This window comes from Limnoraphis robusta BA-68 BA1, from assembly GCF_034932365.1.
GTDB classification, from domain to species: Bacteria; Cyanobacteriota; Cyanobacteriia; order Cyanobacteriales; family Microcoleaceae; genus Capilliphycus; species Capilliphycus robustus.
On sequence record NZ_JAYGHR010000005.1, the window covers coordinates 57,672 to 115,342 of the forward strand.

Here is a 57,671-nt window from a genome sequence, read left to right on the forward strand (position 1 = left end):
TTGAAAGCCTTCTAATTGATTCGTTTCAGGATCAAACAAGATATAATAGGGAATGCGAAGAAAGCGTTCATAAACATCCCATTTTGTGGGAATCGCATCCACCCCAACGGGAGTTTGACCTAAATCTTCTGTGGCGGTGTCTGAAGAGAGAAATTCAACCACAATAAAGGGATTAAAACTTTCTTGCCAAGCGACATAGGATGTGCGAATATTTTGACGTTGATAGAGTTTATCGACTCCTAAAACGCCAAACCAATCCGGACGTTTGAATTGTTGGGGATGACGCGGATCGAAATACAGATTGATATTGCTTCCTGAAAATACTCGATCTGCGGGATAATCAGGAGGAGTAAAGGTTAATTCTAATAAACGAGATTGACAAAGCTGAAATTGCTCAGAGATTAAAGAATTGGGAAGGGAATTAAAGTCTTTAGAAGGGGTAGGATAAAAGGATTGTGTTAAAGGCATTTAGCTTAATATCGTCAGGGTTAGTATGATCTCCGTTTACTCAAACCATGCTACAGGAAAATAGAAAAAAAACGCATCTTTATTCTACATGAATCCGTTAGCCATAATTAGCGAAATCGAAGTTGGCTTGATAATAAACAACATTTCAAGGCAACACCAGAGTTATCATCCGCCCTCAGTATCCTGCCCCTAATACTCTCTTAGACGAAAAGATTTCCAAAAAAGTTCGATCCACCCAAAAAGATGCTAAATAAAGCAAATAGAGTTGAGCAATTGAATAGCTTTAGCTGTTTCATCTTAATAGATTAGCCCTTTGAGCGATGCCTACACTATACCTCAAAAAAAATTAAAATCAGGATTTTTGATCGCTTCTAATCAAAAAAATTAGGGGTTTTGAGTGTTTGAGTTTTCAATTTGAACGTTGGGTACAAACAAAACGCGATCAATGGGAACAATTAAACCATTTTGAGTCAGGATGAATTCACCTGATTTTGCGGTTGCTTCATTAAGCTGAACTTCTGCCAGAGTTGAATTGACTTGAATACGCACTACATTTCCACTCAGCGTTTGAATTTCCCCTTCCGTGATATCAGTAGTTTGAATTTGCCCAATGACAAAATGATTTTTGATAAATTCGATCAAAAGATTGCGATTTTCAGGTAAAATTAAGCGATCATATAATCCGGCTGTTAGACGATCAAATGCTTCTTCTGTGGGTGCAAATATTACAAAAAATCCTGATTGTTCCAGATCTGAACTGAGATCAGAAAGTTCTAAAATGGATATAAGGGTCTGAAATTTGTTATCGTTTTCAAGTGTTTTAACGATATCACTCGGACTCGAACGACGAGCCGTTCCCCTGACAACGCTGGGTGCAAAGGGGTTCTGATTAGAACTTTCAGTTACATTGTTCTCGCTCGTAGGAATTGTGTTAGGATTGGGCAAGTTTTCAGGGAAATCAGTGTCGAGTAAACCGCGATTCGTTTCTGAAGGTGTATCAGAATCTGATGGAGTTTTTTCGGAGTATGACTGTGCTAAAATCTCAGCCGTTATTCCTACATTCACACTTAAAATTACTATCCATGCCGCTAATAGTTTTATGGTTTTTTGAAGCATAAAATTCATCATTATCTTTTTAACAACTGTTTAAAAATATACCCAGAATAGAGACTTGAGCTATGAGCTTTTTGAAACCTTATTATTGGATTTTGGCAGTGCTAACCTTGGTATTGGTTTGTGCAACGAATGCCAGAGCAGTATTTCCTGGCTCTCCTATTGTATCGAAAGTTGAACCTATTGCCCAGATTGAAACCCAAGAAGATCCAAAAACACGAGCGATGGAACTTTACCAAGAAGGCACGAAACTGTTAAACTCTGGTCAATTTAAAGCGGCTTTGGACACCTTTGAACAAGTTTTAATCACAGTCAGAAGCATCAATGCTCGTTTGGGAGAAGCGGGAACGCTCAACCAAATTGCTTTAGTTTATTACCATTTAGGGGAGTATGAAAAAGCTCTGACTTCCTATGAAGAAGCGTTAAACATTTACACTCAAGAAAAAAACCTGCAAGAACAAGGGACTATTTTCACCAATATGGGTGTGCTTTATGGTGAGCTTGGACAGTATCAAAAAGCATTAGAGTCTCATCAACAAGCGCTCGCCCTCGCTCAAAAAGTTGACGATACAAAAAAGCAGGGTGAAATTCTCAATAATATGGGTACAATTTATCAAAAATTGAATCAAAATAAAGAAGCTTTACAATTCTACCTGCAAGCATTAGAAATTCTGCGTAAAGATGGAGATCCGGGTTGGCAAGCAACTATTCTAAATAATACGGGCTTAATCTATGCCGAATTAGAGCAGTATCAAGAAGCGATTGATTCTTATACAAAAGCCCTAACTTTAGCCGAAAAAGATGGCGATCACATTACCAAAGGTCGAATTTTAAATAATCTCGGTTTAGTGCGGAGTAAACTCGGAGATTGGCAAGGGGCGTTACAGTCTTTAGAAAAGGCGTTAATCATTCGTAAAAAATTGATTGATTTACCGGGAGAACGAACCACTCATAATGATATTGGTAGCGTTTATCGGGATTTAGGTGAGTATGAAATCGCCCTCAAACATTATGAACAAGCCTTAGAAATTTCCAGGAAAATTCATGCTCGTCCCCAAGAAGGTGAAACCCTTAGTAATATTGGTTTAACTTTGCTAAAATCCGGTCAAGAAGCCCCAGCAAGCCAAAAGTTATTTGAAGCTGTAACCATTTGGGAATCTCTTCATCCCGGACTTAATGATGAAAATAAAGTCTCTTTAATGGATAGTCAAGCCGATACCTATCGTTGGTTACAGCGAGCCTTAATTGCTCAAAATCAAATTGAAGCCGCTTTAGAAGTCTCAGAACGAGGTCGAGCGAGAGCATTTGCTCAGTTATTAGCCTCGCGATTTAATGAGTCTGATTTATCACCGCCTCCCTTGACATTTAAACAAATTCAAGAAATTGCTCGACAACAAAAATCTACCCTGGTTGAATATTCAATTGTGATTGAGGATGAACTACTTTATATCTGGGTCATTCAACCAGATGGTCACGTTGAATTTCGGACGGTTTATATTAGTTCGTTGCGAAGTTTTTTACCTCTAGTTGGAAGTGATCGAGACGTGGCGATGAATCGGGGGAATAAGGGTGCAGAAAAAGAGGAAATGAGCATTAATAATATTCGTCAAACTTATCCAATCATTGAAAATCAAGCTCTAGAAAATCCCGAAAAAGTTCCTAATCCCGTCCGTCGTCGAGATCCGTTTCTCTCACGCAGATATCGATTTCTGATTGAACCGATAGCGGATTTACTGCCAACTAATCCCGAAACTCATGTGATTTTTATTCCTCATCAAAAGTTCTTTTTGGTTCCGTTTGCAGCCTTGCAGGATGAAGAAGGAAAGTATTTAATTGAAAAGCACACCATTTTAATTTCACCTTCAATTCAAGTGTTAGATATCACGGCTAAACATCAAAATACTTTGTCTCAAAAAGAGCCGTTAAACACCTTAATTGTTGGCAATCCCACCATGCCGAGTATTGCCTATCGACTCGGTGAAGAATCCAAGCCTTTAAGTTCTCTCCCCGGAACCGAACGGGAAGCTTTAACGATTGCTAAACTGTTAAAAACAGAAGCATTAATCGGAGATTTAGCCACAGAAAAAACAGTTGTAGAAAATATGATACAAGCTCATAATATTCACTTAGCCACTCATGGTTTAGTGAATGAATTAAAACATTTAGGGTTAGAAATTCCGGGAGCTTTAGCCCTAACACCGACTTTAGAAGAGGATGGTTTACTCACGGCCAATGAAATTTTAGACTTAAAATTAAAAGCAGAATTAGTGGTTTTAAGTGCTTGTAATACAGGTTTGGGTAAAATCACTGAAGATGGAGTTATTGGACTCTCACGTTCCTTTATTTCGGCAGGTGTTCCCAGTGTAATTGTGTCTTTGTGGTATATTCCTGATCATCCCTCGGCGGATTTAATGATAGAATTTTATCAGCAGATGCAAACGATTTCTGATAAAGCTTTAGCATTGCGTAAAGCGATGATTAAAACCATAGAAAAACATCCCAGACCTCTGGAATGGGCGGGATTTATTCTCATCGGACAATCCTGATTTTAAATTGAGGGTTTTCTACTCAAAAACAACGGTTCTTTTATTATAAACTAACACCCGATTTTGTAAGTGCAATCTAACGCCTCTTGCTAATACAAGTCGTTCTAAATCTTTGCCTTTCCGAATCAAATCAGCAACCGCATCTCGATGACTGACTCGCACAACATCCTGTTCAATAATCGGCCCTTCATCTAAATCTTCGGTAACATAATGGGCGGTTGCCCCAATAATTTTAACGCCTCTGGTGTAAGCCCGTTGATAGGGATTTGCACCGGGAAATGCAGGTAAAAACGAGTGATGAATGTTAATAATATTCGGAAATTCAGCCACAAAATATGAACTCAAAATCTGCATATATTTAGCCAAAACTACTAAATCAATTTGATATTGCTTTAAAATCTCTAACTGTTGGGTTTCTTGTTCTTTTTTATTGTCTTTGGTGATGGGAATATGATAAAATTCTATACCAAATTGTTCGGCAATGGGTTTTAAATCTGTATGATTGCTAATCATCACCGGAATTTCTACCGCCATTTCTTTGGCTTGCCATCGCCATAATAAATCTAATAAACAATGATCTTGCTTTGTTACCCAAATCGCAATTCGAGGAATTTTATCAGAAAAATGTAGTTGCCAATTTGCATTTAAGGGTTTAGCGATCGCCCCAAATGCTGGGTTAATTACTTCTCGCGGTAAGTTAAATCCTTCTAATTGCCATTCTATACGAGTCAAAAAGACTCCTGAAGCAAAATCGGTATGCTGATCCGCATGAATAATATTTCCGCCATTAGAGTAAATAAAATTCGCAATTTTTGCAACCAGTCCCCGTTGATCTGGGCAAGATAATAATATTGTTGCTGTAGGTGAACTCATGTCAATCTGCCATAATAGAGATGATTCTAAATTATCTATGATTTTTCCGAATGAATCAATAGGGAAAAGGAACATAATAGAATATCACCGAATTCAACCGCAATAAATTCACACCAAACGACTGCTATTTCGTCTATTGTAGAGGCGGAAAGCTTGCGGAAAAAATCTAACTTTAGCAAGACTTTAATTCACTTAACAAAATCACAATTTCATCAATCGCTTGTCTTAATTCTGAAGCTGATTGATTTGAATGATTCACCAAAATACTAAACACCAAGGGTTGATAATTGGGCGGATAAAGATATCCTGCTAACCCAGAAACTCCGGTTAACGTTCCCGTTTTTGCATAAACAATTCCGGCTGCGCTTGTTCCTCGAAAACGCCCTTTTAACGTTCCCGTTTCTGCTGCGATTGGAAGCGACTTTTTGTAAATCTCAAATAGCGGTGAATTTGCCATCCCAATTAACGTTTGAGTTAACGCTTCTGGACTGATTAAATTCTGTCGAGATAAACCGGAACCATCAACTAGACGATAACTTTCGGGTTCAACCCCTAATTTTTTTAAGATGTCTTGAATCGCAGTTAACCCCGTTTCCACTGCATCTAAACTCGGCTTCTGTACACCCAAAGTTCGCAGTAAAGCTTCCGCAAAGATATTATTACTTTCTAGATTTACGGTTTGAATTAATTCAGCAATCGGCGGAGATTCAACAATTGCTAATTCCTCGGGGGAATGTTGACTGTTAGAAACAATCGCTGTTTTTAACACCCGAATTCCTTTACTTTCGAGAATCTGTCTAAATTCTTGGAGAAAATTCTCCGTCGGTTCAACGACTGCTGCATAAACAGGTTCCGGTTCAGAACCCGCTCTTAATTGTCCAGAAATATAAAGAATCGGTTGCGTTAAATCTCGCCCAATTTCTACAAATTCGCGTTCAGTTTCTCCAACGGTAATGGTATTATTTTTGATTTGCCATCCTTGGGCTTGTTGAGGACGAACCCAAGTCACTTTTAACGGTTGATTAACGGCTTGTGGTGATAAAATTAAATCAATCGAATTTTGATGTAAAATCAAACTATTAACAGGCGCACCATGTCCGGCTTGAATGTCTTCCCATTCCCAACTCGGATGGACTGCAAACCCTGGAAAATACCCCGGATCGGCAATCAATTGATTAACCGGATTAATCCCTTTATTTTGAAGCTGTTGGGCTAAATCTTCTAATTGAGTTGCTGTTAAACTCGGATCACCCCGTCCAACAATATAAAGATTTCCTTGTTGATCTCCATAAATTGAAGTTAGAATGCGATAATTAGGCGTAAGTTGAGATAAAGCAGCAGCCGTTGTCATCAGCTTAACGGTAGAAGCAGGGATAAAATAATGTTCAGCATCTCGACTATAAATTGCTTCACCCTTCGACAAAGTTTTGAGCAAAATTCCCCACCGAAAACGTTTAAACTGGGAACGATTGACAATTCCATTAAGTTGAGAATTGAGTTGATGTTCACAGATTAATACTGAGGACTGCGGTTCAGGGTTTGAGGACTGGCTGATGGCGCTAGAAGAAAACCCCAAGAGAAAAAATAGGCTAATTAAAATTGATTGCACCCGAAAGTTGAACAATCTCCCTCGAATGACTGATTTTAACGAAGAATGAAAGCTTGAGGTTGGCACTTTTAAAAATATAGGTAAAATATACAATGAATTCTCAATCAAGACCGTCTCGCTGATTTCAATTGCTGTTAACGGATAACTGTAAAATATGACACGTAAAACAACACGACGCAAGTTTATCATCAGCAGTGTTGCTGTTGCAGGCGGCATTGTCGGGAGTACAGCATTGCACGGGCGGCAGTCACCCAGCGCCGCTCGCTCTCCAATCGCAGTCCCTAACGCAGCAACCATGCCGGAACGGGTACTCGGCAAAACAGGCGTGACATTGCCCATTTTTGGCTTAGGAGGCGCCGGACAAACGCCCATCTCAAAAGCCGGACAGGAAGCCGAAGCGATCGCTCAAATTGAAGCCGCATTAAAGTTAGGAATTCGCTATTTTGATACGGCAGCCAGCTACGGGCCTAGCGAAGATAATATGGGGAAAGTTTTACCCCCAAATCGTTCCAAAATATTTCTCGCCACGAAAACCGCTAAACGCGATCGCGATGGCGCATGGCAAGAATTAGAGCGATCGCTAAAACGTCTCAATACAGATTACCTCGATTCGTGGCAATTGCATCATGTTTCTTTCCCGGAAACCTTAGATGAAATTTTCAGTAAAAATGGGGCGATTAAAGCCATCGAAGAAGCAAAAGAACAGGGAATTATCAAATATTCAGGGATTACCGGACATCACGAACCCGATGTCATTGCCGAAGGTTTGCGTCGTTATCCATTTGATACCACGTTAATCTCAATTAATGCAGCCGATATTCATCATCCTCGGCCTTTTTCTAAAACCGTTTTACCTGTGGCTCAAGAAAAAAATGTCGGCGTTATTGCTATGAAAATTCCTGCCTATGGCAAATTAATTCGCAGTGGCGTATTAGAAGGAATGCACCAAGCGATGGGATATGTATTATCTCTGTCTGGTGTTCATGGCTGTATTATTGCAGCAGAAACCGTCGAACAATTAGAATCTAATTTTAAAGTTGCTCAAGCTTTTAAACAACTCAGTTCTGACGAAATGGCAGCCATTGAAAAACGTACCGCAGTTGCTTGGCAGGAAAATACATTTTTCCGGGCTTGGACGTAATAATAAATTCCCTCTCGTCTAACCCTCCACCCCCCTTTTTAAGGGGGGATTAAGGGGGGATTAAGGGGGGCAGGGGGGATTGGAGAGGGGGTTAGGGGGAGAAGTAAAATTGATGTTAATTCACAGCCGTTTTGCTGAGAACTTCAATCAAACTCCATTGAAATAAAGGAGCATCCGCCGGGGGATTATCAACGATTTTCTCGGCTACCAGAATTTTATAGTTGTAACCGGGTTCATAATTAAAGCCTTTGATGGCATCATAAAACAACGTCCATTCATCTTCAGGACTTTCTCGAACTTGTAAACATTCTTGGGAGACGAGTCCAGTACAGTGAATCGCTTTAGAGTCAACATAAATCACCCGTTCTTCAGTGGTCGAACTCATTGTTGCTTGTTCGCTTTGGAAGGTCATAAAACTAGAACCTCGCTTTATATTGTAGACAATTTACAGTTGATCTTGAGCGTTAATCTTGTAACCTGTTTCTCCCTCTCAAACCTTCAAATCCTATGATTCTTGCGTGATGATTTGCTGAGGCTGACGTTATTTTTCCTGGGGAACAAACGTCATCACACCTGTTCCTCCCTTTGCTTTGTATGAAATTTTGAGTTGACCTTGAGGGCTAATTTCATACCATTGTGCTTCCTCGAGTGAGATTAGATATTCAAATTCTTGTTTCATAATCTCAGATGCACAAGCTTTGCGTGTTGTAGCAAAAGGATTAATACTCAGTTTATTTCCCTCCTTTGTGTAATTGGTCATGTACTGGTTACAACTGCTAAAACCATTGAGCTGATCTTCTGTAAAGTTAGCAGTAATTTCCGTTCCTTTCAAGGGAATTCTCGAAACCGTTCCCTCCTCCAAAGAAACTAAAACCCAACTGGTATTCTCAAGCTGACCACTCGCTTGAGGTGCAAATGTCATCACACCTGCTTCCCCATCAGTTACATAGGAGATTTGTAGTTGACCCTGATCATTAATTTCATATTGCTGCGTTCCCTCTAAAGCAGCGAGATAGGCAAATTCCCGATCCATAATATCTCCCATACAGGCTTTACGAGTGGTCGCAGCAGGGGTAATCTTCAGTTGATTGCCTTCCATCTTATAGGAAGCAACATATCGATTGCAACTTGCTGTTCCCTTCACCTGACCTTCGACAAAATTAGCCGTAATTGGATTCGTTGTTTCTAAAGGATCGGGTAATGTTTTATCCATCCATTCAACTAAAATCCAAGATGTTCCTTCTAAGTCCATTTGTAAAGCCGGAGTCGTCAGAGTTTCAGATACCATCGGAGCGGAAACTGCCTTTTGGCTGTCAATTGCCCCCCCAACAAACAGTCCTATCGTTAGCAATAAACCCGTTAGACTTTGACCAAGCTTTAACGTGTAATTGTTCATCTTAGACTCTTTTGATCCTCCCTGACTCCAGCTTCTGATCGTTTCCTTCAAACCGCTTGTACAAAAATCCGCCCATCTTGCAAACTTTAGATAAAAAGTTCCTAAATTTTGCTTCTGATCCCCAAAAAATTATCTTCTACACCCTGATTTTATCGGGTTTGACCGTCGGCTTCACCCCAAATTTAACAGTCACTCAATTCAGTCAATCATGCGAACAGATGTCACAGCGCGAGTTCTGGGGTTAAACTCAATATCCATTCCCAATCGCTCCCGATCTAACTTCACGAGACCCGAACCCGTTTCGACCACTTTCCAGCCCTGCGATCGCAACTGACGCACCACATTCTCAATATTTTGACCTAAAAATTCTCGACTGGGATCATTAGAATTTCCCCTCCTCGAATCGCCATCAAAACTAATCGAAAACGGCTGACCATCCAAACGACCATCCCCAAAAATGCTACTAATCGAATTATTCGCCCCGTACTCAATATCAACGGTTCCCGAAGCATCCGCATTTCCCGAACTTTCGAGATCAATCACCAATGTATAAGCATCCCGTCGATCCACATCTCCACTCAAACGGATCAAACGGTTATCATCCAAGCGAAACCCTAACTCGGCTTGATCTCCATTATCCACATTCACTGTTACCTGTACAATTTCCCAGTCGCGACGTCCTGAGAGGCTAAACGATCCTTCTCCCCGTTGCGATAACCGCATCGACTCACCCCAACCGGAGGAACCTGTACTCGAACCACCCGTACCAACCCGAATATTCTCACCCGGTATCCAGCCGATTTCCCCGGAGTTGAGGAATTTCACCTCGTACCACATCTGTCCCTCACTGGATCGGGTTTCTTTGAGGACTTCCACCCGCTCCCCCACTACACCATACCCTCGCACTCGCGATCGCCAACTCGGTTCTGTGCGTAAATTGATCCTAGCGTCGGGATCACGATCTGTTAACACCGCTTCCCCTCTAGACACGGTTCTCGGTGTGCGATTTCGATTGGTTTGAGCGATCGCCGCCGGGGGATCAATAATAGCGTTACTCACTCCCCCTAAGCCTAGAATACAACACATTCCTATGGCAACAGATTGGATTTTCATACTTGATTCTCCCCCCAGACTTTCTGAAAATCTGGTTTGATTTACTTTTAGAATATCTTCAAAAACAAAGATTGACTTCCCTCACTGGGATGATCCGAATGAGGGAATTTGTTTCCCCCAAAGGAATGATTTTACTCAAAGTTTCCGGAAGTTCTCCTGTGAGCATTCATTCACTTTGACCGATTCCTTCTCAATTTGTTCCTGTGTTTCCAAAGACCCCTTGAAATCAAACCCGATGCTCCGATAATCCGTTAAGATTTGCTCATCGTCCAAAAGGGCAATTGTTGAGTCACCTGCGGTTGAATTCCACTAATATTATTGTGGGCAAAAATAAAGTTGTTATCCTGCCAAATTGGAATATAAGGAACATCTTTCGCCAGAATCGTTTGCAACTCATCAAACAATAATTGTCGGGCTTGGGGATTTTGTTCTTGACGCTGTTGATCGATTAATTCATTGACGCGATCGCTATAATAAAACGACCCCTGAGATTGCGTCGCCCCTTGTTCACAACCTTTTTCCGGTGAACCTGTCGCACAATCTAAAAACGGTTGTAAATAGTTATCCGCATCTAAAAAATCGGCATACCAATCTAAGAGAAACGTTGGATAAACTCCCTTATCCAATTTCTCAAAAGCCGTCGTTGCTTCTACGCTTTTGAGTTCGAGTTGCAACGCTCCCTCTAACTGTTCAGTCGCCAAGGCTTTCAACGTACTCGCTAACGTCGCTCGTTTATTATTACTCGAGGCATACCAAACTTCTACAACGGCTGGATTTTCAGGAGTATATCCCGCTTGTTTTAACAACGCCTTCGCCTTTTCCGTATTGGCATCTCCATAACTGTCTTTGAAAACCGGTTTATAACTCTCAAATGTCGTGGGAATCATACTATAAAGCGGTTCTCCCTGTCCGCGCAGCACCCGTTCATTAATCAAATTTCGATCCACAATTGCCGCCAATGCCTGTCGAACTTCCGGTTTATTCAACGGTTCAGAATTGAGATTCAGCACCATATAATTCACCGTATTTCCCTGGGCGACAATCATCTGCCATTTGCCCTTTTCCGCGTCAGCTTGTAGACTATTGACTTGATCGGGATCAAGAGAAAGATAAGCCACATCAACCCCATTACTCCGAAACGAATTAAACAAATTCGCTGAACTTGAAAAGCGTTGAATATCAATCCCTTGATTTTGCGGTTTCTCACCCCAATATTGATCAAACCCATTCAAACGAACCACATCAACCCCATATTCAGCCAGTTTATATGGCCCAGTTCCCACTAAAATTTGTGGCTGAAATTTCCCCGCGCCCAACTCATAGGCTTTAGGAGACACCGCACAAGTTCCCGCTACTGCTAACAAGTTGGGAAACGCCGCAAAAGGCTGTTTTAACTTAATCGTCAGTTCATAGTCTCCCGTCGCTTGGATAGAGTCAATGGTATCCGAGAGTAAAAATGCAGGTTGTCCGCCATTTTCAATAAAGCGTCGCAGGGAAAACACCATCGCCTCAGCATTAAACGGCGTATCATCATGGAAAACCACATCCTGACGCACCGGAATTTTGTAGGTTAACCCATCTTCACTCACCGTCGGTAAAGCAGTGGCTAACTGAGGAATCAGTTTTGTCGTTCCCAGTTCGTAGGTGTAGAGGCGATCGCCGACATTATAAAAGATATCATTAGAAAGAGCATCGTAGGCATCAGCCGGATCGAGCGTCCGAATTTTCAGCGTTGTACCGATGGTAATTCGTCCAGGGTTCGACTCAGCAGGGGGAGAAGTATTGGTTTGAGTTTGGCGAGGCGTACAGCTTACCGCCAAAAACCAGCACAGACAGAATAAACTGATAAAGTGTAGGATAGACTGACCTCGACGGTGTTGAAACCATCGGAGGTTAACCGTTTTACTCAAGAATCTTGCAAACATTGGCTTTTCTATCGTCTCAATCTGAACTTTCGATAATAGCGGATAAATGTCTCACTGTTCCCCTTTGATGGCTTTCACCTCAACTTTGCTTTCTAGACAAGAGTTACAACCGTTATAGGCGGTTAAGACTGCATAACCAATAAGTAGGTTTTGCATTCTCTTGCCTTACTTGAGACTTGCTTATAGAAGCTCTTCCAGCAGTTCCAACCAAGGGTATCACCAACGGGTTCACCAATGGGTTCACTAATCCAGGGTCAAACCGTTTCCCTGAGATTTCCTCAACAGTCCCTTTCTGCTCTAAAATTTTAACCCTTGATTTCACCATCAACACAGGGAACAGAACTAAGTAGATATACTCTCTAATAACTCTCTTCAATTATTTGTTTTTTATTTTCCCATTTGAATAAGGTAAAGCCCGCACACCCCGCACAAGCTATATACAGAAGGAGTTTTAAACCCGCACACTATCCGCACAGACCTTGTTTATCCTCCCGCACACTGCACAAAAACACCCCTCAAGAGAAGGGTGCTTAACCTCTATGCTTAACTTTTAATTTTTCTACTGTCTCAGCTCTACTGTCTCTCTAACTAACTGGTCTGTTGCCTCATCATTCAGAAAGGAGATAGGCAAGGGCTGAATCAGTCGGTAACTTGGAACTGAGAAATAACCTGTTGCTGATTGTCTGAGTTGACCGGATGAGAGAAAACCTGTATCTACCAGTTCTCTCAATAATCTCTTAGTTGAACTGGCTGACTCACCCCGATTGAGAACGTCTTTTAGAAGGAATGGGCGATCGCTAAACTTTTTCTGAACCATCACCAACAATCCAAAGGCGCCGTAACTTAAATCTTTCAACATGGCCAATGATGTTTTTATCTAGTCTACCTGTTAGTAGAGTGTAGACACCTGTTAACAGATAGTGTTGACACTGTAGACACCTACCGTATACACTGTAGACAGGTAGTGTAGACAGGTGTATACATGGCAAGTGAACTGATTAGCTTTAGACTCTCAAATAGTGAACTGGACTGGCTTAGAGAGCAATGTGAACCGGGTGAAAGTCTCAACCTTGCAGCTAAGAGACTGCTACTGTCCATCCATCAAGGTGTAGACAGTGTAGACACCCCTGTTAACAGTCCTATAGACACTGTATACACCCCTGTTAACAGTGTAGACACCCCTGATATAAGAGAGGAATTAGAACAGCTACAAACTAAACTGGATGAACGTTTTGAGGGGTTAGAGGAACGCTTGGGAAAGCTGAACGCCTGAGTGAAGAACTGGAAACACTCAGGCAATCTGTTAACAGTGGTGTAGACAGGTGTAGACAGTGGTGTAGACAGGTGTAGACAGGTAGGTGTAGACAGTGTAGACAGTGGTGTAGACAGGTGTATACAGTTAGAAAATTGGTTGGCCAACACAGTCCCAAAACTAAAAAGGGAGAGGGGGTACACGTCCAACTCGGCAGGGAAGTTGATCAGGTCTATTGAACGGTTGGCTGATAGTTAAAGTGATTAATTGCTAATACAATTTCCTCAAACAAAGGAATTTGTGAACCTGTGAAACCATTGATTCGCATAGTTTTGAGATGCTTAAACCCTATTTTGGCAACCTGTGAAAACAAAAACCCCTAACCATGACGGCTAGGGGTGAGCATCACACCTTATTGGGGAAAGCAACTGGAAAAAACTGCTCTCAGATTAACAGGCGATCGCATTACTCATCTGGCTCATCCTCTGAAGATCGGAGGGGAGTTTGATAGGTAGGTGGCAGGAATCCTGCTTTTTTATAAGACTCCAGTTCCTCTAAAACTCCTCTCAGTATCCAGTCAACGCAGGCTGAGTTACGGGAACGTCCCGACAGACTGCAAGCAAAATCCACCATCTTCTCTAGCTCATCAGAAAGATTTAAAGAAAATTTACTCATATGTAACCCACTTTGAACCCATTGGAGTTGACAAAAGAACTTATAGGGGTTTAAGATGTTCATCAGTTCACGAGAGCGTGAACATTGTTCATTGAAAACTTAAAACCCTAGAGGAATCCCATGTACACTCTATCTGAATTATGCGAGATGACGGGATATTCTAAATCCCACCTTGGACGCCGGGATGGAAATTCGCCATTGTCCCGCGTCAAGGAAACGGTCACATGGACAGAAGTGTTCACGACCAATGAGGACACTGGAGAGGAAATGTTGACAGAGGAAGGCTACGGTTATCTGTTGGACTATTTGAGCTGTTGTGGCAAGGAAGGCACCATGAGCTATGAGGAATGGCAACGTTCAATCTCATTAGAAAATGATCAACCCGTTGCTCTAGTCCCAGTTGAACCCTACCAACCCGAACTTTTGCCCGTCCCAGATGCTCATCAAGCCATCAACAATCTGAAATCCCAACTGTTAATCATGGCCGATGAAGTCGGAGTTCAAAACAAACAGTTTGGAGCTGAACTGGCTCACCGAATGTTCACCCCTCTGGCTGAAAGTTTCACCGTAACCTCTGAGGAAATTCTCAAGCGCTCGTTCGGAGGAAACCAAAGTGCTTAATTGGCTTTTTGGAGGGGAAACAACCCCTAGTAATGAACCCTACACCGTTGAGAGAAACGATTCACGAATGAGAATTGTTGACAATGAAACCGGGAAAACAGTCCGGTATTTTGGGCCAGAAATTGGAGATGCTAACCCGTTTCCCAGTGACGCCAACGACTGGGATATAACCGAGAATGAGTATTTTGCTGACCCAACAACAGGTGAATTGAAAAAGCACATCACTTTTCAGCGTCGGAGATAGTTAAATGATTAACTTTCTACTCGGAAATAGCTTTATGTTCATCCTCTGGTTGTGGGTAAAAGCCGCCTCAATCCCGGTTGGTCAGTTGGCATCCCAACACATTGATAAAGTGGCTCGAATGTACTCCAAGACAGAAATCTGGGATGAGACTCTAGCCATCAGTTTTGCAAAAGTTTCGGCAATCGTTAAGGAGATTGATTAGATGTTTGGACTAGGTAAGAAACAGAACAAGTCAATCGGTTCACAGTCCATGAGTGAAGCTGAAAGCATTCTCCAGAGTGCCAACACAGCGCCCCCAATCAGCAACAATCAGTACAACTTTGCTGAACACTACCGAGGAAATTTCACCGGGATTGAACGCCTCACACCAGAAGAGGTTGAAGCTGCAAAACTGCAAGCCAAAGACCTGAAAGAACAAGTCACCTTACAACGGGGAAAGTTCAGCGCTGATACCGACAGTTTGGAGTCAGTTAAACGCATCTACAAATCAGAAGAAAGTCACAAACGTCAACGACTGGGAAAGATTTTAGACGCACGGGATGGAGAGATTAAAACTGGAGAATATCTCAACGGCAAACTCAAACCCGGACTGCACGAACAGAACCAACGGTTATCACTTTCTGAAGTCAAAGGAGAGGCATTAATCGGACGCATTGATCAACGGTTCCAACTGCGACGGGAAGCAGTCAATCAGTTAAAGGAAACGCTCTATGCTTAGTACCCGGTACGCTGACTTAATAGCCCTCAGTTTGGCATCATTTAACATTGCCTTACTGGTAGCCCGATTGATTCAGCCCAACCTGATCTGGTGGCGGTGGGTGTTAGTAGTTTTACTACTCGCAAAAACCATCATCATTGGGGGAGTGCTTATCTACTATGCCGAGTCAAACAAGAGCAGATTTCATCAGGTTAAAACTGCTTTTGTGGTGATTGCAGCAATCACAGGAGTGAACCTAGCATGGCTCTAATCTCCATCCCTGAAAGGATTGATAGACGTGTTAGCTTCTGGCTTGGTTGTGCCGGACTGTTATCCGTTCTCTCATTGTCACCAAAGCTTGACATTCTGTGGAAAACAGTTGCATCCTCAACCGCTCTTGGTTGTAGCATCCTAGCCTACGACACCAACCACAAAAACAAACCCATCGCCATCAGTGAACGGCAACGGGTAGACAGTGAATTAAACGTGTTGACCGATTTTATCACGGCTCAGGAAACAAGTCAGACTGAAGAAATCCAGTATGATTTGTTAACCCAGATTGAGCAATTCTTCAACAGAGGCAATCGACAGTCAGAACCGACAGTTGAACAGTCATCTGTAGTAGAGGCGTCGCCTGTTCTCTCAGAGGTTATTGAACCTAAGTTAGTAGACGAACACGACAACAACTAAGCAGTTCATAGGGGGTTATTTACACCCCCTAACTTGTTTCAAAATTTAAGGAGAGTAATGAAAGTCAAAGAGATTGAATTTGGACTGACAACCAACTTAGGGAATTATGAATCAGCCCGAATGGCTTTCAGAGTTGAACTAGAGGACTGGGAAGATTACAAACAGTCCCTTGCCAAACTCAAGCAAGAAGTTGTCCAGCTTATGGGTGGTGATACTTCAATTATGCGGAAGCTAGCTACTGATGAACACACCCAAGAATTAGTTAAACAAATTCGGGACGTTCAACGGGAGTACAGGAGCAAGAAGAAAGAGCTTGACAGCTTGCTTTATGACCTGAGCCAAACTGAGGATGAAATCAACCGAGCCACTCAGTTGCTAGAGAAGTTTCGCTTGTTTAAACATGACCCCAATCTCTCTGAGATAGAGAAGGTTATTGATTCTTACGAACGGTTGAAAAACAATCAGTTAGAACCTGAGCAAGTTGATGGAATGTTCTAATCCGCAACAACAATTCTGGGACTGGGTAGAAAACAATATTGCAGATGCTCATGGATCCGAAAAAAGAACTCGCACTAGATCACCTACTGGATGCAATATGTTTCGCCACTGACTTCTGTATAGAGCCTCTTTATAGAGTGTTTGAGATTGGTCAGCCTGTACTGTACCTTGACATCACAAATAAAACTCTGATTGATGGAATTGTTGAAGGCTACCACATCTCAGCCAGTGCTAACCGCTTTGATATTTTCTATGAGGTTAGGCTTGGCGATCAGATAGCCAAAATTCACCCTAACCTCTTGATTTCCTCTGAAGAAGTTAACCGACATCAACTCCATAATAGACAACATGACCACCAAAATTCGACTGATGGCAACTGCACAAGAGGTTGAGAACTGGAAAGCCTTCTTTGACCTCCTAGCCCGTGCTAACGTCATCCAATTGTTACAGGTCTCTGACAATTACAACGACTATAGAGGTAACAGCCAATATCAACGGGCTTATCTTGAAGCTGAGTTACTGGGTGACGTTACCTCGGTTAAATCTCCAGTCGTTCAAAAGCTTCTAGATAACTAACCTTTACGCCTTCTCCTTTTACGTTTTTTGGGAACCATTCTCACTTCTATGCCACACATCTCATATTGTTGGATGATTTCAGGCCGTGTTCCCTGTTCAAGCTCAACAAAATCAGGGAAATCCTCCTCTCTCACCACTGGTTCAAAATCAGATTCTCTTATCTCTGTGAGTGGCATCTGTAGTGGTTCTCTAGCAGGCGGTAACGCTTTCGGTTTGGGAACAGCAGGCAATCTTCTGATGTACTCGCGCATCACCCAAGATTCTGTCTGTCCCTTACGTTCAGCGTGAGCCACTAGCTTTTGCTTCTCTTCTGGTGACAGACGCACGATAACCCGCTCAGATTTTTTTGAACTAGCCATGTTTTGGAGGTAAAAAGTTGAGTTGTAGTTACATTGTAGTCCCGACTGAAAGACATCTGATCTACTCCCAAGTACCCTTGAGAATTGTACAATTTCGTTTTTCTTCCATTTAACTGCGGTCACTCAATCAATCTCAGATAGGCTGCAAATGTAGTGACCCGCTAACGTCATACACTCCCAGTTTTAGACGACAAGTCCGGATTTCAGCATGAGTTTTTGTAGTTTTGGGGCTACACAACCCATAAAAAGAGTTACAAAACCCAAAAAAGTGAGTACAACAGACACTTGAAAGGAAAGGGGGGCTGTTGTAAACTCGAAAGATAGCTTTAAAAGCTAAATCATGAACTTAACGTAAAGTAGGCTTGCTAACTGCGTGGTGGAAATAAAGTCTCTCTAAAGAGCTAGCAAGCTGAGGCTAATGCAATGTTTATGGGCAACTGGACAGAAAGAATGGATACGATATGCTTCTTCCACCGAGCTAGTGTTGCGGTTCTGTAGGTTAAGACCCCATTATTAAAACGGGTACTAAAAAGACCGCAGTAAAGCACGGTGTGAGTCCCCGCCATTGTAAAAGTTTATGGTCATTAGACATAGAGCAAACCCCCCTTTCCGTAGACGCCGCAGGAAAGAGGGGCAAGCTTTAAATGTCAAATGTTATGAACAATAATAACTCAGAACAATTCCGAAGTAAAGACTTTTCCGAAAAACACTGCCAGTACAGGCAGAGACTAGACCAACTGCTGAAGTCACCGTTGACGGGTTGGGATAGAATCTTCATCCGTGACTTAGACCGTCAGTGGAAGGTCTGCAACAGAGACGGCAAGGAATTCAAGCTGTCTGCCAAACAATCTGTAAACTTACAACGCATAGAAAAGGAGGTATGCTAATGGTTGCCTCCTTAACTAGGCATTCTGAGGTCAATCAATTAGCTGAACTCAACCCCAAACATGAACGGGAGTTAGTTCAGAAACGAGGCTTAAAATCCGACTGGGTAGCCGTCAACTGCAAGAGTATTGATACCAGAACAGCTACAGAGCATCTGGGATACAAAGCCTACTCAGATGGAATTTTGCTCAGTGGGAATGGTTATCAAGAACAGTTCAAACCTGATGATGCTTGGGCCTCTCAGGACGGTAAAAAACCCAAGTACCGCAGTTGCAAGGATGAAGACGGGTACGACGCCATGTTACCCGCTCATCCCGACAAAAAACGCTTCTGGGATGACTTAGAAGCGTTAAAGGATGAATGCTATCAAATTGATGGCTATCCTTGTCTAGTGGTCACAGAAGGCTTTTTTAAAGCAATATCCTTGACCTCTCATGGAGTCCCGACTATTTGCCTACTGGGTGTAGAGATGGGACTCACATCAGCCAAAAGTGACCCCCAAGGCAAGCGATATCTAGTCCCTGGATTAGAACGCTTGGCAAGAGCAGGCTTTGGGTTTATCATTGCGTTTGATGCCGATTGCGCCAGGAAAAACGGAGTAAAAACAGCACAAGAAAACCTCGCTCATCGTCTCTCTCAGTTTGGCGTTCCCGTCTACAGCATCACCGGATTATGGGAGGAAGCTGAGGGGAAAGGGATTGATGATTATATCCAGATGAATGGCTTTGAAGAATTCCGAGACAAGGTATTAGCAAGAAGTTTAACTATTGAGCAGTGGAGAGAGAAGTATAGTCCTGGTCTAGAAAGACAGCTTTCTCAAGACAGTAAAACTCCCACTCAAGTAAGCATTGCTAGAGAGATTGCAGAGGAATATGAGAACAAGCTAGCCTTCAATTGCGAAGCCAAAATATGGATGAGATATGAAGCTCAAGATAAAGGCATCTGGAGTCCTGAAGACGACCTCTATATTGAGTCAATTATCTCTCAACTCTTGACAGGGAAAGGAATTAAATTCAGAACTCATACCTACGTTAAGCAGGTAGTAGAAGCTCTAAGAGTTGACCCAAAGATTATCAAAAGGAAATGGCTAGAACGCACTCCTGGTGAGGTTTTACCCCATCATAACGGAGTTCTAGAAATTGCTACAGGTAAGTTTGTTGAGCATTCCCCTCTCAACTATTTAACCTGGATACTTCCCCGTGAATATAACCCATTAGCCCAAAATTGGAGCAAGATTAATGCTTGGTTGGATGAAGCCTCACAGGGAAATCCGGTTATTAAAAACTTGCTTATCTGCTTTGCCAACGCCGTTTTAAAAGGACGCTCTGACATACAGAAAATGCTGCACCTGACAGGTTTAGGCGGAAGTGGAAAGACAACCTACAGCAATTTAGTTACCGACATTATTGGGGAGAACAACATCCTTGATGAAGGGGTTGAGCAGTTTTGTACTAACCATTTCACACCGATTAGAGCTTATCAGAAACGGCTAGTTTTGTTTTCAGATGAACAAGACCTCCCTAAAAACATCAGCAATATTATGAAGCTGGTAGGGGGAAATAACCTCACAGGAGAACAAAAACATAAACCCGCTTTTCAGTTCAGATTCACCGGAATGGCAATGCTCGTGTCAGAGCATCCAATAGCACAAGGGGTTAAAGGCAATGGATGGAAACGTCGGATAATCCCTATCCCAATGAATGCCAAAGTTGCAGATAGAGACAGACGCGACCTCAGAGCAGAATTCAAACCGGAGTTAGCCGCATTCACAAACTATCTCCTGAGCTTGGATGATAATTTTGTGACTCAGGTCTTAAGGGGAGTTGGCGATATTCCAGAATGTCAACTTCAGTTCTGGCAATCCCGACTCAGAGAAGATTCTCTAGCCGCTTGGCTCAATGACTGTGTGATTAGTGATGCCTCTGCTACTACTCCCATTGGTGATGGACAAAAAACAGGAACTCTGTATAGCTCTTATCGGGAGTATTGTCAGCAATCTGGTTTATCTGCTAAGTCTCTCCCCAGATTCTCTCCAGAATTATTAGAGGTCTGTCAGTCTGTCTTAGGTTTGGAAGTACAGAGAATCAGAACAAGAGTAGGAACCTCTGTCTCAGGGCCAGTAACCTGTATCTCTGGTATCCGACTGAGAACAGAGGGAACGGATGATGCGATTCTGACTCATGAACAAGACCTTACCAAGTCTGTGCGGGTTCAGAAAAAACAGTCTGTGAGCAATTTAGGGCTACCTGAAACCCCTACTACACAAGGCCGTGCGGGGTGTGCGGGGTTGAATCAACATTTACCTAATTCAACTCCCACAGAAAAAAAATTACCTGACTCACCCCTCCCTGAGAAACCGATTGTAGAAGTTAGTCAGTCCATCCAATCCGAACCGCAACCTAAACCCGCGATCGCAAAATACACCCTTGACCAGAAGAAGAAATGGCTCAAGAAAACTGTTAAAGAGGATCTAAATAAGGATGTCAAGTCGATTGTTTGGCTTGAGCATCCCAGTTATACAGGCGAAGCGACTCTTCTCGGACGGTCTTACCTTGATGATGTGCCTTGGAAAGTCAAACACCCGAATGGGGAATTGAACGTTAAGCCCGAGAATATTGAGATTTTTGAGGCGCTCTGTGGGGATATTCAACCCATACCTGATAAACCAAAACATACACAGCCTGAACTACTCCTTGAGCCTCAAACTGAAACACCTATACAAAGGGTTAAGCGGTTGGCTAAACAGCAAAAAATCAAGCTAACTGCTAATGATCAAACCTTCTCTCAAATCCTGAGCTTATTTGAGAAGTCAGCGATTGAAGAATTAACCGATGAGGAGTTAACAAGAATAGCTGACAAGTGGGAAGAGCAAATCGAGAGTGCTAAACGGAAACAAGAAAACAACCGCATCACTAAATATCTAGAAGAATGACCCGACGTAAACCGAATAACAAAGCCTGTCAGTCTCTCCGAGAGGTTGACAGCCAGATTAACAGTGCTATTTTGCAGTTAAACGAACGTCTGAAAGCATTCGGAAGTAAACTCACTGTTCTCAGGAGAAAAAACCGACTGTATCTAAGAGGAACGTTACCCTGTAAACCCGGAGAAACAACACCAGAAGGAACAAAGCGTTATGAGATTTCTATAGCGTCTGCTGACTTAGAAGGGATAAGGATTGCAGAAACTAAAGCATTAGAAATCACAACTCAGTTAAAGCTAAACATATTTGATTGGGAGATGTACGGGGTCAAGCCTAAAACCAAGCCTCAGCACAGAACAATGGGTGAGATTAAGGCTGACTTTGAGGAGAACTATTGGCGCGATCGGCCTCAGACTCGCAAGAAGTTAAACACCTACAGAGGAAACTATCAAGTCTATCTCAAGAAAATACCCGACTTAGACAGATTCACAGACCAAAACGTTGAGAAATGGATACGGTTGACAGACCCCGACACTTGCGCCAGAGCTGCCTTAATTAACCTCATCAATAAACTGGCAAAACAGGAGAGTATTGAAATTAAGTCTTACCTCTGCAAACCAAAGACAAAGCCGAGAATACTGCCAACTGACAGAGAGATAGAGATGACGTTTGACCTATTGCCTGATGATATTGGTTGGACGTTTGGAATGATCGCCACCTACGGTCTGAGAACTCAGGAAGTTTTCAATGGGATTGAGAAGCACCTTGATTTTTTTACCAGCTCAGATAACGAGTTTCACAAGTTCAGAGTAGACGAGGATAACAAGACTGGAGAACGTTTAGTTTACCCGCTACAACCAGAATGGGTTGAACGGTTTGACCTACTGAATCCAAAGCGTTTCCCCAGTCGAGCCAGAACATATGAGGCGAGGGTAAGGCAATTAGGGCAAGAGCTTCTCAAGCGCGGATTCAAAAACAAAGCTTACAGCCTGAGACATCGCTATGCAGTCCGGGCGCACGAGCTAGATATTGCCATTGATGATGCAGCTCGGTGGATGGGTCACTCGGTAGAGATGCACGTTAAGACCTATCAGAAATATATGGATGCTTCTACCAGTGACAAGATTTACAGAAAACTCCTCAACCACAAACAGGAGTTAAACGAGTTAGACAGATTGCGGCTAGAAAACCAGTTCCTAAAAGAGAGAGTAGCTGAATTAGAAGAACAGCTCAGAAAGTGAACGGTTCACCACAAAGTTCACCAAATTTCAGGACTTCACTTGCTCAAACCCTTTCTAGACAAGAGTTACAACCGTTATAGGCGGTTAAGACTGCATAACCAATATAAAGAGAGATATATGTAGGAATACAGGGGTTAAGCCTTATTGCATTACTCTGTTATTCACTCTAGGGAGCATCTACAATACCTACTGGCTAATCGTTTTTGTCGTTCATTCGTCAACTCTAGCTCATCGATAAACATGATTAGCTCTCATCCAAGGTCGGCAAGTTCAAGCAAACCTCATGTAGTGTATCTGTTTTTGTCCTCAGGGGAAATAGTTATGATGATTCAAGAAATGCTGAAGAAAGCTGTAAACCAAGTCGATGAGTCTATTGCCTTTCCTATTTTTCAACGAACTGAAGAATCTGTCGATGAGATTGTGTTGGCATCAGATATTGATGGCATTCGTTACTATTTAGTTCGTTCACGTCCTCAAGATGATCAGTCCGTTAATCTCAGTCCGCGTGAACAATCAATTGCTCGTTTAGTCGCTCAAGGTTTACCGAATAAATGTATTGGGAAAGAACTTGGGATTAGCCCTTGGACGGTAGCGACTCATTTACGTCGTGTGTTCAAAAAACTCGATGTTAATTCCAGGGCTGCTATGACGGCTCGACTGATTGAAGCCAATTTACTACAAGATTAATTGATGCTGTTGTTGTTTAAGTTGGAGTGGGATTGATCTGTGTAATCTTCTAAACAGTTTCAGTGATTTTTTCAGCCCTCGCTGGAGATTTATCCCTGATCAACTTCACTGTTTATCAGCCAACAATCTCGACTCCGAACTTAGACGGTTAACAGTCATTTTTAAATTAATTTCATCTAATCAGTGGAGTATCACCCAATCCGTTCATGCTGTTATAAACCGTCGGCATAGTCGCAATAAACCCCGTTTTTTCAAGATTGACCAACTCTGATCATTGATTCTTGGATTAGAAAGTTGAACAGGGTTTTAAAACTAAGTTTAGGTTTCAATCCGAGTACAATTATCCCACAGAAAGCACTTTTTTGTAAACGCGATCGCATCGTTCGGTTTCGACTCCTGTTGTCGGTTTATAACCGTGACTTTCATAGAGTTGAACGGCTTCTTTTAACACGCTAGCTGTCTCGATCCAAGCTTCTTGAAACCCTTTATCCTTGATTTTCTCCTCTAAATGTGTTAATAAAAATTTCCCTAATCCTTGTCCTCGAACAGACGGAAGTAAATACATTTTGCGAATTTCTACCGCATCTTTTCCTCGTTTTATGGGATAATAAGCGGCAGTACCGACGATTGTATTTTGCTGTTCAACCACCCAAAATTCACCGCCTGTCTGTTGATAGAATTCTTCGACTTTGTAAACATCTTCATCGGCTCCTGTGGCTTCGGAAACTAACCCATATTCCGCTAAAACAGCAGCAATTAAATGAAAAGCTGCTTCGCGATCGCGAACTTCCCAAGACCGAATGATAAAATCTTTATATTGGGTTTTCATGTTCTTTCTTTTAAACTCCCCAAACTAACTATGAATTCTCGGTTTAGGAAAGGGAGTCGAAAGAATATTACTCTCGATTTCTGATAATTCTTCTAAGCGTTCCGTGACAACTTCTGTGTCAAAATACGTTGTGGCTAAAACCCAATAAGATCCATAATGTCGAGCTTCAGAAGCCATTAAACCTCGATAAAATGCCGCGAGTTCTGCATCAGGACAGTGAGCGCCCAATAACCCTAAACGTTCGTGACTGCGGGCTTCTATTAGGCTATAAACTAATAAAAAATCAAGCATTCGTTGGGGTTCATGGCGACGAATTTGTTTATTGAGTTCTGAACCATAGGGCGGTGCATCTAAGGGGGCTAAAGGAATTCCGCGTCGATCTAACCATTGATTGACTTGTTCAAAATGTTGGAGTTCTTCCTGGGCAATTGCTGTTAGCGTTCGGATTAATTTTGTACTGGAAGGATAGCGAAACATCAGGTTTAAAGCGACTCCGGCTGCTTTGCGTTCACAGTGAGAATGATCTAGTAAAATCGTGTCTAAATTCGCTAAAGCTTGTTCTAACCAAGCGGTTGAAGTGGGTTGTTTGATAAATTTAATTCGAGGTGCTGTGTTTGTGTTCATAATGGTTTTCCTAACAAAGATAAGTACCTAACAATTAACAAAATTTAAACCCTTTTCTGTAACCTGTTCCCTATTAGAATTAGGGCGGGTTTATGTAGGTTGTCTGTAAGGAAATATACATCTGGGTAGAACCCGCCCCTACAATACTGTAACCTGTTCCTTACTATAATTCTATTCTGTCATCCGATCCAGTCGTTCTCGGAGCGAAAGATTAAACAGCGATCGCAAAAACAAAAATAAACCCAATCCCGATAAGCTTAAAATTGCGATCGCCCAGCCTTTATAATTGCCAATTAACAGGGCAATTCCACACAATCCGGCAAATCCACTCCAACAGGCATGAATCAAGCTTTTTAGGGCTAAATTGACTCGCCTCAAGGCGCGATCGCTTTCGACTGATCGAACTCTAACCCGCAATTCTCCTTCTTCTATGCGTTGTTCTATGCGTTGAATTAACTGTTCGGCTTTACTGGGTTGTTGCAATTTAAATTTAACAAATTCTCGGGCTTGTCGGGCTAATTCTCCAAAAGTATTCGTCTGACTGGGAAGCGTTGTTAAGCTTTTCACAAAAGGACTCGCACTCGCGACTAAACTATATTTTGGATCTAAAATCCGTGCAATTCCATCCAGTGTTGTTAAAGACTTTAAAATAAACGTCATTTCCGCCGGAAGCCGAAACGGTTGTTGTTCAAACATGATATAAACTTCTTCTTTGAGTTGATGAAATGCTTTAAAATCAATCGGTTTTTCGGTAAATTCTTCGAGTAAAAAGCGAATCAGTCGGCGAACAGGAGTCATATCAGGAACCGGATCAATTAAACCAATTTTGATCAAGCTATCTAAAACCACATCTGTATCTTTTCTCATCACTGCAAAAAAGGTTCTAATCATCTCATCTTTTTCTAGAGATTTAATCTCACCCATCATTCCAAAGTCATAAAAAATCAGACTTCCTTGTTTATTGATCGCAATATTACCGGGATGGGGATCAGCCTGAAAAAAACCATCCTGCAAAATTTGTTTGAGATAACAGCAAATTCCAATTTGATTAATTCGTTTCGTATCGAGTCCACCAGCTTCTATTTGTTTGCGGTTATCAATTTTAATGCCCGGTAAATATTCCATTGTTAGGACTTTATGAGTGGCATATTCCCAATAAATTTTAGGAACAATAACATCGGGATAGCTTTTAAAATTTTCTCGAAATCTATCCGCATTTTTGCCTTCTTTAATATAATCTATCTCTTGATAAAGGATAATAAAAAACTCATTATAAATTGCTTCAATATCATAAATTTTAGCCCAGTCAAAATATCGATAACAAAATTTAACGATTTTCCGAATCGCTTCCACATCCAAATCAAACAATTGTTTTAAACCCGGACGTTGAACTTTGACAACGACATCTTCTCCCGTATGCAGTCTGGCTTTGTGAACTTGCCCGAGACTGGCTGCGGCTAGAGGACGTTCATTAAAATCTCGATATAAACTAAACAGAGTATTTCCCAATTCTGACTCAATAATAGCGATCGCTTCAGTCGTCGGAAAAGGGGGAACTTGATCTTGTAACTTTTCTAATTCTTCTACATATTCTATGGGTAAAATATCAGCCCGAGTCGATAACGCTTGACCAATTTTAATAAAAGTAGGGCCAAGATCAAGCATAGTTTTAACTAACCATTGGGCGCGTTTACGCTTTTGTTTAGAACTATTATTAACCACAAACCGATCCCACCACAGGAAAAAAATAAATTTTCCGGCGGCACTAAATACATCAATTTGTCGAGTCAGGGGTGAATATCGAGTTCGCTGCCAACGCAGGGGTTGGGGAGACTTCTTGATGAGCATAGGTCGGTTTGTGAGGAGTCTATTAATTGTTAATTCTAGTTGAGCAAGGTCTTAGAGTTCGTTAGAAGTTGTTGTCAATTGTGTTCCACTCACTCAAAACGCAATGGCTCAGATGTTCGATGTTCCTTACACAGAGCAACTGCACCTTTGCAATCATAACAGTCACCCGTCTTTCAGTCACCCCTGAGCGTAGGGGCGCGCCTCCGACTTGATGTATGTCTCTAGCGCGATCACTGATATCAACCCGCCCTTCAGACTCACCAGCCTTTACAGTTATGCTATCTCCCCAACTCCCTATCTGTTGATCTCCCTATCTTCTGTGATCATAGCCTCAAACGCCCACTGCATATTAAACTATGGACTGGGGCGGTGAGAATTGCAACCCGTCGCATTCTGAACCATTCCCCGGAGTTCCGCCCAAAATTGGGATAGAGGAAACCCATACTTTCCCAGGTTAACCCCCTGTAAAATGCCCTAATTTTCAAATCTTCTTATGAAGCTTCGTTCGTTTTTTGCAATTTTAGCGGTGAGTTCAGTGGCGATCTTGCTGCTGGGTATCGGTACATTGTACAAGTTATTGGGTGAAAGTCCACTCGTTGCGGTAACAGGTGGGGTAACAGCAACGCCAACGGCGGCTGTCTTTGTACCTAAAACGGTTCCGGTGATGGTATCGTTACTGGTTAACCCCGATCGCATTGAAGCCTTTGAACAGGTATTAGCCACACCGACTGAACGTTTGCGATCGCACAATGAATTTAATCGTCTCAAGAAAATTCTACTCGCCAATACCGATTTTAACTACAATCGTGATATTCAACCCTGGTTAGGCAATGAAACGACGCTGGCATTGATGACAACTGATATTGATCGCAACTTCAAAAACGGCGAACAACCGGGCTATTTATTTGTTTTATCGGCTTCCGATATCGAACTGGCTACAACCACTTTAGATCAGTTTTGGCAACAACAGCAATCACAAGGATATGATCTGGTATTGAAACCCTATAAAGGGGTTACAGTCTCCTATCGTCAACCGAATGATAACGGATCACCTTCGTTAAGCACTGCTATTATAAATCGTTTCGTATTAGTAGCAAATTCTCCGAAAATATTGCGAGAAGCTATTAACAATTTACAGGCAAATACTTTAAGTTTAAGTCAGTCTCCCGCCTATCAACGAGCGCTAGAACAACTCCCCTCAAGTCGCGTTGGTTTAGCGTTTGTGAATTTAGGCAGTTGGGGACTAGACTGGGAAAATACAGCCGTTAATCTCCCTTCTCAGCCCAGTTTAACGATATCTCTAAGCTTGAGTCCTCAAGGATTATTAGCACAAACCGCTTTAGTGAAAACCGGAGAAGAAGATGAAAAATCAGTAGCACCTTTGCTGTCTGAACCTGCAAAAGCTTGGCAATATATTACAGGTGCAAGTGCGTTTGCGATCGCAGGTGTTGATCTCAATCATCTTTGGGAACAACTATCTGCAACCCTTGCTGGAAATTCCGGCTTAGAAAATTTAGTCAATCAACCGATTAGCGTGATTAAAGAGATTTGGGGTTTAGATTTACCCCAGGATATCTTAACTTGGGTAACAGGAGAATATGCTTTAGCAATGATTCCTCCTTCTCCCGAAAAGCAAACACAAAAACCGGATTGGATTTTTGTTGCAGAAAGACTATCCCCTCAAGCCATTGATGCGATCAAACATTTAGATGAACTCGCCACAGAAGAGGGTTATAGTCTAGGAACTTTTGAACTAGGGGAACGCACCCTAACGGCTTGGACAACCTTAAATTCAATTCCTGATCCTGCTGAGATAACAGATTTTAACCCGCAGGTTTTAGAAGCCAAACCAAGAGGAGTTCACGCTACAGTTGGAGATTATGAGATTTTCACGACTTCCGTTGAAGCCATGAATAATCTACTGATAGCAACTCAAACGGAAACTCTACTCGATGATCCGGAATTTCAGATCGCTTTTGAACGTTTACCAAAAGCAAATGATGGCTATTTCTTTCTCAACTGGGAAGCGAGTGTTGGATTTTTGAAGCAACAAATTCCCTTGCTAAAATTGTTAGAATTATCCGCAAAACCGTTTTTTGATCACTTGCGATCGCTTACGATTAGTAGTGCAGGAACAGTCGAAGGAGTAGCGAAGGCGACGGTATTTGTGAGACTAAAATAGAGGAGTCACCGAGTCACCGAGTCAGGAGTCAGGAGTCAGGAGTCAGGAGTCACCGAGTCAGGAGTCAGGAGTTAGGAGTTAGGAGTTAGGAGTTAGGAGTTAGGAGTCAGGAGTCAGGAGTCAGGAGGAAATAAAGAAGAAGAAAGAGGAGGAGGAGGAGAAAGTTTTTTATCACTAATTATCTGGACAGGGTATGATTTACAAATATGGAGATCAATTCAAGCTAAATCTTGGTAAGAGTTCTTCACCCGATCATTCAGTGGTAAGATTTCGCACTTCCAGATCTTGTCTGGGGCGAGAAATTGCGACTTGTTGCTGTTTAGAGTTAATGAAGCATCCCAGTTTTATAGCAGTCGAAGCCTTTGATTAGGACAGTGTTTTTCTGTCAAATCCTTTTATGATAAAGGTTTCAATTCTGTCTCCTGTCTTCTGTCTCCTGACTTCTGCTATAAAGGGGAAGTTCAGAAATTTTGATAACCCTGAACCCCAAAAATAAAAACCACACTCAACACAGAAAATACTCAGAAAAAATCTTGGTGTCTTCGTGTCGAACGTGGTAAGTTTACAGATAAAAAAACTGCTATATTTCTCCCTTAGCCATAAAGCGAGGGATGATTAGAACCGCAATAAGTTAAGACAGGAGTTTGGTAGGGGAGTTTAGACATCATTGTAGCTCCTGCTTGAGCGGAAAATTTTAGATATTGACTTCCCCAACCTTGGTCACTATTGAGGATATTATTCAACAATTTTTCAACTTTTCGAGTCACCCGATGCAGCAATAGAGAAAGGGGAGAAGGAGAAGGACTGAGTTTTATCAGTCCATTGGCTTGTAATTGTAATAAGAAATTCATCAAATCGCGATCGCATTGATGGGGGTCTACCTGATATCTTGATAAAATCAGCTCCCGAATTTCTTTAACAGTACGGGGTTGGGAGAGCAGTATCCAGATGGTTGCTCCTACCCACTGGGAGCCATAGTATTCTTCAGTTTCGAGATCGAGGATAATGACTTCATGGTTGAGTCGGGAAGAACGCTGAGTTTTAGCGGTGTAGATAATAGAAGTTTCTTCGATCATGGGCTGGCTGTTGTAATAGATAGAAAAGGACTCACTGTGATCACCAAGAAATGATTCCAACAACAAATGGGTGTAGAGCGCACTCTGATCGTTCAATCTTATTTTATCTAAGCGATCGTCCAGTTTACAAGCTCAAGAAGTGAAACTGCTCGAAAAACTTGAAAAACTGGGGCGATCGCTGGATTTCTCAAACGATTTTGAGCAGAAAACCGTTAAATCAAGTCAGGAAAAACTTCTCGGACAGCCGGATGCACTAATTGATGATTTTCCACATTTAATCCCTTAGCTAACGCCGGATTGACTGTGAGAGCCTTCACGCCCTGATCGGCTAATTGTAAGACATAGGATAAAGTGCTGTTGTTTAGCGCCTGTGTTGCCGTCCAAGGCACCGCTCCGGGCATATTTGGAACCCCATAGTGAACAACTCCTTCTTCGGTATAAGTCGGATTTGTGTGTGAAGTCGGGCGTAGCGTTTCCACACATCCCCCCTGATCAACGGCTACATCAATAATCACAGAACGAGGACGCATCTGAGCTACCAAAGACCGGGGAACAAGTATAGGAGCGCGTCGTCCTAAGACCAAGACGGCACCGATGAGCAGATCTGCATCAGGAACGATTTTGTCGATTTGAGAGGGATTGCTGTAGAGGTATTCGACTCGGGAACCAAACAGGGTTTCTAAATAACTCAACCGCTCAACATTGACATCTAAAATCTGAACGATCGCACCCATTCCCACTGCAATTCGAGCCGCTTCCGTTCCGACAACACCTCCCCCCAGAATCACCACTTTAGCGGGTTTCACACCGGGAACCCCACCCAGGAGAACACCGCGACCTCCTTGCTGACGTTCGAGATAGCGGGCGCCAAACTGCACGGATAAACGACCCGCAATGATACTCATCGGAGTCAGTAAAGGCAGTTTCCCATCGGTCAGTTCTACCGTTTCATAGGCGATCGCACAGACTCCGCTCTTGATCAGGTTTTCAGTCAGAATGCGATCGGCCGCCAGGTGAAGATAGGTAAACAACAGTTGACCTTTTTGAATCAGGGGGTATTCTGGGGGCAGGGGTTCTTTAACCTTCACCACCATTTCACGGTTCCAAGCCTCTTCGGGGGTTGAGACTATCTCTGCACCTGCGTTTTGATAATCCTCATCGGTAAAGCCTGCTGCGGCTCCGGCGTCGGCTTGAACGAACAGACGATGACCTCTTTCGGTACAAACTCGAACACTACTCGGACTCAAACCGACTCGAAATTCTTGATCTTTAATCTCTTTAGGAATACCAATTTCCATCGTGCGCTACCTGAACGGTTTGTCATGCTTAGATTTTAGAGTCGATCTCAAGAACTGGTAATCGATTACAGGCGATCTGTGAAAATCTTTGGGCCATGACCCCTAGACATCTGACAGCTTTCCTGTAGAATCAGAACAAAAATTAAAGAATGTTTTCTTACCATTTAAATTATTGGAGGGTAGACCCATTAAACTCGCTCTTAGCTCATCCAAACTCTCATCTGCATCCGATCCCAATCAACCTGTCTTGCAGGTGTCTGGGCGCACTCAACTGCAAGGACACGTTCAAATCAGTGGAGCCAAAAATGCGGCTCTCGTGATTTTAGCGGGTGCATTACTTTGTCCGTCGGATTGTCGCATTCGCAACGTTCCCTCTCTGGTTGATGTGGCTCGGATGGGCCAGCTGCTCTCCTCCGTTGGAGTGAAATTTGAGCAACAGGGCGATGTGATCGACATCAACGCCGCTCAGATTTCTACCTCTCAAGCTCCTTATGAGTTAGTCAGCAAACTCAGAGCCAGCTTTTTTGTGATTGGGCCGCTACTCGCCCGTTTAGGCGTAGCTAAGGTGCCGTTACCGGGCGGTTGTGCGATCGGTGCCAGACCTGTTAATCTTCATGTTCAAGGACTGCGGGCGATGGGCGCTGATGTTCACATCGAACATGGTGTCGTTCATGCGGCGGTTCCCGGAAATGGTCGCTTGAAGGGTGCAAAAATTTATCTCGATTATCCGAGTGTTGGCGCGACTGAAACCCTGATGATGGCGGCTACCCTCGCGGAAGGGGAAAGTATTATTGAAAATGCGGCTCAAGAACCTGAAGTGGTTGATTTAGCCAACTTCTGTCGGGCGATGGGGGCAAAAATTAGCGGGGCTGGTTCTAAAACTTTAGTGATTTCTGGCGTTCCCCGTCTGCATGATGTTGATTATTCGATTATCCCGGATCGCATTGAAGCGGGAACGTTTTTGATTGCGGGAGCCATTACCCGATCTGAAATTTTACTGTCTCCTGTGATTCCTGAACATATCACGGCAGCTATTTCTAAATTGCGGAAAATTGGCGTTCAGATTATTATGGAATCCCCTAACTGCATCCGCGTCTCTCCTGGAGAACAACACGTCGCTACTGATATTGAAACCCTCCCCTATCCCGGTTTTCCCACTGATTTACAGGCTCCTTTTATGGCGTTATTGACGCTCTGTGAAGGCAATAGTTTGATCACAGAAACGGTGTTTGAGAACCGTTTGCATCATGTTCCTGAACTGAGTCGCATGGGGGCTGATATTCGAGTTAAAGGAAATACAGCCATTGTTCGCGGAGTTCCGATGTTGTCGGGCGCTCCGGTGATTGGTTCGGATCTGCGAGCTTCTGCGGCTCTGGTTTTAGCGGCTTTGGCTGCTGAAGGTACTAGCACCATTCAAGGCTTACATCACCTCGATCGCGGTTATGAGAAGTTTGAGGAGAAGTTGAAAAAATTGGGTGCGAATATTGTGCGGATTGAGCCTTCTGTTGAACCTGAAAAGGTCTAATTGTCTTCGCTGTTGTTTTGAATCCCCTGCCTGATGGTTTGGGGATTTTTGCTTTTTTGGGGCAAGTGTTGAACAAAAAATCAAGTGTATACACGAGTTAACCCCTACGCACCAGTTTAAGCCCTCAGTCTGGCGTTGTCAACCCCCTCCCAAAAAAAGCCGATTTTTTCACCTGAAACTCCTGCATAAAATGTGATGTTTGTCAATCCCCTAACCTCAGACCTGTAGAGATAGAGGGTAAAACTCGTGCATCGTCAACTTGCATTTTTCCCTTCTACTCCCCTAAAAGCGACGATATTATGGGGTTTATCGGGTGTATTTTGGCAATAAGATAGAACAAGCCTGTAATTTTCATTTTGTTCACTCTACCAGAACCCCGATTCTGCTGTCAAATTCTTGAGAAGAGTTAGCGATAAAAATGTAATCATTCTTAACAAGTTTTTGAATTTTAAAACTATTGATCTGTAATTGATTGGAAAAAGTTATCAGAAAAAGGAGTATTTTAGGGAGAGGGGTTAGGGAAGTTGATCGATAAGTAATCAAATTCGGCTTAAACTAGAAATTGGTTATGAGTTTTTCAACTAAACTGACTTTCGCGTTCCGTTATTATCTTGAGATTGCACCGATTGATTCCTATGACTCTTTCTACACTGCCTTTACTGGGCTTAAAAGCTGATCATTTTCGTCATCCCCTTGACCTGCAAGCGACGAGTTCCCTTAAGCAAATTCCAGGTCTGGATGTATTGGTGCGCCAGTTTTTGGGTTCTTTGGGCGAACGGTTTTTTTATTTGGAAAATATTGCTTCCAGTGTTTTAGTTGGCGAACAGCAACTTCCTGATCTTCATCAATTGCTGTTGAATGCTTGTCAGACGTTGGATTTAGAACCGCCTCAACTTTATATTCGTCAACATCCGGTTCCGAATGCTTATACGTTTGCAATGCGGGGTGAAAAGCCGTTTATTGTTATTCATACGTCTTTAATTGAACTGTTGACTCCCGAAGAAATTCAAGCGGTTATTGCTCACGAGTTGGGTCATCTCAAGTGTGAACATGGGGTTTATTTAACGTTGGCGAATTTGCTGGTTTTAGCCGCAGGACAGTTATCGCCTTGGGGTGCGGTTCTGACTCAAGGCTTACAGGCTCAGATTTTAGAATGGTTGCGGTGTGCTGAGTTTACTTGCGATCGCGCGGCTCTGTTGGCGACTCAAAACCCCCGCACGGTGATGTCTGTGTTGATGAAGTTGTCGGGGGGTTCGCCCAGTTTGGCTTCAAAATTGAATCTGGATGCGTTTTTAGCTCAAGCCAAAGCCTATGACGAGATGAGCAAGGATGAACTCGGAGAGTTGCTCAAACAAGCTCAATCTTCTCAACTGACTCATCCTCTCCCGGTGCTGCGGGTTCGAGAAATTGATCGCTGGTCGAGTAGTTCAGATTATCAAGACTTGCTAAAAGGAAACTTAAGGGTGTATAATGATGAAGTTACCCAAAAGGGCGGGTGGCGAAATTGGTAGACGCACCACACTCAAAATGTGGCGATGAAAGTCGTGAGAGTTCGAGTCTCTCTCCGCCCATATTGCTACACAATATATAGGACAAGAGTTTTCACCATCACGGTATCTCCGATATCATTAGACGTTAATCTCTTTGTACCTTAAGATTGCCCCGGAGTGCTAATTGGGATTGTTCTTCTTCAAAAAAACCGTGATATTACTGAGGCTGAACCAGAAAAACATTGTTTAACTTGGAAACAGAGTGAAAACTTTTTCAACTCCTATTTTTCCATTTTAAACTATCCTATGCGAGTTCCCTCACCCAACTTCGCCTTTCTCCAACAACATGACCCCCAACTGGTTCGCCTCGCAACTGTTGCAGAAGCTTACTTCAAAGAAGACCCCATCACCTGTTTGATGAAATTGCGACAGTTTGGGGAACTTCTCGCCCAACTCGTCGCCGCCAACGTTGGACTTTATACCGACCCCGCAGAACCCCAACTCGACCTACTCCGGCGCCTGTCTTCTAATAACCTCATTCCCGGTAACGTCGAACCCCTATTTCACGAACTGCGAAAAGCCGGAAACGACGCCACCCACAACCTCACAGGCGACCACCGAACCGCCCTCAGTAACCTTAAATACGCCCGACAACTGGGGATATGGTTTCATCGGACTTTTGCTTCTGACAGCCAATTTAAAGCCGGGGCGTTTATTCCCCCTCCTGACCCCACAGAGGAAACCGTTGCAGTTCAGCAAGAATTAGAAAAATTAAGAATAGAAGCCGCCCAATATCTCACCGAAGCCGAACTCGCCAAAGCCAAAGCCCAACAAGAAGAAGAACTGCGACAAATTGCCGAAGAACTCCTCAAAGAAGCCGAAGCGGAGGTCGAAAAAACCTCAAAACGACTCCAACATCTGCAAGCTACCAACGTCGCCCAGTCTCCCCAACGGGTTGAACAGGCTGTAAAACCCGCCCAAGACGCCGAAACTCAAATAGACCTCGACGAGAGGGAAACCCGCCGTTTAATTGACGCCCAATTGCGCTTGGCAGGGTGGAGAGTTGATTCGTCCAGCCTAACTTATTCTAACGGAACTCGCCCCCAAAAATCTGAGAATTTGGCGATCGCAGAATGGCCGACAACTCAGGGACGGGCGGACTATGTTTTGTTTGTGGGGCTTCAGGTGGTGGGGGTTGTGGAAGCCAAACGTCAAATTAAAGATGTTTCTGGGGCGGTTGACCAGGCCAAGCGGTACAGTCGAAGTTATCGAAAAAAAGGGGATGAAATCTTATTAGGAAATTGGGGAGAATATCGGGTTCCGTTTGTGTTTGCTACCAACGGACGGGAGTACCTCCATCAACTCCAAATGCAAAGCGGAATTTGGTTTTGTGATGTTCGTAAACCGGATAATTTACGGCGTTCGTTGAGGGGGTGGTACAGTCCTGAAGGGTTGAAAGCGTTACTTTCTCAGGATGTAGAAACCGCCCACGAACAATTAGAAACCGAACCTTTTAATTATAACATTGATTTGCGAGAATATCAAGTTAAAGCGATTCAAACGCTAGAAGCGGCGTTAGCAGAAAATAAACGCAATTTGCTGTTAGCAATGGCGACGGGAACGGGAAAGACAAAGACGAGTATTGTTTTGGTTTATCGGTTATTAAAATCCAAGCGGTTTCGGCGGGTTTTGTTTTTAGTAGATCGAACTGCATTGGGGGAACAAGCGGCGAATGCGTTTAAAGAAACTCGGTTAGAAAGTTTGCAAACGTTTGGGGATATTTTTGAAATTCGGGAGTTAACAGATAATCAAATTGACACGGATACAAAGTTAAATATTGCGACGGTTCAAGGGTTTGTGAAACGGTTGTTTTATCCGGGTGATGAGACTAATATTCCCAAAGTTGATGAGTATGATTGTATTATTGTCGATGAATGTCATCGGGGATATGTACTCGACAAGGAGTTAAGCGAAAATGAGTTAACCTTTCGGGATTTTTCCGATTATATTTCTAAGTATCAGCGTGTTCTTGACTATTTTGATGCGGTGAAAATTGGCTTGACGGCGACGCCTGCTTTGCACACGACTCAGATTTTTGGTGATCCGGTTTTTACTTACAGTTATCGAGAAGCGGTGATGGAGGGTTGGTTAATTGATTACGAACCTCCGATACAAATTATAACGGAATTATCGGAAACGGGGATGGTTTGGCAACCGGGATAAAATCTAGAATATTTTGACCCTAAAACGGGTAAAATTGATTTAGTTCACGCGCCGGATGAGATAAAAATCGAGATTGAACAGTTTAATAGGCGGGTGATTACTGAATCGTTTAATCAGGTGGTTTGTGAGCAACTGGCTGAATATCTTGACCCAAGTTTACCGGAAAAAACGTTAATTTTTTGTGCAACAGATCGCCATGCTGATTTAGTGGTTTATTTGTTAAAACGGGCGCTACAAACTCAGTACGGAAGTGTTGATGATGAGGAGGTTAAGAAGATTACGGGAACGGCGGATAAACCTTTAGAATTGATTCGGCGGTACAAAAACGAAGCTAGTCCAAAAATTGTGGTGACGGTAGATTTATTGACGACGGGAATTGATGTGCCGGCGATTTGTAATGTGGTGTTTCTGCGGCGGGTGAATTCCCGGATTTTGTATGAACAAATGTTGGGAAGGGCGACTCGGCGATGTGATGAGATTGGGAAAACAGTTTTCCGGGTGTTTGATGCGGTAAAATTGTATGAGGGGATTGGTCTGCTTTCCAGTATGAAGCCTGTTGTCGTCAATCCTCAGATTAGTTTTAGTCAACTGGTTTATGAACTTTCGACGGTGCAGAATGTTCAGGCGTTACCGGAGATTGTAGACCAATTCTTAGCGAAGTTTCAACAAAAGCGACGCTATCTAAGTGGGGATAGCAAAGAACAGCTTGAAAGTTTGGCGGGAATGTCGATAACGGATATGGCAAAATATTTGAAGCGCAGTTCTCCCCGCGAGGTGGTAGAATGGTTTGGGGATAAAAAGGCGATCGCGGAGTTGTTGGATCGAAAAGATGGCGGAAGAAAACCGCTTTTGATTTCTCGCCATGTTGACCGAGTGATTCGAGTTGAACGGGGTTACGGGAAGGCGGAGAAACCGCAAGATTATCTCGACAGTTTCCGTACCTTTTTGAATGAGAATATTAACCAAATTCCGGCTTTGATGGCGGTGGTACAACGTCCCCGTGAGTTAACGCGAAGTCAGTTAAAAGAGGTCAAGTTATTGTTAGATAATGCGGGATATTCGGAAACCAATTTACAAACGGCTTGGCGAGAAACAACAAACCAGGATATCGCCGCTTCTATTATCGGATTTATTCGTCAGGCGGCGCTGGGTGATGCTTTAATATCTTATACTGAAAGGGTGGATAAAGCGATCGCTAAAATTATCGCTTCTCGCAGTTGGACTGAACCGCAACGCAAATGGTTAGAACGCATTGGGAAGCAGTTAAAATTAGAAACGATAGTTGATAAGGCGGCGTTTGAACAGGGACAGTTTAAGTCTATGGGTGGGTTTAATCGCATTAATAAAACATTCGATGGGGAGTTGGAGAATATTTTGAGTGAGATTAATCGGGAGATTTGGGAAGATGTGGGATAATGGAAGATCCCCCTAAATCCCCCTTAAAAAGGGGGACTTTATCCCCCCTAAATTTCCCAGTTTATCCCCCTAAATCCCCCTTAAAAAGGGGGACTTTATCCCCCTAAATCCCCCAGTTTATCCCCCTAAATCCCCCTTAAAAAGGGGGACTTTATCCCCCTAAATCCCCCAGTTTATCCCCCTAAATCCCCCTTAAAAAGGGGGACTTTCAACCCCCCTAAATTTCCCTGGAAAATGGATAATTTGAATAAAACACCCCCCTTTTTAAGGGGGGAGGGGGGGATAAAAAACCTACTAAATCCCCAAAAAAGGGACTTTCAACCCCCCTTTTTAAGGGGGGAAGGGGGGATAAAAAACCTAGAAACATTGCCAACAAATCTTTAAATACTTCAGATTAAAGTGTGAAAATGACAGCAACTACTGATATTGTTCAAAAACTTTGGAATCTCTGCAACGTTCTTCGGGATGACGGGATAACTTATCTCCAATATGTCACCGAATTAACTTATTTATTGTTCCTGAAAATGGCGCAGGAAACCAACACTGAAAACCAATTACCGAAGGGGTTTCAGTGGATAAATTTGGTGGAGAAAGACGGGATAGAACAGCTTAAATTTTATCGTCAATTGCTGGTAACGTTGGGTTCAGAAACGGCAAATACAAGGGTTCAAGCCATATTTGCAAACGCCCAAACCGCCCTAAAACAGCCTCGAATTCTCAATAAACTTGTTACCAGTATTGATGAATTAGATTGGTATTCAGCGAAGGAAGAAGGGTTAGGAAATCTCTATGAAGGGTTATTAGAAAAGAACGCAGGAGAGAAAAAATCCGGGGCGGGTCAATATTTTACCCCTCGCCCTTTGATTGATTGTATGGTAAAATTAATGCAGCCTCAACCGGGAGAATTAATTCAAGACCCGGCGGCGGGTACGGGTGGTTTTTTGATTGCGGCTGACCGTTTTATTAAACAACAAACGGATGATTTATTTGACTACTCCGAGGCTGTACAGGATTTTCAGAAATATCAGGCGTTTTATGGGATGGAATTGGTACAAGACGCCCATCGGTTGCTGTTAATGAATATGCTGTTACACGGAATAGAAGGTGAGGTGAGTTTGGGCGATACGCTTTCGGGTGAGGGCGAACGACTTCCGAAGGCTAATTTAATATTAACTAACCCTCCTTTTGGGACGAAAAAGGGCGGCGGAAAACCCACAAGGGATGATTTTACTTACCCGACTTCTAACAAACAATTAGCATTTTTGCAGCATATTTATCGGGGTTTGCAACCATTAGGACGGGCGGCGGTGGTGTTACCGGATAATGTATTATTTGAGGATGGACAGGGGCGAAAAGTTCGGGCGGACTTGATGAATAAGTGTAATTTACATACGATTTTAAGATTACCGACGGGGATTTTCTACGCCCAAGGGGTGAAAACAAATGTGCTATTTTTTCAACGGGGAACGACAGAAAAGGGGAATACAAAAGCCGTTTGGTTTTATGATATGAGAACCAATATGCCGAGTTTTGGGAAACGTATTCCTCTGACTCATCAGCATTTTGAAGAATTTGAGGGTTGTTATGGCGATGACTGCAATGGAAACAGCCAACGAATAGACTTAGGAGAAGAAGGGCGGTTTCGTTGTTTTAGTCGGGAGGATATTGCTAAACGGGGGGATAACCTTGATATTTCTTGGCTGCGGGATGAGAGTTTACAGAGTGGGGAAAATTTACCTGAACCCGATATTATTGCTGCGGAGATTTTTCAACGGTTACAAAGTGCAACGGATGAGATGGAAGCGTTAATGTTATTGTTGGAAGAAGAATAGGCAAAAGGCAATAGGCAATAGGGGGAATCAGGCAATAGGCAATAGGCAATAGGCAATAGAATAGAGTTTTAACTATAGTCTATCATAGTGTATACACCTGATTCAAAATAACGATTAAATATAACAGAGAAATGATGAATGATGAATTAATGGAATTACCTGAAGGTTGGCAATTAGCAAGAATAGATAAATTAGGAATCATAATTACGGGTTCAACCCCTCCGAAGAAAAAAGCAGAGTTTTTTGGAGATAGTTTACCTTTTTATAAGCCAACTGATTTGGATGCCGGATATAAAGTTACACAAGCAAGAGAATATTTATCAGAATTAGGAGCAAGTCAAAGTAGAGTTATTCCCCCTTTATCTGTATTGGTAACTTGTATTGGCGCGACCATTGGAAAAACTGGATTAACGAGAAATGTATGTGCAACTAATCAACAAATTAATGCTATTATTCCTGAAAAAAATATTTTACCACAGTGGTTATTCTGGATTATTACCAGTCCTCAAGGACAGCAATTAATTATTGATAATGCTTCTGCAACTACCTTACCCATTCTCAACAAAAGTCGCTTTAGTGAATTACCTGTTCCTCTACCTCCCCTCAACGAACAGAAACGCATAGTCGCCAAAATAGAAGCGTTACAGGAGAGGAGTCAACGAGTCAAAGCCGAACTTGTGGCGATACGTCCCCTATTAGACCAATTTCGTCAATCTGTTCTCGCTGCTGCGTTTCGAGGTGATTTAACCAAAGATTGGCGGGAGAAAAACCCAGATATTGAACCTGCGTCTGTGTTGTTAGAAAGGATAAAAATTGAACGGCGTCGGCGTTGGGAAGAAGCAGAATTAGAGAAGATGAAAGCAGCAGGTAAAACACCCAAAGATGATAAATGGAAGCAGAAATATAAAGAACCCGAACCCGTTAACTCTGATGATTTACCCCTATTACCTGATGGTTGGTGTTGGGTTAATTTAGAAGAATTATCAGAAATAGATTTAGGCAAGATGCTAGATAGAGGTAAAGAGCAAAAAGGAAAATTAATTCCTTATCTTCGTAATATCAATGTTCGTTGGGATTACTTTGATTTAGATGATTTGCTAACAATGGATTTTGAAAACCATGAACTTGAAAGGTTTGGTCTTAACAAAGGAGATATTTTAGTTTGTGAAGGAGGAGAGCCAGGACGGTGTGCTGTGTGGGAATTAGAAAATAGCGAGATTAAATATCAAAAAACTCTACATCGTTTAAGACCATTTTTAGAATTTTCTCGGTATTGGATTGTTTATCATTTGAAACTTGATGCTATTCAAGGAACTGTATCTGATTACTGTAGTGGAAGCACGATAAAACATTTAACAAAAGCTTTATTTCAAAAGTATCCAATAAGACTAACTAACCTTAAAGAACAAAAAGAAATCGTCAACCGGATTGACAAACTCTTTAAAATAGCGGATAATATAGAACACCTATACCAACAAACAGAAATTGACTTAGAAACGTTAAATCAATCAATTCTGGCTAAAGCATTCCGAGGCGAACTGGTTCCCCAAAACCCCAACGACGAACCCGCATCAGAGCTATTAGAACGTATTCGCAAAGAACGAGAAACCCACAGCAAACCCGCCAAACAAACCCGCAAAAAACCCCCCAAAACCGACAACAACAATTCAACCCAACTCACATTAGAAGGGATCGAATAACCCCAAAATTCATCTGGCTTCAGTTCTCAAAGCGGGTGGGGGGAATCGAACCCCCATCATTAGCTTGGAAGGCTAAGGTTTTACCACTAAACTACACCCGCAATATTGCAGTCCTACTAATATAGCACAGCTTTTGCTGAAATTGATCAACATTTGCTGAAAAATTTTTCAGATCACTCAGCAACGGGTTCGGAAGCAATAACAAAGGTAGATACAGGTTCATCTATGCCTTTGAGCGGCTGCATATCCGAGGAGAGAATTTCCCGTTTATCCAGGTATTGAGCGACGTCTGCGGATACTAAAATACTATTGGGAGAAGCGACTTCCTGTAACCGAGCCGCAATATTCACCGAAGGGCCAATCGCCGTATAATCTGATCGCTCTTTCGCCCCAAACATCCCAACCACCGCCATCCCCTGATGAATTCCGCAACGAAAACGCACAGGTTCAACCCCATTATGACCAATTAAACTTCGCTCTAGCCAACTTTGGTTTAACTTGTCTAAAGCCCGCAGCATCGCCCGTGCAGAAGCCAATGCACGCCTCACCTGTTCCTGGGGGGGTAACTCCTTGGGTGCGCCATACAAAGCCATTACCGCATCTCCGATAAACTTATCAACCGTTCCGCCATTTTCAAAGACAGCTTGAGTCATAGCGGCTAAATATTCATTCAAAACTTGGGCTATCAGGCGAGATTGAAGTTGATTAGACATTCGCGTAAACCCAACAATATCTGTAAATAAAATCGTCACTAAACGCGGTTCTGGGTTCAAATCTAAGACCAAATCACCTGCTGCTGCAAGTTCCACCATCGGAGGTGGTAAAAACCGTCTTAAAACTGATTCTGTCAGATATCGATTTAACTCTCCTACTCGGCGTTCATTTTCTTTTAAAGCCCGCAGATTTCGCACTTCAGCCAGGAGTTCTCGATCATTAAAGGGTTTGGAAACATAAGCATCTGCTCCCCGTTCAACCCCTTCTATTCGGGTATCTTCATCAGCTTTTGCGGTTAATAAAATAATCGGAGTTCCCCTTAACTCCGAGTCTTCCCGAATCATCCGAATTAAATCTAATCCTGAGACATTCGGCATCATTAAATCAGTAATAATCACTTCCGGGCGATAAGCTTTTGCTTGGTCAAATCCTTCCGCCCCATTCCGAGCCATGACAATATTAAAATTAGCTTGTCGCAAAATATTGGATAAATAGCGGCGCAAATCTGGATTATCATCAACAACTAAAATGATATTTTCTGTCGATTCAGTTGTATAAATAGGAGGAATAAGAGCCATTTTGTTATCAGCCGATTCTTGAACTTCATCCTCACTGAATTCAACTTCAACATCTGCCAATTCTACGGCGGCTCGTCTAGGATTTAACTCGGCTGGAACTTCTAGAACTTGTTCGGCTGGTAAATGAGTAGTTCCGCTTTGTAACCAAATGGTGAATGTTGTTCCTTCACCATAAACCGAATCAATGAAAATTTGACCTCGATGTAAATCTACCAATTCTTTAACCAAAGCTAATCCTAACCCACTGCCTTCATAGGAACGATTCGTTGAACCTTCTGCTTGACGAAAGCGTTCAAATAAATGGGGAATTTGTTCGCGATGAATCCCAATTCCCGTATCTTTAACTTGTAACCGACAATAACTTCCCGTTGGTTCTAGATTGATAAAAATAGTGCCATCTTCTGGCGTAAATTTCATGGCGTTAGACAGCAGATTATAGAGAACTTTATCAAAGCGTTCTAAGTCTAAATATATCGGATCACAGGATTTTAAATCCGTCACCAGTTGAATTCCTTTTTTATCACAATAGGGTTGAAACGATTCAATCGTTTGACGGCAAAATTCCACTAAATCACAAGGACGAAAACTCGGTTGCATTCGTCCAGCATCAAATCGCTGTAAATCGAGTAACTGATTGACTAAACGCAAGAGTCGCCGAGAATTTCTCAGGGCTATTTTAGCTTGTTCATAAGGTAAACCTTGCATCTGATTAACGACTGATTCTAAAGGGCCAATCATCAGCGTTAACGGGGTGCGAAATTCATGGGAAATATTCTGAAAAAACTCAGTTTTTAAGCGATCAACTTCTAGTAATCTTTCCGCTTGTTGACGAGTTTTTTGATAAAGACGGGCTTGTTGTACGGCTAAAGCGGCTTGGATAGCGACAACTTGGACTAAAGTCACTTCAGCTTCCGTCCATTTGCGGATGGCGTCGTTTTGACGCAGAGAAATACTGCCGATAATTTGATCATCTAACAGTAAAGGTAGTACCATTAACGCTTTCGACGGCGATCGCAAAGGAAGTTCAATTAAGTTCCAATCGGGTTTTTGAGTCAAATCATTAATCACGACGGGCTGCTGAGTCTCTAGCAAGCGTTGCAGCACAGGATTTCCCCGAATGGGAACCGCCGACTGAGGTAAACTTGCTGGGCTTTTAGCCTCAGAGGAAGCCTCGTGGGTATCCTCTTCTGACCAGTTTGACACCAAAGAAGTTTCTTGGTGAGCATCATACAAGCCCACACATTGCACAAATTCATCCTCTTTCGTCCACAGAGACAGGGCGCAACCGTCAACTCTCAGGGCTTGTCCAAGTTGTTGGGTAATAGCCGCAAAAATCTTTTGGGGATCAAGACTTGAACGGATCGCCGCCGTGATGGTATTAACGAGTGCTTCCCGTCTAGCGAGTTCTTGGAGTTGTTCGTAGGCGCGGGCTTGAGAGAGGGCGAGGGCGGCTTGATCAGCAACCGTACTCACCAACTGAACTTCGTGATCGATCCATTCTCGCAAATCTTCAACTTGGTGCATGGCGAGAACAGCCATCAGTTCTTGTTGATAAAAGAGCGGTACAATCAGGCTAGAGCAGATATTCGCGGTGCTGTAGGCTTGTTTGCGGGAGTCGAATTGTTCAGAATTGCCTTGAATTCGTTCATCAGTTTGAGCATCTTGGATGATTTCAACGGTTGTTGTTTGCCAAACGAGGGTTTTAAATTCGGAATTGGCAATCCTCAAGTCAGAATCTTTTAAGCCAGAAGCCTGATAAACAAACCATTCCTCGAGCATTTCCCCCTCTTGAAAGGGTTGTAAAATGCAGTAACTCACCTCAAACATTTGCCCAACCGTTTCGACAATCCGTTGCAGCATTTCGCGATAATTGAGAGCTGAACGAATCGTACTCGTAACGGCGTAGAGAAGGGATTCTTGTCGCAGCGCTCTTTTAAGTTCTTCGGTACGAGTTTTGAGGACGTTGTGGGTTTCTAAAGCTTGGTTAACGATCGCCTTGAGTTCTTCGGCTTCCCAGGGTTTAGTGACGTATTTGAAGACCTGACCGGAGTTAATCGCTTCAACTAAATCCTCTACATCAGTATAACCGGTTAACAGAATTCGGATGGCGTCGGGATACTGAGTCGCCGCCAAGCTGAGGAGTTCTGTTCCACTCATTTGAGGCATTCGCTGATCTGAGATAATCACAGCAACATCCTCTTCCTGAGTTAAAATTTGTAGAGCCTCATGCCCACTTTCCGCCCTCAAGACCTTATAAGCACGATAAAACGTCCGATAGAGCAGGTCTAAGTTGTCGGGTTCATCGTCAACAACTAGAATTTTGGGCTTAGATTTCTTGGGGAAATTCATGCACCGCTCTCCTGCTGCAAAAGCGAATGATGTTACTCAAAAGGGTGGACGGGGGCAAGTGATGAGTGATCATCGTTGCCAGAAAAACGCCATTCAGTCAGCATAACGGTTCACCAAATCAGGTATAACACTCTTTGATTTTGGGGGAGTTGTCTAGAATGCACCCATATCAATCATATTCTGATCTATTGTTAATTGGTATCACGCTCACCCTGAGTGCTGTCTTGAGTGCTGTGTATCTTTTTATTCAATGTACTGCGACTCACCCGTTGATTGCTGAATAAGATTGCCCTTTTTCATCGGCGCAATTCTAATGAGTGAATCTAAGATGGGTTACAGTGTTATACCATGAACTCACCCATAGTGAATCCATTCTTCTTGACCTCAACCTCTAATACTCAAGGGGTTTCCGGATATTCTTCCAATCCTTCTCACTTGAGTATCCGTTCGGCTACATCTGCGGATGTATTGCCACTCACCGAAGTCTTAGCGGAAAGTTTCCACTCTCGCGAAGGCTTTTTCGGCTGGGTTTATCCCATCCTGCGTCTGGGAATTTATGAAGATTTACGCAACCGTTTGGCGAGTGGAACCGATCATTATGTTTGTCTGGTTGCCCTGAACGCCAATTCCGCCCGCCCCCAAGTCCATAAATCGCCGCTCACGCCAGAAGTCTTAGTGGGAACGGTAGAAATGGCATTGCGATCGCCCAATGCTTGGATCGCTTCGGGATCTCGCCAGTTTCCCTATTTATCGAATCTGGCGGTTCATCCTCAGTATCGACGCTTGGGAGTCGCCCAACAGTTACTCAGTCGCTGTGAAGCGATCGCCCGTCAATGGGGATATTCTCAATTGTACCTGCACGTTTTAGAAAACAACTCTCCTGCTAAACGGTTGTATTTCAAAGCAGGTTATCGGTTAGCCGAAATTGATCACAGTTGGAATCCCCTACTGTTTGGCCAGCCAAGACGACTGTTCATGCGGAAAACCCTGAATCGTTAGCTGGTGGTTTGCTGTTTTTGCGCGACTCGCAAGATTTGACCTGCTAAAATGGCGGCTCCAAATCCATTATCAATGTTAACGACTCCGACTCCCGCCGCACAAGAGTTTAACATGGTTAACAAGGGTGCTAAACCGTTTAAACTGGCTCCGTAGCCGATACTGGTCGGAACAGCAATCACCGGACAGTCGGCTAAACCCGCCACGACACTGGGTAATGCTCCCTCCATTCCCGCGACTACGATTAAGACATCTGCTTCTGCGATTAAATGCCAGTTACTCAACAAGCGGTGGACTCCGGCGACTCCCACATCCCACAGTCGTTTGACGGGAAAACCGCATAAATTCGCAGTCACGGCGGCTTCCTCAGCGACGGGTAAATCGGCGGTTCCGGCGGTCAAAATGGTAATGGTTTGAGATGATTTGGTCTGCACAATTGCCGGAGTAATCGCACAAATCCGAGCAGTCTGGTAATAACATAGATCGGGGATTTTGGCAAGTAATTTCTCATAGACATCGGCTTCAATGCGAGTTGCCATTACTGTAGTGTTATGTTGTCGCATCGCCTGAATAATTTCGATGATTTGCTCGGGGGTTTTACCTAGCCCCCAAATCACTTCAGGAAAGCCTGTTCTTAGTTTGCGATGGTGATCAATCCGAGCAAAATCTCCCACAGGTTCAAAGTCAAAATGTTTAATTTTTCTGAGTGCTTCTGTGGGACTCATTTGACCGTTGGCGACCGATTCGAGTAAATCTTTTAAAGCGTCTGGATTCATTTTAAATTTTAACTATTCTTTTATTTTTAGCTCGTATAGATTCCAGAATGCACCACCTAACGGAGTATATTCTAAATTTTCAATGCGATCGCGAATGGCTTCAAATGATAGGGGATTTACCATATATAAAAAGGGCAGTTCCTCTGCTGCTATCTGTTGAGTTTGACCATAAAGTTCTTGGCGTTTTTCTTCGTCTAACTCTTGAGAGGCTTGTATATAAAGAGCATCTATTTTTTGTTCCCAGTCAGACGGTTTCCAGCCGACAATATCTTCCTGTCCGGGTTGTGGGCCTTGATTAAAACTATGTAATCTTCCGTTAACTGACCAAATGACATAACCTCCATGCGGTTCAAAACCGCCTGTAAATCCTCCCAAATAAGCCTCCCAATCTCGACGTCTTAATCGAGCGACAAAGGCGTTAAATTCTAAAGGCTGAGTAAAGACTTTAATTCCCAGTTTACCTAAATCTTGAGTGATTTGGGTTGCCATTTGTGATCGCACTTTCATTCCCGAAGCAATTAAAATTGTAAATTGCACGGGATTCCCATCGGCATCCAATAATCTACCATTTTCGGATTTAAATCCGGCTTCTTCTAGAAGCTTCTTGGCTTTTTCTGGATTATATTGATAGGTCTTTAGTCCGGCTTCGGGTGATAAATAATAAGGGCTTTGTACCGGAATTGCCGAATGTTGTAAGGCTCCTAATCCCAAGTAAATATTATTTTTCATCACCTCTCGATTAATCGCATAATAAATCGCTTGTCGAAAGGCTTTATTATTAAACCAACGAGATTTAGCCGTCGGAACAAACGGTTGATTGGTTTTGGCATCTTTGCCTTGATTTTGATTAAACGTGAGGAAAACTGTTCCCGTATCAGGGCCAGAACTATAAATCGTATATTGACCTCGCTTTTCGTCCGGTTTTAACAGGGGATAAGCTTCTGCTTGTACATCTAAAGTATCTAAGGAACCCGAGCGAAAATTGAGCAGTTGAGTATCCGTACTTTCCATAATTTGCCAAACAATTTGCTCAATAAAGGGTTGGGAATTTCCCTGTTTATCTTGGCGCCAATAATAGGGATTTTTTTGCAAAATGACGCGCTGATTTGCTGCATAACTTGCCAAACGATAAGGCCCATTTCCAATAATTTTATTGGGGTCGGTTTCTGTTCCCCAAGTCGTTAAAAACAGGGGATTTCCCTGAGCATCAAGGGTACGAACCGATGAGGCTAAAGCATGAGCTGGTAATATTGGTAAACCGCCAGCGTAGCGTAAAAATGGCGCAAAAGGTTCAGGAACCGAAAATTCAACGCGGCGATTATCGAGCTTTTTCACGGTGGGATATTGACCTTTTTCCCCCACTGCTAAAATATCGGCGGTTCCACTGGGAATTTTATCGTTGAGATAGATTTCATTGTAGGTGAAAATAATATCATCAACGGTCATCTCTTCTCCATCTGACCACTTTAAATTGTCTCGCAAGGTGATGACGATTTTTTGTCCATCGGGAGAAACGTTCCAAGATTCTGCGAGTCCGGGTTCTAGTTCACCGGTATAGGGATTTTCTCGTAACAATGAGTCGTAAATATAGCCAAAAATACTATAGGCTGATTGATTGAGCGGATAGTTAAAGGTTCCTGGCCCACTGGGAGTCGGAACGACTAAACGAGATGGAAGGGTCGATGTCGCAGGGCTACAGGCGGCGAGGGCGATCGCTAAAATTGCTGCGATCACCATCCCGAGTCCACGATGCCAAATTTGAGTCAAAGGATATTTCATTCTGAAGTGTGTTGAACCTCTAAAACCGAATCAAAAATTACGGTTTCAGATTCTCAGGAAATGTTTCCAAATCCTGCATTCGATTTTCAGGCACAATGACCTTAACTGTCGATTCCCAGGCTGATCATCGCTCCGACAATCATTTCTCCTAAAAAACCTGTTGTTTCAGGTTAGGGCGTAACTTTCTGGCTGACCACCAGTAGATCATACTTTGAGAATAAAAGAATGATAACACAAACCCCGTCTCCGATTCCCCGTACAACCAAATCTTTGATTATGGTTGCAGTACCCAAGGGAGGCTTAGATGGAATTTCAGATGTTACAGACGTCTCTACTGAAGTTCTAGCAAGGCGACAGCATAGGCGGCGATTCCTTCTTCTCGTCCCACTGGGCCTAACTTCTCGTTGGTTGTGGCTTTGATACCGACTTGTTCGGGTTGGATCTGGAGAACTGTAGAAATGCGCTCGCGCATTGCTGAAATATGAGGTTTAAGTTTAGGTCGTTCAGCGACAACGACAGAATCAATATTCCCGACTTTCCAACCCCGTTGTTGAATCATTTGATGGACTTTATCGAGTAGAACTAAACTGTCTGCGCCTGTCCATTTTTCATCGGTTGGGGGAAAGTAGAGTCCGATATCGCCGAGACTGAGCGCTCCTAACATTGCGTCCATGATAGCGTGTGTTAACACATCTGCATCACTGTTTCCTAAGAGTCCGCGTTCGTGTTCAATGTGAATTCCACCTAATATTAACGGTCGTCCCTCGACCAGACGGTGGATATCATAGCCGTTACCGATACGAATATTCATCAGGGTTATTGAGCAATCGCTTCTTTACATGAGTTCATTATCTGATAAGGGCGGTTATCCGTGAACAGTTACCACTACTGCTCACCATCTCCCCATCTCCCCATCTGCCTGTCCCCTGTCCCCTATTTCATATTTTGTAAAAAAATGTTGCAGCTTTTCAGTCGATATGTTAAATTTTGTATAGGTCACAGAAACAACAGAGGAGTTTTTAGACATGGAAAACCAAGAAGGTAAATTTGGATTCACTGAGTTTGCAGAAACTTGGAATGGCCGTCTAGCGATGCTAGGTTTTGTGATTGGAATCGCAACTGAGTACCTAACCGGTCAAGGTATCCTTTCTCAAATTGGCTTAATGTAATTCCATGGAAGTCAGTTGAATTGTTTAGTGTTGCCATACACAATAGTTGAGCTATAGTTGATCAGGTTTCCGGGAGTGATCCTTCGGAAACCTTTGTTATTGAATGATTTTTATAAAACGATAAAAAACTCCTCAAAACTGGAACGCAAGAGGAGTTTTATTATTAGTTGAGTTTGTGTTTTGAGTTTTTCCTTGTCTATCGTAGACTTGATTGCTCTGGAAAATAAAATTTGTACCAGCTTAACAACCCACACAACATCAAGATTTGAAGACTCCAGTGTGTGAACGCAAATCCCCATACAAAACAAGCGAGTCCCGTTAATCCTGCTAAAACAAAAGGGATATCTTCAGACGTTTGTAGATAGACCCAGATGGAGCCTAAACTCAAGGCCAGTAGAATCAAATAAACCCCGGGCATGGTTGCCACCTCCTCGGGAAGCTGTAGATAGTCACTCGGGTAAGATTGACTATTTTTAGTATATATTTAAAGGTAAAGCCAAAACATAAAAAACAGATTAAATCAAGAAATATTGTCACAAAACTTGATACTTAAGATTACAAAACTTGATACTGGATATCTGGACATTTTCTCCGTCAAAAGGAGGATGCGAGATGGGATTTTGTTCAGGTAAAGTCTAAAAAGACAGTTACACTCAAGCCCAATCTAAAATTTTTTCAACTAAAGCTCCTAAACTCAAAGGTTCAAAGGGTTTAGTAATCACTCCACTCACCCCAGACAGAACAAATTTGCGATGTTCTTCAGCTTGTACTTGTGCTGTTAGTAAAATCACGGGGATGTGCTTGGTTTTTGGGTTTATTTGTAGCTTGTGAAACGTCATTAATCCATCCAATTCTGGCATCATTACATCCAGGAGAATAGCGTCGGGTAGTTCTTGACTTGCCTTGAGTATACCCTCTTGACCCGATTGAGCGGTGATCACTTGCCAATTTAAAATGAATTCTAAACTCATTTGGGCAACTTCGCGAATATCGTCTTCATCATCAATGAGTAAAATACGTTTAGTCATTATGCTCACAAGTTAGAAAACTCTCTAATATAGACGATAATAGAAAATTTAAAAAGTTTATAATTGATTCTGAGCCTCAACTGTTATAATCTGTTGGATAGCTATTTTTCGATAGAGCGAGAAAAATCACCTCAAGTTATCTAGACTATTTTAAGTGATCAATGACAGTTCTGACTAACGCTTCTAGAGATTGCGCGGAGTCTGACGACAACTGACCAAAAGCTACATTTTACTCATCGAAAACTCGACTTCAAGTTGGCTCCCCAAATTTTTTCATAAATTTTTAATTTTCGCTTAAGATTGATCTGGGGGGGAGTGAGAGAATTCAAAAACTGCATCAATCTCATTCAAGCATTGAATGATCCTCTTGAATTCTGACTGAATTTTCGAGAAGATATTATCAGTCAGTCAAGGGGTGACACTCCAAGGGAATGCTTTGGTCTGGGACAGAAAACCCGGGGTTAAACTCCGAGAAACGGACAAAACTCCAAGTTGCTATTTTTGCACCTTAGACAATCATCTCAATTGTCACCATTGTATAACGAGTCATTTCACATCAAAGGCAGGGTATGAACAACACTACCAAAAATCAGTCTCAAGATCTCCTCCTCGACATCGCCTGTGAGGAATTTAACTTTGAACGTTGGGCTAAAGCGGTAAAACCGCAGTTAATCGCGGCATTGCGAGGAAATTTTACGGTTACACCTAAACTATGGCAGCAGGCTCAGGAAAAAGTAGACTAAACTTATCTAGACACATCTGAACTGTCAAACTCATTCGCTCTAAAAACAGAACTCCTAAAAAAATTTAGACAAAGTTTGATCTCTGGCGGTTAATAACGCTAGAGTTTTTTTGTCGGTTGAAAATTCCTAGCATTGAGTTCTTCTAACATGAATAAAGTTGCCGTTGCAAAGGTTTTTACATGGTCACTGGGATTCTTTCTATGGTGTACACCCCCTACAGGGGCAGAATATCTAAACAATTTAGATCGATTTTTCGATTCTCCCGCCCTATATGCCGTCACTTCTTCCCAACAGAGGATCTTGCAAAATCTCAAAAGTGCGGATGTTGTGTACTTAGGAGAAACTCACGATCAACTCAAGGATCATCTTGCCCAACTCAATATTATTAAGGCATTATACCATAAAAATTCTCAAATCGTCATTGGGCTGGAAATGTTTCAGCGTCCCTATCAAGAAGTTTTAGATCAATATATCGCAGGTTCAATCAGCGAAACGGAGTTAATTGAGAAAAGTCAATATTTGCAACGTTGGGGTTTTCCCTGGCAAAATTATGCTGAAATTTTGCGGTTTGCGCGGCAAAATAATATTCCAGTTTTAGCTTTAAATACTCCCAGTGAAGTCACCCGTAAGGTGGCAAAAGAAGGCTTAGGAAGCTTAACAGATGAAGATAAACGCTATATTCCGCCTCTGAGCGAAATTCGCACCGATAACGCTGAATATCGGCAAATGCTGCAAGAAATTTATCAACAACATCATCACGGACAAGGAAATAGTGCAGCTTTTGAAAACTTCTTTTTAGCTCAAGTGCTTTGGGATGAAACGATGGCTGAAACCATTGCAAAATATCTCAAGAATCATCCCAAATCTCAAGTGATTGTTTTAGTGGGAAAAGGTCATATTATCTATAACTACGGAATTCCCAGTCGAGTTGAACGGCGATTAAGCGATCGCAATTTAGTTCAGCGTTCGGTTATTTTTTCAACGACAACCGAAGAATCTGTTTCTAATAAAACTCCGATTGCTGACTATATTTGGTTAGTGGAATAAAGGCAAAATCGAGTTAGTTTTTAACATAAAAATCTCGGTTTCCTTTGGCATTCATCGCTTCTCCTAAGCGATTTAACCCATGAACATAGGCAGCCGTTCGCATGGAAATCGCAAGTTCTTGAGAAATACGCCAAATTTCTTCAGTTTCAGCTATCATTTTTTGTTTGAGACGATGATTCACTTCTTGGAGTGTCCAATACAACCCAGCCCGATTTTGCACCCACTCAAAATAACTAACGGTTACGCCTCCTGCATTGACTAAAATATCAGGAATCACTTTAATTCCTCGTTCTTCTAAAATCCGATCTGCTTCTGAAGTGGTTGGGCCGTTTGCCACTTCAAAAATATATTTTGCTTGAATGTCTTTGGCATTTTCAGAGGTGATTTGATTTTCCAAAGCAGCCGGAATCAAAACATCTACATCTAAGGTTAAAAGTTCTTCATTGCTAATCACATCATGTTCAACAATATTACAAACAGTTCCTTCACAATAGACGGCTTTAACGCTTTTATTGGATTCTTTAAACTGTTGAACACTGGGAATATCTAAGCCGTTTTTAGAATAAATTCCCCCTTGAGAATCACTGACGGCAACGACTTTATATCCGGCTTTGGCGAGGAGTTGGGCGAGAGTTGCGCCTGCATTTCCAAAGCCTTGAACAGCAACTTTAGTATTAGGGGGAAATTGACTCAATTTTGCCAGAATTATTTCGATTACAAAAAAAGCCCCCATTGCGGTTGCTGTATCTCGTCCTAAACTTCCCCCTAATGCAATGGGTTTCCCGGTAACAACACCCGGACAAAGTTGACGACGAATGATGCTATATTGATCCATCATCCAGCCCATAATCATTGGGTTGGTGTAAACATCCGGCGCGGGAATATCAATATCTGGGCCAATAAAATCGGCGATCGCATCGACATATCCGCGACTCAAGCGTTCTAATTCGAGTTTTGAAAGTTCTTTCGGATTAACCGTAATTCCGCCTTTCGCACCCCCAAACGGTAAGCTTAAAACGGCACATTTAAAGGTCATCCAAAAGGCTAAAGAGGTGACTTCATCAAGGGAGACAGAGCTATAGTATCTCACCCCTCCTTTGGTTGGCCCTCTGGTGTCATCATACCGCACTCGATAACCTGGAAAAATTTTCAGTGAGCCGTTATCCATGCGAACGGGAATGGAAACGATTAAACTTGATTTAGGATATTTCAGCCGTTCGATAGTATCTTCGGAAAGGGAAACGTAGTTTAAAGCGCCTTCGAGTCTTTGGCTGGCATCTGCAAATAGCGTATCAGACATGGTTGAGGATTAACTGAACTGTATGGTTTAACTCATATCATGGCAGTTCTAAGTTTCATTGGACTTAATAATCTTGCAATAAAAAGAAAGAGAGCCTATCGATCACCAGGTCTAATTTGACAATTGAACTTAAATGTGTATTTTAATTGTCGGATAAACTTTAACTAAGATTTTAGATATTCTTTTCATTTTTTATTGAACAAGAACTAGCACAATTTGAGCAGAATATGTAAAATTGGATTAAGGAATTTACCCAAAGTCGGTTCGTTTAGATGATCCGAATCCGGTTGTTTCAACTTAAGGATATTACGATTATAAAATTCTGGTTGTCTCTCATCCGAAATGATGATCCACTACTTACCTAGATCCCATTATGATAGAACTCCTGGCTGCTCTGTCTGCATCAGCAGCCGCAGGGATGAGAATTGCTTTACCCTTACTTTTAATTGGTTTACTGCAAACGGATTTGTGGGAGCGTGTTCCTTTTTTGTCTCGTTTCTCTCCCCAGTGGGTAGTGGGAGTATTAGTCAGTTGGTCGCTGTTTGAACTGTTCGCCTCTAAAAATGTACTCGGACAGCGAGTTTTAAACTTGATTCAGCTTGTTTGTAGTCCGTTTGTGGGGGCGATTATGGGAACTGCGATCGCCCAAGCCACAGAGGTTCCCGGATGGCTAGTGGGGTTAATTGGAGTAACGGGGGGTTTATTGGCGTTAGTCTTGCAACTGGTACAAGTCGGATGGTTTTACCGTTTGCGAGGTTTACCGATTTGGGCGATTTTTTTTCAAGATCTTCTCTGCATTTCCCTGGTCGTATTTGCCTTTGACGCGCCACAACAGGGAGGATTAATCGCCCTATTGCTGTTGTGGTTAGCGATTCGCAGTTCCAAAGAATGGTATCAATGGTACACCGCCCAAGCCTCACCCAAACAACGCCATCGTCCCCGTCGTCACAAACGCAATCCTGATTAAGCCACAGCGTTTAGAGTAAACCGACTAAATGCAAGGGGCCGTGACCTGTAATTAATTCAACTACAACGGCAACAATCCCAATCATTGCCAAACGCCCATTCCAAACTTCGGCGGCGGTTGTCATTCCCCATTCCCAACGTTCTTGGGGGTACATTTTTGTCTTTTTAGGAGGATGAGCCACTTCAGCAAATGTAATTTGAGGTCCGTCTAAAGCTTCAATCACCATATCGGCTAAATCTTCGATAAAAACCGGATGAGTATTTAAAGCCGGAACCCGATAAAAGTTTTTAATTCCAGATTCTTCAGCGAGATGACGATACTCCATGTCAATTTCTTCGAGAGTTTCGATATGTTCAGACACGAAGCTAATGGGAACCACCATCAGGTTTTCTACCCCTTGTTGAGCGAGTTCAGGGATGGCTTCTTCGGTGTAGGGTTTGAGCCACTCAACCGGGCCTACTCGACTCTGATAAGCCAGAGTATGAGGGTTTGGACGATTGAGGGTTTGCATGATTAACCGCGTACAGTTTTCGATTTCAGTCTGGTAGGGATCACCCGCTTCTTCAACATAATTGACGGGTACCCCGTGAGCGCTGAAAAATAGATGAATGTGTTCAGAATCTTGACAGTGATCAAGTTCTTCAGCGATTAATTGACTCATCGCCTGTAAATAGCCCGGTCGATCATACCAAGAGGGAATCACTGTATAATTAATTTTTTGCAGAGCCGGATCTTCAGACCAAAGTCGTTCTAACAGTCTGAAGCTAGAACCACTGGTACTGATCGAAAATTGGGGATACAAAGGTAAAATCACCAGTTGTTCAACTTGGTCTCGCTTGATTCTGACGAGCGCTTCTTCGGTGAAGGGATGCCAGTAACGCATTCCCACATAAATTTGAACATCATGCCCTTTTTGTTGTAACTTTTCCTCAAGGGCGACAGCTTGTTCTTCCGTAATGCGTCGCAGGGGTGAACCCCCGCCAATCGCTTTATAGTTTTCTTGAGATTTGCTGTAACGCAAGGTCGAGATTAACCAAGCCAGGGGTCGCTGCAACCAACGAAAGGGCAGACGAATGATTTCCGGATCGGAAAATAGGTTATACAAAAAGGGGCGGACATCTTCTAGTTGCTCTGGCCCGCCCAGATTTAACAGTAAAACTCCGACTCGTCCCATAGCGGTTTGTGATCCCCAATTTTTAATCTTTGTTACCTATTTTAATAATAGTAGCCTGATATTGGGGCAAAGTCGATAGTGAAAAAATGCAAATATTTTAGATATGGCAACAATTTTAAGAAGTCTCAGCTACCGTTATCAATGGCTTTACGATACGATCTCGGGTCTGGCTGCCTTGAGTGTAGGGGGAGAAGCCCGTTTTCGGCGATTGGCATTGGAAGGATTGCCTATCAATCCTAACACGAAGGTCTTGGATTTATGTTGTGGGAGTGGACAGGCGACCGAGGTTTTGGTTCAACGTTCTCAAAATGTTGTGGGGTTGGATGCGTCTCCTTTATCATTAAAACGCGCTCAACACAATGTTCCTACGGCTGAATATGTGGAAGCTTTTGCTGAAAAAATGCCCTTTGCTGATGATCAATTTGATGTGGTTCATACCAGTGCGGCTTTACATGAAATGAACCCGGTTCAGCTTGGGCAAATTTTAGAGGAAGTCTATCGGGTTCTCAAGCCAGGAGGGGTGTTTACCTTGGTTGATTTTCATCGCCCTAATAACCCATTATTTTGGCCAGGAATTGCCCTGTTTTTGTGGCTGTTTGAAACGGAAACGGCTTGGCAATTGTTACAAACAGATTTGATGGCGTTACTGTCTGAAGTGGGGTTTCGGGCCAATTTATCGGAAGCGCAGGGGGCTGATTTTCCCCAACAACGGCTTTGTGCCGGGGGTAGTCTTCAGGTGATTCAAGTTCAGAAGCCTGGCGTGAACGGATATCTCTCTCAAGAGTGATTCCTTAAATTCAGTTAACTGAATCCGGGGAAAATATTAAGGATTGCAACAAGAACTGTTTTGCTTGCCAAGTTCGTGATACTAAATGGAAACTAAGATTCTTAATCCGATTTTGTAAACCTCTAAAAACAAAGGAGAAAGTCAATTGATTTACTCAGAATTAATCGCCGCTACAGCAAACACCGTCACGACTGTTTCTTGGAGTCCCAAGACGGCAATTGTGATGATTATCTGCAATATTGTAATGTTTGCGGTTGGTAAATTTGTGATTCAAAAGCCTAATGTTGGCCCTGCACCTAACACCTTTTTAGGCATGAGTTTAGCTGCATTAATTGGGACAGCTTGTTTAGGTCATATTGTTGGTGCGGGTGTGATTCTTGGACTCGCAAACGTCGGTACTCTTTAGATTTGATTTGACTCTACTCTAGAAACCCGGTTTCTCAAAGAAACCGGGTTTCTGTTTGGGGTTTCTGTTTTTATTTTAATGATAATCTTGACCTGAACCATATTTCCAAGCTTCTAACCAACGATGATAGTAATATTGCTGGATGGGTGATAAGTTTTTAATCGAAGGTTCTCGGTTTTTTCCCAGTGAAAATAACGCAGTATAAGCCCCTAAGTTAAAATAGTGAACAGTCCACTCTAATAAAGGCGTTAACCCCACTTGTGGAATCACTTTAAATACAATATCA

At 42.6% G+C, this 57,671-nt stretch carries 51 protein-coding genes and 2 tRNA genes (2 of these 53 cut by a window edge); 29 read left to right on the top strand and 24 right to left on the bottom strand.

What is annotated here, in order from left to right:
• Both VB836_RS04070 and VB836_RS04075 read right to left on the bottom strand, forming a co-directional pair.
• Positions 1-468: the 5' portion of a Uma2 family endonuclease gene (locus tag VB836_RS04070; protein ID WP_323218124.1), read on the bottom strand. Its footprint begins 294 nt before the window's first position; 468 of the gene's 762 nt are visible here — the first part of the coding sequence; it begins with the start codon at positions 466-468; its stop codon lies off the left edge, out of view.
• Positions 469-852: 384 nt separating this feature from the next.
• Complete coding sequence (locus tag VB836_RS04075) at positions 853-1,596, bottom strand: fasciclin domain-containing protein (RefSeq protein WP_323218125.1); 744 nt, start codon at positions 1,594-1,596, stop codon at positions 853-855.
• A gap of 50 nt (positions 1,597-1,646) precedes the next feature.
• On the opposite strand from VB836_RS04075, the gene VB836_RS04080 reads away from it, so the two are divergent.
• Entirely contained in the window at positions 1,647-4,127 is a 2,481-nt protein-coding gene (locus tag VB836_RS04080; RefSeq protein ID WP_323218127.1) for a CHAT domain-containing tetratricopeptide repeat protein, read from the top strand.
• An 18-nt stretch (positions 4,128-4,145) separates the two neighbouring features.
• Here the strand turns inward: VB836_RS04080 and purU are convergent, their stop codons facing one another.
• Both purU and dacB read right to left on the bottom strand, forming a co-directional pair.
• Positions 4,146-5,000, bottom strand: a complete 855-nt coding sequence (gene purU, locus VB836_RS04085; protein ID WP_323218128.1) for a formyltetrahydrofolate deformylase — start codon at positions 4,998-5,000, stop codon at positions 4,146-4,148.
• A gap of 172 nt (positions 5,001-5,172) precedes the next feature.
• Positions 5,173-6,609, bottom strand: a complete 1,437-nt coding sequence (dacB, locus tag VB836_RS04090; RefSeq protein ID WP_323218129.1) for a D-alanyl-D-alanine carboxypeptidase/D-alanyl-D-alanine endopeptidase — start codon at positions 6,607-6,609, stop codon at positions 5,173-5,175.
• A 154-nt stretch (positions 6,610-6,763) separates the two neighbouring features.
• Between dacB and VB836_RS04095 the strand changes: the two genes are divergently transcribed.
• Positions 6,764-7,750, top strand: a complete 987-nt coding sequence (locus VB836_RS04095) for an aldo/keto reductase (RefSeq protein WP_323218130.1) — start codon at positions 6,764-6,766, stop codon at positions 7,748-7,750.
• Positions 7,751-7,865: 115 nt separating this feature from the next.
• Here the strand turns inward: VB836_RS04095 and VB836_RS04100 are convergent, their stop codons facing one another.
• From VB836_RS04100 to VB836_RS04120, 5 genes are all read right to left on the bottom strand, one after another.
• Positions 7,866-8,135, bottom strand: a complete 270-nt coding sequence (locus VB836_RS04100; RefSeq protein ID WP_235441174.1) for a DUF4377 domain-containing protein — start codon at positions 8,133-8,135, stop codon at positions 7,866-7,868.
• Between the two features lie 156 nt (positions 8,136-8,291).
• Positions 8,292-9,146, bottom strand: coding sequence for an META domain-containing protein (locus VB836_RS04105; RefSeq protein ID WP_323218131.1), 855 nt, complete (start codon positions 9,144-9,146; stop codon positions 8,292-8,294).
• A 198-nt stretch (positions 9,147-9,344) separates the two neighbouring features.
• Positions 9,345-10,259, bottom strand: coding sequence for an SH3 domain-containing protein (locus tag VB836_RS04110; protein WP_323218132.1), 915 nt, complete (start codon positions 10,257-10,259; stop codon positions 9,345-9,347).
• Positions 10,260-10,510: 251 nt separating this feature from the next.
• Entirely contained in the window at positions 10,511-12,184 is a 1,674-nt protein-coding gene (locus VB836_RS04115) for an ABC transporter substrate-binding protein (protein WP_323218133.1), read from the bottom strand.
• A 559-nt stretch (positions 12,185-12,743) separates the two neighbouring features.
• The gene (locus tag VB836_RS04120) at positions 12,744-13,043 is read right to left on the bottom strand and encodes a hypothetical protein (RefSeq protein WP_323218134.1); all 300 of its coding nucleotides are present in this window, start codon (positions 13,041-13,043) and stop codon (positions 12,744-12,746) included.
• A gap of 123 nt (positions 13,044-13,166) precedes the next feature.
• Here VB836_RS04120 and VB836_RS04125 point away from each other — a divergent pair, with 123 nt between their 5' ends.
• From VB836_RS04125 to VB836_RS04165, 9 genes are all read left to right on the top strand, one after another.
• On the top strand, positions 13,167-13,457 hold the full coding sequence (locus VB836_RS04125; protein WP_323218135.1) for a hypothetical protein: 291 nt from the start codon (positions 13,167-13,169) through the stop codon (positions 13,455-13,457).
• A 774-nt stretch (positions 13,458-14,231) separates the two neighbouring features.
• On the top strand, positions 14,232-14,732 hold the full coding sequence (locus VB836_RS04130; protein WP_323218136.1) for a hypothetical protein: 501 nt from the start codon (positions 14,232-14,234) through the stop codon (positions 14,730-14,732).
• Complete coding sequence (locus tag VB836_RS04135) at positions 14,725-14,976, top strand: hypothetical protein (RefSeq protein WP_323218137.1); 252 nt, start codon at positions 14,725-14,727, stop codon at positions 14,974-14,976. The genes VB836_RS04130 and VB836_RS04135 overlap by 8 nt, the downstream gene beginning before the upstream one ends.
• Before the next feature lie 4 nt (positions 14,977-14,980).
• On the top strand, positions 14,981-15,178 hold the full coding sequence (locus tag VB836_RS04140; RefSeq protein ID WP_323218138.1) for a hypothetical protein: 198 nt from the start codon (positions 14,981-14,983) through the stop codon (positions 15,176-15,178).
• On the top strand, positions 15,179-15,694 hold the full coding sequence (locus tag VB836_RS04145) for a hypothetical protein (protein WP_323218139.1): 516 nt from the start codon (positions 15,179-15,181) through the stop codon (positions 15,692-15,694).
• The gene (locus VB836_RS04150) at positions 15,687-15,944 is read left to right on the top strand and encodes a hypothetical protein (protein WP_323218140.1); all 258 of its coding nucleotides are present in this window, start codon (positions 15,687-15,689) and stop codon (positions 15,942-15,944) included. Before VB836_RS04145 ends, VB836_RS04150 begins: the two co-directional genes overlap by 8 nt.
• Positions 15,935-16,363, top strand: a complete 429-nt coding sequence (locus tag VB836_RS04155; RefSeq protein ID WP_046281485.1) for a hypothetical protein — start codon at positions 15,935-15,937, stop codon at positions 16,361-16,363. Before VB836_RS04150 ends, VB836_RS04155 begins: the two co-directional genes overlap by 10 nt.
• A gap of 57 nt (positions 16,364-16,420) precedes the next feature.
• Positions 16,421-16,861, top strand: coding sequence for a hypothetical protein (locus tag VB836_RS04160; RefSeq protein WP_323218141.1), 441 nt, complete (start codon positions 16,421-16,423; stop codon positions 16,859-16,861).
• Positions 16,862-17,209: 348 nt separating this feature from the next.
• On the top strand, positions 17,210-17,437 hold the full coding sequence (locus VB836_RS04165; protein ID WP_323218143.1) for a hypothetical protein: 228 nt from the start codon (positions 17,210-17,212) through the stop codon (positions 17,435-17,437).
• Here VB836_RS04165 and VB836_RS04170 read toward each other — a convergent pair.
• The gene (locus VB836_RS04170; RefSeq protein WP_323218144.1) at positions 17,434-17,796 is read right to left on the bottom strand and encodes a hypothetical protein; all 363 of its coding nucleotides are present in this window, start codon (positions 17,794-17,796) and stop codon (positions 17,434-17,436) included. The genes VB836_RS04165 and VB836_RS04170 overlap by 4 nt on opposite strands.
• Before the next feature lie 886 nt (positions 17,797-18,682).
• Between VB836_RS04170 and VB836_RS04175 the strand changes: the two genes are divergently transcribed.
• From VB836_RS04175 to VB836_RS04185, 3 genes are all read left to right on the top strand, one after another.
• A complete protein-coding gene (locus VB836_RS04175) occupies positions 18,683-21,613 on the top strand; it encodes a phage/plasmid primase, P4 family (RefSeq protein WP_323218145.1) in 2,931 nt (976 codons plus the stop codon).
• Entirely contained in the window at positions 21,610-22,842 is a 1,233-nt protein-coding gene (locus VB836_RS04180; protein ID WP_323218146.1) for a site-specific integrase, read from the top strand. Before VB836_RS04175 ends, VB836_RS04180 begins: the two co-directional genes overlap by 4 nt.
• Before the next feature lie 321 nt (positions 22,843-23,163).
• On the top strand, positions 23,164-23,529 hold the full coding sequence (locus tag VB836_RS04185) for a response regulator transcription factor (protein ID WP_323218147.1): 366 nt from the start codon (positions 23,164-23,166) through the stop codon (positions 23,527-23,529).
• Positions 23,530-23,869: 340 nt separating this feature from the next.
• Here the strand turns inward: VB836_RS04185 and VB836_RS04190 are convergent, their stop codons facing one another.
• The 3 genes from VB836_RS04190 to VB836_RS04200 all read right to left on the bottom strand — a co-directional run bounded on the left by VB836_RS04190 (position 23,870) and on the right by VB836_RS04200 (position 26,830).
• Positions 23,870-24,358, bottom strand: a complete 489-nt coding sequence (locus VB836_RS04190) for a GNAT family N-acetyltransferase (protein ID WP_323218148.1) — start codon at positions 24,356-24,358, stop codon at positions 23,870-23,872.
• A gap of 24 nt (positions 24,359-24,382) precedes the next feature.
• Positions 24,383-24,982 carry a tRNA-(ms[2]io[6]A)-hydroxylase gene (gene miaE / locus VB836_RS04195; RefSeq protein ID WP_046279605.1) on the bottom strand — a complete coding sequence of 200 codons (600 nt, stop codon included), beginning with the start codon at positions 24,980-24,982 and terminating at the stop codon, positions 24,383-24,385.
• A 171-nt stretch (positions 24,983-25,153) separates the two neighbouring features.
• Positions 25,154-26,830 (bottom strand): ABC1 kinase family protein, encoded by a 1,677-nt coding sequence (locus tag VB836_RS04200; RefSeq protein WP_323218149.1) that lies wholly within the window; start codon positions 26,828-26,830, stop codon positions 25,154-25,156.
• Positions 26,831-27,323: 493 nt separating this feature from the next.
• Between VB836_RS04200 and VB836_RS04205 the strand changes: the two genes are divergently transcribed.
• Positions 27,324-29,012 (top strand): DUF3352 domain-containing protein, encoded by a 1,689-nt coding sequence (locus VB836_RS04205; protein ID WP_323218150.1) that lies wholly within the window; start codon positions 27,324-27,326, stop codon positions 29,010-29,012.
• A 593-nt stretch (positions 29,013-29,605) separates the two neighbouring features.
• On the opposite strand, the gene VB836_RS04210 is transcribed toward VB836_RS04205, so the two are convergent.
• Positions 29,606-30,088, bottom strand: a complete 483-nt coding sequence (locus tag VB836_RS04210) for a PqqD family protein (protein ID WP_323218151.1) — start codon at positions 30,086-30,088, stop codon at positions 29,606-29,608.
• 212 nt (positions 30,089-30,300) lie between these two features.
• Positions 30,301-31,386, bottom strand: coding sequence for an alanine dehydrogenase (gene ald / locus VB836_RS04215; RefSeq protein WP_046281774.1), 1,086 nt, complete (start codon positions 31,384-31,386; stop codon positions 30,301-30,303).
• Between the two features lie 172 nt (positions 31,387-31,558).
• Here ald and murA point away from each other — a divergent pair, with 172 nt between their 5' ends.
• The 7 genes from murA to VB836_RS04250 all read left to right on the top strand — a co-directional run bounded on the left by murA (position 31,559) and on the right by VB836_RS04250 (position 41,572).
• Positions 31,559-32,911 carry a UDP-N-acetylglucosamine 1-carboxyvinyltransferase gene (murA, locus tag VB836_RS04220; RefSeq protein ID WP_323218152.1) on the top strand — a complete coding sequence of 451 codons (1,353 nt, stop codon included), beginning with the start codon at positions 31,559-31,561 and terminating at the stop codon, positions 32,909-32,911.
• A gap of 635 nt (positions 32,912-33,546) precedes the next feature.
• Positions 33,547-34,422 carry a M48 family metallopeptidase gene (locus VB836_RS04225; protein WP_323218153.1) on the top strand — a complete coding sequence of 292 codons (876 nt, stop codon included), beginning with the start codon at positions 33,547-33,549 and terminating at the stop codon, positions 34,420-34,422.
• Positions 34,401-34,482, top strand: a tRNA-Leu gene (locus tag VB836_RS04230). The genes VB836_RS04225 and VB836_RS04230 overlap by 22 nt, the downstream gene beginning before the upstream one ends.
• Positions 34,483-34,707: 225 nt before the next feature.
• The gene (hsdR, locus tag VB836_RS04235; protein WP_323218154.1) at positions 34,708-36,624 is read left to right on the top strand and encodes a type I restriction-modification system endonuclease; all 1,917 of its coding nucleotides are present in this window, start codon (positions 34,708-34,710) and stop codon (positions 36,622-36,624) included.
• 93 nt (positions 36,625-36,717) lie between these two features.
• Positions 36,718-38,040, top strand: coding sequence for a type I restriction-modification enzyme R subunit C-terminal domain-containing protein (locus tag VB836_RS04240; protein WP_323218155.1), 1,323 nt, complete (start codon positions 36,718-36,720; stop codon positions 38,038-38,040).
• A 407-nt stretch (positions 38,041-38,447) separates the two neighbouring features.
• Positions 38,448-39,872 carry a class I SAM-dependent DNA methyltransferase gene (locus tag VB836_RS04245; protein WP_323218156.1) on the top strand — a complete coding sequence of 475 codons (1,425 nt, stop codon included), beginning with the start codon at positions 38,448-38,450 and terminating at the stop codon, positions 39,870-39,872.
• A gap of 131 nt (positions 39,873-40,003) precedes the next feature.
• Positions 40,004-41,572, top strand: a complete 1,569-nt coding sequence (locus tag VB836_RS04250) for a restriction endonuclease subunit S (RefSeq protein ID WP_323218157.1) — start codon at positions 40,004-40,006, stop codon at positions 41,570-41,572.
• A 30-nt stretch (positions 41,573-41,602) separates the two neighbouring features.
• Here VB836_RS04250 and VB836_RS04255 read toward each other — a convergent pair.
• Both VB836_RS04255 and VB836_RS04260 read right to left on the bottom strand, forming a co-directional pair.
• Positions 41,603-41,673: transfer RNA gene (locus tag VB836_RS04255), tRNA-Gly, on the bottom strand.
• Between the two features lie 72 nt (positions 41,674-41,745).
• The gene (locus tag VB836_RS04260; protein ID WP_323218158.1) at positions 41,746-45,213 is read right to left on the bottom strand and encodes a response regulator; all 3,468 of its coding nucleotides are present in this window, start codon (positions 45,211-45,213) and stop codon (positions 41,746-41,748) included.
• Between the two features lie 348 nt (positions 45,214-45,561).
• Here VB836_RS04260 and VB836_RS04265 point away from each other — a divergent pair, with 348 nt between their 5' ends.
• Positions 45,562-46,212 carry a GNAT family N-acetyltransferase gene (locus tag VB836_RS04265; protein ID WP_323218159.1) on the top strand — a complete coding sequence of 217 codons (651 nt, stop codon included), beginning with the start codon at positions 45,562-45,564 and terminating at the stop codon, positions 46,210-46,212.
• Here VB836_RS04265 and larB read toward each other — a convergent pair.
• The 3 genes from larB to ispF form a co-directional block, all read right to left on the bottom strand.
• A complete protein-coding gene (larB, locus tag VB836_RS04270; RefSeq protein WP_323218160.1) occupies positions 46,209-46,985 on the bottom strand; it encodes a nickel pincer cofactor biosynthesis protein LarB in 777 nt (258 codons plus the stop codon). The genes VB836_RS04265 and larB overlap by 4 nt on opposite strands.
• 12 nt (positions 46,986-46,997) lie before the next feature.
• On the bottom strand, positions 46,998-48,722 hold the full coding sequence (locus VB836_RS04275; protein ID WP_407659564.1) for an ABC transporter substrate-binding protein: 1,725 nt from the start codon (positions 48,720-48,722) through the stop codon (positions 46,998-47,000).
• A 373-nt stretch (positions 48,723-49,095) separates the two neighbouring features.
• Positions 49,096-49,575 carry a 2-C-methyl-D-erythritol 2,4-cyclodiphosphate synthase gene (gene ispF, locus VB836_RS04280; protein ID WP_046281783.1) on the bottom strand — a complete coding sequence of 160 codons (480 nt, stop codon included), beginning with the start codon at positions 49,573-49,575 and terminating at the stop codon, positions 49,096-49,098.
• A gap of 214 nt (positions 49,576-49,789) precedes the next feature.
• On the opposite strand from ispF, the gene VB836_RS04285 reads away from it, so the two are divergent.
• Positions 49,790-49,933 (top strand): chlorophyll a/b-binding protein, encoded by a 144-nt coding sequence (locus VB836_RS04285; RefSeq protein ID WP_046281784.1) that lies wholly within the window; start codon positions 49,790-49,792, stop codon positions 49,931-49,933.
• A gap of 653 nt (positions 49,934-50,586) precedes the next feature.
• Here VB836_RS04285 and VB836_RS04290 read toward each other — a convergent pair.
• Positions 50,587-50,964, bottom strand: a complete 378-nt coding sequence (locus tag VB836_RS04290; RefSeq protein WP_323218198.1) for a response regulator — start codon at positions 50,962-50,964, stop codon at positions 50,587-50,589.
• Positions 50,965-51,530: 566 nt separating this feature from the next.
• Between VB836_RS04290 and VB836_RS04295 the strand changes: the two genes are divergently transcribed.
• Together VB836_RS04295 and VB836_RS04300 are read left to right on the top strand one after the other, a co-directional pair.
• Entirely contained in the window at positions 51,531-51,704 is a 174-nt protein-coding gene (locus VB836_RS04295; RefSeq protein WP_160315433.1) for a hypothetical protein, read from the top strand.
• A 147-nt stretch (positions 51,705-51,851) separates the two neighbouring features.
• Positions 51,852-52,751, top strand: a complete 900-nt coding sequence (locus tag VB836_RS04300; protein WP_046276984.1) for a ChaN family lipoprotein — start codon at positions 51,852-51,854, stop codon at positions 52,749-52,751.
• Between the two features lie 13 nt (positions 52,752-52,764).
• Here VB836_RS04300 and VB836_RS04305 read toward each other — a convergent pair whose 3' ends face one another.
• Positions 52,765-54,051 (bottom strand): Glu/Leu/Phe/Val family dehydrogenase, encoded by a 1,287-nt coding sequence (locus tag VB836_RS04305; RefSeq protein ID WP_323218163.1) that lies wholly within the window; start codon positions 54,049-54,051, stop codon positions 52,765-52,767.
• Positions 54,052-54,424: 373 nt separating this feature from the next.
• On the opposite strand from VB836_RS04305, the gene VB836_RS04310 reads away from it, so the two are divergent.
• Positions 54,425-55,018, top strand: coding sequence for a DUF4126 domain-containing protein (locus VB836_RS04310; protein ID WP_046276986.1), 594 nt, complete (start codon positions 54,425-54,427; stop codon positions 55,016-55,018).
• A 10-nt stretch (positions 55,019-55,028) separates the two neighbouring features.
• On the opposite strand, the gene hemH is transcribed toward VB836_RS04310, so the two are convergent.
• Complete coding sequence (gene hemH, locus VB836_RS04315; protein ID WP_323218164.1) at positions 55,029-56,192, bottom strand: ferrochelatase; 1,164 nt, start codon at positions 56,190-56,192, stop codon at positions 55,029-55,031.
• A 103-nt stretch (positions 56,193-56,295) separates the two neighbouring features.
• Between hemH and VB836_RS04320 the strand changes: the two genes are divergently transcribed.
• Both VB836_RS04320 and psaK read left to right on the top strand, forming a co-directional pair.
• A complete protein-coding gene (locus VB836_RS04320; RefSeq protein WP_323218165.1) occupies positions 56,296-56,979 on the top strand; it encodes a class I SAM-dependent methyltransferase in 684 nt (227 codons plus the stop codon).
• Between the two features lie 145 nt (positions 56,980-57,124).
• Positions 57,125-57,385: a photosystem I reaction center subunit PsaK gene (gene psaK / locus VB836_RS04325; protein ID WP_082172536.1), complete on the top strand. Its 261-nt coding sequence runs from the start codon at positions 57,125-57,127 to the stop codon at positions 57,383-57,385.
• 75 nt (positions 57,386-57,460) lie between these two features.
• Here psaK and VB836_RS04330 read toward each other — a convergent pair whose 3' ends face one another.
• A protein-coding gene (locus VB836_RS04330) for an FAD-dependent oxidoreductase (RefSeq protein ID WP_323218166.1) crosses the window boundary here: on the bottom strand, positions 57,461-57,671 show its 3' portion. 1,349 nt of this gene lie beyond the right edge of the window; 211 of the gene's 1,560 nt are visible here — the last part of the coding sequence; its start codon lies off the right edge, out of view; it ends in the stop codon at positions 57,461-57,463.

Coding starts and splice junctions, on each gene's coding strand:
- VB836_RS04075 (WP_323218125.1), bottom strand. CDS start 1,596: ATGATGAATTTTATGCTTCAAAAAACCATAAAACTATTAGCGGCATGG.
- VB836_RS04080 (WP_323218127.1), top strand. CDS start 1,647: ATGAGCTTTTTGAAACCTTATTATTGGATTTTGGCAGTGCTAACCTTG.
- purU (WP_323218128.1), bottom strand. CDS start 5,000: ATGAGTTCACCTACAGCAACAATATTATTATCTTGCCCAGATCAACGG.
- VB836_RS04095 (WP_323218130.1), top strand. CDS start 6,764: ATGACACGTAAAACAACACGACGCAAGTTTATCATCAGCAGTGTTGCT.
- VB836_RS04100 (WP_235441174.1), bottom strand. CDS start 8,135: ATGAGTTCGACCACTGAAGAACGGGTGATTTATGTTGACTCTAAAGCG.
- VB836_RS04105 (WP_323218131.1), bottom strand. CDS start 9,146: ATGAACAATTACACGTTAAAGCTTGGTCAAAGTCTAACGGGTTTATTG.
- VB836_RS04110 (WP_323218132.1), bottom strand. CDS start 10,259: ATGAAAATCCAATCTGTTGCCATAGGAATGTGTTGTATTCTAGGCTTA.
- VB836_RS04115 (WP_323218133.1), bottom strand. CDS start 12,184: ATGTTTGCAAGATTCTTGAGTAAAACGGTTAACCTCCGATGGTTTCAA.
- VB836_RS04120 (WP_323218134.1), bottom strand. CDS start 13,043: ATGTTGAAAGATTTAAGTTACGGCGCCTTTGGATTGTTGGTGATGGTT.
- VB836_RS04125 (WP_323218135.1), top strand. CDS start 13,167: ATGGCAAGTGAACTGATTAGCTTTAGACTCTCAAATAGTGAACTGGAC.
- VB836_RS04130 (WP_323218136.1), top strand. CDS start 14,232: ATGTACACTCTATCTGAATTATGCGAGATGACGGGATATTCTAAATCC.
- VB836_RS04140 (WP_323218138.1), top strand. CDS start 14,981: ATGATTAACTTTCTACTCGGAAATAGCTTTATGTTCATCCTCTGGTTG.
- VB836_RS04145 (WP_323218139.1), top strand. CDS start 15,179: ATGTTTGGACTAGGTAAGAAACAGAACAAGTCAATCGGTTCACAGTCC.
- VB836_RS04150 (WP_323218140.1), top strand. CDS start 15,687: ATGCTTAGTACCCGGTACGCTGACTTAATAGCCCTCAGTTTGGCATCA.
- VB836_RS04155 (WP_046281485.1), top strand. CDS start 15,935: ATGGCTCTAATCTCCATCCCTGAAAGGATTGATAGACGTGTTAGCTTC.
- VB836_RS04160 (WP_323218141.1), top strand. CDS start 16,421: ATGAAAGTCAAAGAGATTGAATTTGGACTGACAACCAACTTAGGGAAT.
- VB836_RS04165 (WP_323218143.1), top strand. CDS start 17,210: ATGACCACCAAAATTCGACTGATGGCAACTGCACAAGAGGTTGAGAAC.
- VB836_RS04170 (WP_323218144.1), bottom strand. CDS start 17,796: ATGGCTAGTTCAAAAAAATCTGAGCGGGTTATCGTGCGTCTGTCACCA.
- VB836_RS04175 (WP_323218145.1), top strand. CDS start 18,683: ATGGTTGCCTCCTTAACTAGGCATTCTGAGGTCAATCAATTAGCTGAA.
- VB836_RS04180 (WP_323218146.1), top strand. CDS start 21,610: ATGACCCGACGTAAACCGAATAACAAAGCCTGTCAGTCTCTCCGAGAG.
- VB836_RS04185 (WP_323218147.1), top strand. CDS start 23,164: ATGATGATTCAAGAAATGCTGAAGAAAGCTGTAAACCAAGTCGATGAG.
- VB836_RS04190 (WP_323218148.1), bottom strand. CDS start 24,358: ATGAAAACCCAATATAAAGATTTTATCATTCGGTCTTGGGAAGTTCGC.
- miaE (WP_046279605.1), bottom strand. CDS start 24,982: ATGAACACAAACACAGCACCTCGAATTAAATTTATCAAACAACCCACT.
- VB836_RS04200 (WP_323218149.1), bottom strand. CDS start 26,830: ATGCTCATCAAGAAGTCTCCCCAACCCCTGCGTTGGCAGCGAACTCGA.
- VB836_RS04205 (WP_323218150.1), top strand. CDS start 27,324: ATGAAGCTTCGTTCGTTTTTTGCAATTTTAGCGGTGAGTTCAGTGGCG.
- VB836_RS04210 (WP_323218151.1), bottom strand. CDS start 30,088: ATGATCGAAGAAACTTCTATTATCTACACCGCTAAAACTCAGCGTTCT.
- ald (WP_046281774.1), bottom strand. CDS start 31,386: ATGGAAATTGGTATTCCTAAAGAGATTAAAGATCAAGAATTTCGAGTC.
- VB836_RS04225 (WP_323218153.1), top strand. CDS start 33,547: ATGACTCTTTCTACACTGCCTTTACTGGGCTTAAAAGCTGATCATTTT.
- hsdR (WP_323218154.1), top strand. CDS start 34,708: ATGCGAGTTCCCTCACCCAACTTCGCCTTTCTCCAACAACATGACCCC.
- VB836_RS04245 (WP_323218156.1), top strand. CDS start 38,448: ATGACAGCAACTACTGATATTGTTCAAAAACTTTGGAATCTCTGCAAC.
- VB836_RS04250 (WP_323218157.1), top strand. CDS start 40,004: ATGATGAATGATGAATTAATGGAATTACCTGAAGGTTGGCAATTAGCA.
- VB836_RS04260 (WP_323218158.1), bottom strand. CDS start 45,213: ATGAATTTCCCCAAGAAATCTAAGCCCAAAATTCTAGTTGTTGACGAT.
- VB836_RS04265 (WP_323218159.1), top strand. CDS start 45,562: ATGAACTCACCCATAGTGAATCCATTCTTCTTGACCTCAACCTCTAAT.
- larB (WP_323218160.1), bottom strand. CDS start 46,985: ATGAATCCAGACGCTTTAAAAGATTTACTCGAATCGGTCGCCAACGGT.
- VB836_RS04275 (WP_407659564.1), bottom strand. CDS start 48,722: ATGGTGATCGCAGCAATTTTAGCGATCGCCCTCGCCGCCTGTAGCCCT.
- ispF (WP_046281783.1), bottom strand. CDS start 49,575: ATGAATATTCGTATCGGTAACGGCTATGATATCCACCGTCTGGTCGAG.
- VB836_RS04285 (WP_046281784.1), top strand. CDS start 49,790: ATGGAAAACCAAGAAGGTAAATTTGGATTCACTGAGTTTGCAGAAACT.
- VB836_RS04295 (WP_160315433.1), top strand. CDS start 51,531: ATGAACAACACTACCAAAAATCAGTCTCAAGATCTCCTCCTCGACATC.
- VB836_RS04300 (WP_046276984.1), top strand. CDS start 51,852: ATGAATAAAGTTGCCGTTGCAAAGGTTTTTACATGGTCACTGGGATTC.
- VB836_RS04305 (WP_323218163.1), bottom strand. CDS start 54,051: ATGTCTGATACGCTATTTGCAGATGCCAGCCAAAGACTCGAAGGCGCT.
- VB836_RS04310 (WP_046276986.1), top strand. CDS start 54,425: ATGATAGAACTCCTGGCTGCTCTGTCTGCATCAGCAGCCGCAGGGATG.
- hemH (WP_323218164.1), bottom strand. CDS start 56,192: ATGGGACGAGTCGGAGTTTTACTGTTAAATCTGGGCGGGCCAGAGCAA.
- VB836_RS04320 (WP_323218165.1), top strand. CDS start 56,296: ATGGCAACAATTTTAAGAAGTCTCAGCTACCGTTATCAATGGCTTTAC.